Source organism: uncultured Tateyamaria sp. (assembly GCF_947487805.1).
Taxonomy (GTDB): Bacteria; Pseudomonadota; Alphaproteobacteria; order Rhodobacterales; family Rhodobacteraceae; genus Tateyamaria.
In genome coordinates, this window is the sequence record NZ_CANKXW010000008.1 from 1 (window position 1) to 57,181 (window position 57,181).

The 57,181-nt window shown below is 59.4% G+C and carries 52 protein-coding genes and 1 tRNA gene (1 of these 53 cut by a window edge); 28 read left to right on the forward strand and 25 right to left on the reverse strand.

Annotation, left to right across the window (positions count from 1 at the left end):
• Positions 1 to 74 precede the first annotated feature (74 nt).
• A complete protein-coding gene (locus Q0949_RS16725) occupies positions 75 to 1,013 on the reverse strand; it encodes an integrase arm-type DNA-binding domain-containing protein (RefSeq protein ID WP_299374880.1) in 939 nt (312 codons plus the stop codon).
• Between the two features lie 392 nt (positions 1,014 to 1,405).
• Here Q0949_RS16725 and Q0949_RS16730 point away from each other — a divergent pair, with 392 nt between their 5' ends.
• The 3 genes from Q0949_RS16730 to Q0949_RS16740 are packed head-to-tail and all read left to right on the forward strand — an operon-like array spanning position 1,406 to position 4,208.
• Positions 1,406 to 2,191: a hypothetical protein gene (locus Q0949_RS16730; RefSeq protein ID WP_299374883.1), complete on the forward strand. Its 786-nt coding sequence runs from the start codon at positions 1,406 to 1,408 to the stop codon at positions 2,189 to 2,191.
• A gap of 41 nt (positions 2,192 to 2,232) precedes the next feature.
• Positions 2,233 to 2,661 carry a plasmid mobilization relaxosome protein MobC gene (gene mobC / locus Q0949_RS16735; RefSeq protein WP_299374886.1) on the forward strand — a complete coding sequence of 143 codons (429 nt, stop codon included), beginning with the start codon at positions 2,233 to 2,235 and terminating at the stop codon, positions 2,659 to 2,661.
• Positions 2,655 to 4,208 (forward strand): relaxase/mobilization nuclease domain-containing protein, encoded by a 1,554-nt coding sequence (locus Q0949_RS16740; protein ID WP_299374889.1) that lies wholly within the window; start codon positions 2,655 to 2,657, stop codon positions 4,206 to 4,208. Before mobC ends, Q0949_RS16740 begins: the two co-directional genes overlap by 7 nt.
• 15 nt (positions 4,209 to 4,223) lie before the next feature.
• On the opposite strand, the gene Q0949_RS16745 is transcribed toward Q0949_RS16740, so the two are convergent.
• From Q0949_RS16745 to Q0949_RS16795, 11 genes are all read right to left on the reverse strand, one after another.
• On the reverse strand, positions 4,224 to 5,801 hold the full coding sequence (locus Q0949_RS16745; RefSeq protein ID WP_299374892.1) for a hypothetical protein: 1,578 nt from the start codon (positions 5,799 to 5,801) through the stop codon (positions 4,224 to 4,226).
• 144 nt (positions 5,802 to 5,945) lie between these two features.
• Positions 5,946 to 6,236, reverse strand: coding sequence for a HigA family addiction module antitoxin (locus Q0949_RS16750; RefSeq protein ID WP_299374894.1), 291 nt, complete (start codon positions 6,234 to 6,236; stop codon positions 5,946 to 5,948).
• 14 nt (positions 6,237 to 6,250) lie between these two features.
• Complete coding sequence (locus Q0949_RS16755) at positions 6,251 to 6,838, reverse strand: hypothetical protein (RefSeq protein WP_299374897.1); 588 nt, start codon at positions 6,836 to 6,838, stop codon at positions 6,251 to 6,253.
• 344 nt (positions 6,839 to 7,182) lie between these two features.
• Positions 7,183 to 10,323, reverse strand: coding sequence for a type I restriction endonuclease subunit R (locus tag Q0949_RS16760; protein WP_299374900.1), 3,141 nt, complete (start codon positions 10,321 to 10,323; stop codon positions 7,183 to 7,185).
• A complete protein-coding gene (locus tag Q0949_RS16765; protein ID WP_299374903.1) occupies positions 10,323 to 11,462 on the reverse strand; it encodes a DUF4268 domain-containing protein in 1,140 nt (379 codons plus the stop codon). The genes Q0949_RS16760 and Q0949_RS16765 overlap by 1 nt, the downstream gene beginning before the upstream one ends.
• Positions 11,462 to 12,205, reverse strand: a complete 744-nt coding sequence (locus tag Q0949_RS16770; protein WP_299374906.1) for a DUF6615 family protein — start codon at positions 12,203 to 12,205, stop codon at positions 11,462 to 11,464. The genes Q0949_RS16765 and Q0949_RS16770 overlap by 1 nt, the downstream gene beginning before the upstream one ends.
• Positions 12,205 to 12,666: a hypothetical protein gene (locus Q0949_RS16775; protein ID WP_299374909.1), complete on the reverse strand. Its 462-nt coding sequence runs from the start codon at positions 12,664 to 12,666 to the stop codon at positions 12,205 to 12,207. The genes Q0949_RS16770 and Q0949_RS16775 overlap by 1 nt, the downstream gene beginning before the upstream one ends.
• Positions 12,663 to 13,883 (reverse strand): restriction endonuclease subunit S, encoded by a 1,221-nt coding sequence (locus Q0949_RS16780; RefSeq protein ID WP_299374912.1) that lies wholly within the window; start codon positions 13,881 to 13,883, stop codon positions 12,663 to 12,665. Before Q0949_RS16780 ends, Q0949_RS16775 begins: the two co-directional genes overlap by 4 nt.
• Complete coding sequence (locus Q0949_RS16785) at positions 13,880 to 15,406, reverse strand: class I SAM-dependent DNA methyltransferase (RefSeq protein WP_299374915.1); 1,527 nt, start codon at positions 15,404 to 15,406, stop codon at positions 13,880 to 13,882. The genes Q0949_RS16780 and Q0949_RS16785 overlap by 4 nt, the downstream gene beginning before the upstream one ends.
• Positions 15,407 to 15,441: 35 nt before the next feature.
• Positions 15,442 to 15,738 carry a hypothetical protein gene (locus Q0949_RS16790; protein WP_299374918.1) on the reverse strand — a complete coding sequence of 99 codons (297 nt, stop codon included), beginning with the start codon at positions 15,736 to 15,738 and terminating at the stop codon, positions 15,442 to 15,444.
• Between the two features lie 4 nt (positions 15,739 to 15,742).
• The gene (locus Q0949_RS16795; protein WP_299374921.1) at positions 15,743 to 16,165 is read right to left on the reverse strand and encodes a helix-turn-helix transcriptional regulator; all 423 of its coding nucleotides are present in this window, start codon (positions 16,163 to 16,165) and stop codon (positions 15,743 to 15,745) included.
• Between the two features lie 137 nt (positions 16,166 to 16,302).
• On the opposite strand from Q0949_RS16795, the gene Q0949_RS16800 reads away from it, so the two are divergent.
• The 4 genes from Q0949_RS16800 (at position 16,303) to Q0949_RS16815 (ending at position 20,436) form a co-directional block, all read left to right on the forward strand.
• Positions 16,303 to 16,509, forward strand: coding sequence for a hypothetical protein (locus Q0949_RS16800; RefSeq protein WP_299374924.1), 207 nt, complete (start codon positions 16,303 to 16,305; stop codon positions 16,507 to 16,509).
• 57 nt (positions 16,510 to 16,566) lie between these two features.
• Positions 16,567 to 16,761, forward strand: a complete 195-nt coding sequence (locus Q0949_RS16805; RefSeq protein ID WP_299374927.1) for a hypothetical protein — start codon at positions 16,567 to 16,569, stop codon at positions 16,759 to 16,761.
• A complete protein-coding gene (locus Q0949_RS16810) occupies positions 16,761 to 17,873 on the forward strand; it encodes a tyrosine-type recombinase/integrase (RefSeq protein WP_299374930.1) in 1,113 nt (370 codons plus the stop codon). Before Q0949_RS16805 ends, Q0949_RS16810 begins: the two co-directional genes overlap by 1 nt.
• 439 nt (positions 17,874 to 18,312) lie before the next feature.
• On the forward strand, positions 18,313 to 20,436 hold the full coding sequence (locus Q0949_RS16815; protein ID WP_299374933.1) for a CHAT domain-containing protein: 2,124 nt from the start codon (positions 18,313 to 18,315) through the stop codon (positions 20,434 to 20,436).
• 38 nt (positions 20,437 to 20,474) lie between these two features.
• On the opposite strand, the gene Q0949_RS16820 is transcribed toward Q0949_RS16815, so the two are convergent.
• Positions 20,475 to 21,479 carry an HNH endonuclease signature motif containing protein gene (locus tag Q0949_RS16820; RefSeq protein ID WP_299374936.1) on the reverse strand — a complete coding sequence of 335 codons (1,005 nt, stop codon included), beginning with the start codon at positions 21,477 to 21,479 and terminating at the stop codon, positions 20,475 to 20,477.
• A gap of 275 nt (positions 21,480 to 21,754) precedes the next feature.
• Between Q0949_RS16820 and Q0949_RS16825 the strand changes: the two genes are divergently transcribed.
• From Q0949_RS16825 to Q0949_RS16845, 5 genes are all read left to right on the forward strand, one after another.
• Complete coding sequence (locus Q0949_RS16825; protein ID WP_299374939.1) at positions 21,755 to 22,948, forward strand: site-specific integrase; 1,194 nt, start codon at positions 21,755 to 21,757, stop codon at positions 22,946 to 22,948.
• The gene (locus Q0949_RS16830; RefSeq protein WP_299374942.1) at positions 22,914 to 23,648 is read left to right on the forward strand and encodes a hypothetical protein; all 735 of its coding nucleotides are present in this window, start codon (positions 22,914 to 22,916) and stop codon (positions 23,646 to 23,648) included. The genes Q0949_RS16825 and Q0949_RS16830 overlap by 35 nt, the downstream gene beginning before the upstream one ends.
• Positions 23,649 to 23,761: 113 nt before the next feature.
• A complete protein-coding gene (locus Q0949_RS16835) occupies positions 23,762 to 23,986 on the forward strand; it encodes an AlpA family phage regulatory protein (protein WP_299374945.1) in 225 nt (74 codons plus the stop codon).
• 23 nt (positions 23,987 to 24,009) lie between these two features.
• Positions 24,010 to 25,782, forward strand: a complete 1,773-nt coding sequence (locus Q0949_RS16840) for a bifunctional DNA primase/polymerase (RefSeq protein ID WP_299374948.1) — start codon at positions 24,010 to 24,012, stop codon at positions 25,780 to 25,782.
• A gap of 119 nt (positions 25,783 to 25,901) precedes the next feature.
• Positions 25,902 to 26,120 (forward strand): hypothetical protein, encoded by a 219-nt coding sequence (locus tag Q0949_RS16845; protein ID WP_299374951.1) that lies wholly within the window; start codon positions 25,902 to 25,904, stop codon positions 26,118 to 26,120.
• Between the two features lie 392 nt (positions 26,121 to 26,512).
• On the opposite strand, the gene Q0949_RS16850 is transcribed toward Q0949_RS16845, so the two are convergent.
• Positions 26,513 to 26,854: a hypothetical protein gene (locus Q0949_RS16850; protein WP_299374953.1), complete on the reverse strand. Its 342-nt coding sequence runs from the start codon at positions 26,852 to 26,854 to the stop codon at positions 26,513 to 26,515.
• A gap of 363 nt (positions 26,855 to 27,217) precedes the next feature.
• Positions 27,218 to 27,679, reverse strand: a complete 462-nt coding sequence (locus tag Q0949_RS16855) for a hypothetical protein (RefSeq protein ID WP_299374955.1) — start codon at positions 27,677 to 27,679, stop codon at positions 27,218 to 27,220.
• 246 nt (positions 27,680 to 27,925) lie between these two features.
• On the opposite strand from Q0949_RS16855, the gene Q0949_RS16860 reads away from it, so the two are divergent.
• Positions 27,926 to 28,126, forward strand: coding sequence for a hypothetical protein (locus tag Q0949_RS16860; RefSeq protein WP_299374957.1), 201 nt, complete (start codon positions 27,926 to 27,928; stop codon positions 28,124 to 28,126).
• A gap of 120 nt (positions 28,127 to 28,246) precedes the next feature.
• Positions 28,247 to 33,475, forward strand: a complete 5,229-nt coding sequence (locus Q0949_RS16865) for an NACHT domain-containing protein (RefSeq protein ID WP_299374959.1) — start codon at positions 28,247 to 28,249, stop codon at positions 33,473 to 33,475.
• A 73-nt stretch (positions 33,476 to 33,548) separates the two neighbouring features.
• On the opposite strand, the gene Q0949_RS16870 is transcribed toward Q0949_RS16865, so the two are convergent.
• From Q0949_RS16870 to Q0949_RS16895, 6 genes are all read right to left on the reverse strand, one after another.
• Positions 33,549 to 33,623: transfer RNA gene (locus Q0949_RS16870), tRNA-Phe, on the reverse strand.
• 97 nt (positions 33,624 to 33,720) lie between these two features.
• The gene (gene yacG, locus Q0949_RS16875) at positions 33,721 to 33,891 is read right to left on the reverse strand and encodes a DNA gyrase inhibitor YacG (RefSeq protein ID WP_299374962.1); all 171 of its coding nucleotides are present in this window, start codon (positions 33,889 to 33,891) and stop codon (positions 33,721 to 33,723) included.
• Positions 33,888 to 34,910, reverse strand: a complete 1,023-nt coding sequence (locus Q0949_RS16880) for a ribonuclease E/G (protein WP_299374964.1) — start codon at positions 34,908 to 34,910, stop codon at positions 33,888 to 33,890. The genes yacG and Q0949_RS16880 overlap by 4 nt, the downstream gene beginning before the upstream one ends.
• Positions 34,907 to 35,506: a nucleoside triphosphate pyrophosphatase gene (locus Q0949_RS16885; protein ID WP_299374966.1), complete on the reverse strand. Its 600-nt coding sequence runs from the start codon at positions 35,504 to 35,506 to the stop codon at positions 34,907 to 34,909. Before Q0949_RS16885 ends, Q0949_RS16880 begins: the two co-directional genes overlap by 4 nt.
• A gap of 9 nt (positions 35,507 to 35,515) precedes the next feature.
• Entirely contained in the window at positions 35,516 to 35,734 is a 219-nt protein-coding gene (gene infA / locus Q0949_RS16890; protein ID WP_005978431.1) for a translation initiation factor IF-1, read from the reverse strand.
• Between the two features lie 82 nt (positions 35,735 to 35,816).
• A complete protein-coding gene (locus tag Q0949_RS16895; protein ID WP_299374968.1) occupies positions 35,817 to 36,701 on the reverse strand; it encodes a carbon-nitrogen hydrolase family protein in 885 nt (294 codons plus the stop codon).
• 156 nt (positions 36,702 to 36,857) lie between these two features.
• On the opposite strand from Q0949_RS16895, the gene Q0949_RS16900 reads away from it, so the two are divergent.
• On the forward strand, positions 36,858 to 37,820 hold the full coding sequence (locus Q0949_RS16900; RefSeq protein WP_299374970.1) for a LysR family transcriptional regulator: 963 nt from the start codon (positions 36,858 to 36,860) through the stop codon (positions 37,818 to 37,820).
• Positions 37,821 to 37,834: 14 nt separating this feature from the next.
• A complete protein-coding gene (locus tag Q0949_RS16905) occupies positions 37,835 to 38,533 on the forward strand; it encodes an NAD-dependent deacylase (RefSeq protein ID WP_299374972.1) in 699 nt (232 codons plus the stop codon).
• A 3-nt stretch (positions 38,534 to 38,536) separates the two neighbouring features.
• On the opposite strand, the gene hrpB is transcribed toward Q0949_RS16905, so the two are convergent.
• Complete coding sequence (hrpB, locus tag Q0949_RS16910; RefSeq protein ID WP_299374974.1) at positions 38,537 to 40,945, reverse strand: ATP-dependent helicase HrpB; 2,409 nt, start codon at positions 40,943 to 40,945, stop codon at positions 38,537 to 38,539.
• A gap of 73 nt (positions 40,946 to 41,018) precedes the next feature.
• On the opposite strand from hrpB, the gene meaB reads away from it, so the two are divergent.
• The 4 genes from meaB (at position 41,019) to Q0949_RS16930 (ending at position 43,412) form a co-directional block, all read left to right on the forward strand.
• Positions 41,019 to 42,032, forward strand: a complete 1,014-nt coding sequence (gene meaB, locus Q0949_RS16915) for a methylmalonyl Co-A mutase-associated GTPase MeaB (protein WP_299374976.1) — start codon at positions 41,019 to 41,021, stop codon at positions 42,030 to 42,032.
• A 105-nt stretch (positions 42,033 to 42,137) separates the two neighbouring features.
• Complete coding sequence (gene rpmB, locus Q0949_RS16920; RefSeq protein WP_299374978.1) at positions 42,138 to 42,428, forward strand: 50S ribosomal protein L28; 291 nt, start codon at positions 42,138 to 42,140, stop codon at positions 42,426 to 42,428.
• A gap of 126 nt (positions 42,429 to 42,554) precedes the next feature.
• On the forward strand, positions 42,555 to 42,896 hold the full coding sequence (locus Q0949_RS16925) for a hypothetical protein (RefSeq protein ID WP_299374980.1): 342 nt from the start codon (positions 42,555 to 42,557) through the stop codon (positions 42,894 to 42,896).
• Positions 42,897 to 42,941: 45 nt separating this feature from the next.
• Positions 42,942 to 43,412 carry a copper chaperone PCu(A)C gene (locus tag Q0949_RS16930; protein ID WP_299374982.1) on the forward strand — a complete coding sequence of 157 codons (471 nt, stop codon included), beginning with the start codon at positions 42,942 to 42,944 and terminating at the stop codon, positions 43,410 to 43,412.
• Positions 43,413 to 43,422: 10 nt separating this feature from the next.
• Here Q0949_RS16930 and Q0949_RS16935 read toward each other — a convergent pair whose 3' ends face one another.
• The 3 genes from Q0949_RS16935 to Q0949_RS16945 all read right to left on the reverse strand — a co-directional run bounded on the left by Q0949_RS16935 (position 43,423) and on the right by Q0949_RS16945 (position 46,564).
• Complete coding sequence (locus Q0949_RS16935; protein ID WP_299374984.1) at positions 43,423 to 44,409, reverse strand: 2-dehydropantoate 2-reductase; 987 nt, start codon at positions 44,407 to 44,409, stop codon at positions 43,423 to 43,425.
• A gap of 1 nt (position 44,410) precedes the next feature.
• On the reverse strand, positions 44,411 to 45,316 hold the full coding sequence (argF, locus tag Q0949_RS16940) for an ornithine carbamoyltransferase (protein ID WP_299374986.1): 906 nt from the start codon (positions 45,314 to 45,316) through the stop codon (positions 44,411 to 44,413).
• A 75-nt stretch (positions 45,317 to 45,391) separates the two neighbouring features.
• Complete coding sequence (locus Q0949_RS16945; RefSeq protein WP_299374988.1) at positions 45,392 to 46,564, reverse strand: aspartate aminotransferase family protein; 1,173 nt, start codon at positions 46,562 to 46,564, stop codon at positions 45,392 to 45,394.
• Between the two features lie 254 nt (positions 46,565 to 46,818).
• Between Q0949_RS16945 and Q0949_RS16950 the strand changes: the two genes are divergently transcribed.
• From Q0949_RS16950 to mdoH, 8 genes are all read left to right on the forward strand, one after another.
• Positions 46,819 to 47,724, forward strand: a complete 906-nt coding sequence (locus Q0949_RS16950; RefSeq protein ID WP_299375409.1) for a DMT family transporter — start codon at positions 46,819 to 46,821, stop codon at positions 47,722 to 47,724.
• Between the two features lie 89 nt (positions 47,725 to 47,813).
• Positions 47,814 to 48,389, forward strand: a complete 576-nt coding sequence (locus Q0949_RS16955; protein ID WP_299374990.1) for a GcrA family cell cycle regulator — start codon at positions 47,814 to 47,816, stop codon at positions 48,387 to 48,389.
• A gap of 130 nt (positions 48,390 to 48,519) precedes the next feature.
• A complete protein-coding gene (locus tag Q0949_RS16960; protein WP_299374992.1) occupies positions 48,520 to 50,169 on the forward strand; it encodes a thiamine pyrophosphate-binding protein in 1,650 nt (549 codons plus the stop codon).
• Positions 50,156 to 51,367, forward strand: a complete 1,212-nt coding sequence (locus Q0949_RS16965) for a CoA transferase (protein WP_299374995.1) — start codon at positions 50,156 to 50,158, stop codon at positions 51,365 to 51,367. The genes Q0949_RS16960 and Q0949_RS16965 overlap by 14 nt, the downstream gene beginning before the upstream one ends.
• A 179-nt stretch (positions 51,368 to 51,546) precedes the next feature.
• Positions 51,547 to 52,893, forward strand: coding sequence for a tetratricopeptide repeat protein (locus Q0949_RS16970; RefSeq protein ID WP_299374998.1), 1,347 nt, complete (start codon positions 51,547 to 51,549; stop codon positions 52,891 to 52,893).
• Positions 52,894 to 52,961: 68 nt separating this feature from the next.
• Positions 52,962 to 54,224 (forward strand): OpgC domain-containing protein, encoded by a 1,263-nt coding sequence (locus Q0949_RS16975; RefSeq protein WP_299375001.1) that lies wholly within the window; start codon positions 52,962 to 52,964, stop codon positions 54,222 to 54,224.
• Entirely contained in the window at positions 54,200 to 55,756 is a 1,557-nt protein-coding gene (locus tag Q0949_RS16980) for a glucan biosynthesis protein G (protein WP_299375004.1), read from the forward strand. The genes Q0949_RS16975 and Q0949_RS16980 overlap by 25 nt, the downstream gene beginning before the upstream one ends.
• On the forward strand, positions 55,753 to 57,181 hold the 5' portion of the coding sequence (gene mdoH / locus Q0949_RS16985; protein ID WP_299375007.1) for a glucans biosynthesis glucosyltransferase MdoH. The gene runs 425 nt beyond the window's last position; the window shows 1,429 of its 1,854 coding nt (coding positions 1-1,429); it begins with the start codon at positions 55,753 to 55,755; its stop codon lies beyond the right edge, outside the window. The genes Q0949_RS16980 and mdoH overlap by 4 nt, the downstream gene beginning before the upstream one ends.

Below are 57,181 nucleotides of genomic sequence, written 5' to 3' on the forward strand. Positions count from 1 at the left end.
TGAAACCATCGTCCAGATGGACCAAAGGCCGATCATGCACTAACAATCAAATTGGACCACTCAAGTGGGGCTGATCACTCGCTCATAGGACGTTGGAAAGATCGCAGGCTTGGAAACAGGTATCGCCCGTTGCCATTGATACGCCGGAGATCATCAAGCAATGCGAGTGCCTGCTTTGGAAGCGGAACGCTATGGGGGCGACGCATCTTCATTCGTTCCGCTGGGATCGTCCAAACCGCGTTGGCGAAGTCAATTTCGATCCATTCTGCGTGACGCAATTCCCCCGGGCGCTGGGCAAGCAATGCCTGCAACTGCAAAGCAATGCGCGTCGTCACCTGCCCTTCAAAACCGTCAAGCGCGCGCAGCAATGCCCCCAGCGCAACTTTTTCGGTGATCGCCGCACGGGATTTAGGCTTTGGGCGGATCAACGCATCGTGCAACGGCTGCGCTGGGTCGAACTCAGCTATGCCACTGGCCACAGCAAGCCGAAACACTGCGCTGATCTTAGCGCGTAGCCTTTGTGCTGTTTCATAGTTTCCTTTTGCTTCGACCTTGCGAAGGCAATCCAAGATCATTGGCGACTTGATGTCCGTGATCGCCATCTTACCAAAGTCGGCCTTGGCCATGTCCAAGAGCCAAGAGTTTTTGGTTTGCGTGGCTTTTGCACGCCCTTCCTGCCGCCCTTTATCCAAGAAGGCATCAGCTATTTTTTCAAATGTATGTTCTGAAACGGCGCGACGTGCTTGCTTTTCCGCCCGTTTTGCTGCGCCCGGGTCTATCCCTTTGGCCAGCAGGGCCTTGGCACTTTCACGGGCCTCTCTTGCATCCGCTAACGAAACAGCAGGATACGCACCGAAGGATAATCTCTTTTCACGTCCCTCAAAGCGGTATTTCAATCGCCAGAGCCGGGACCCGGTCCGCGTCACCTCGATGTACAAGCCGCCAGAGTCGCTGACCTTGTAGGTCTTTTCCTTCGATTTGAGGTTCCGAAGTTTTGCATCGTTCAAAGACATTGGGGGCATCCTACAATCAACCTATCCGAACATGCCCCCAATCATGCCCCCAAGATGGGGGCATTCGGCTGGACGATAGAGATCCACATCGGACAACCAGAAGCACAAAAGCCCTTTGTTATTGGGCTTTATCGTATGTAGTTGCTTACTTTCGGATGTTGAAGTGGTGCCCGGGGGCGGAATCGAACCACCGACACGAGGATTTTCAAACCGAAGCTTATTGATAAGGCCCAACAGGTTAGGTTCGGAAAACCTGTCAAACCCGCCACGACGCATCAAGCACTTAGCCGCGAATTGTCAAACCTTGACCCCGAGGCCATCCGATGAGCTGGCGGGTGGCAAATGCTTGCGCCGAACGGAAGTTCGGGAGTGCGACGCGCAAGCAGATCATCATGTTTCTGGCGGACAAGGCCTCGGATGATGGCTCGGGCATCTGGTGTTCCAAAGGAACGATCCAGCGGCACACCGAACTGGGCGAGACCACCGTCAAGCGCACGATCCGCGACTTCCTAAAGGAAGGCATCCTGGTCGAGACCGGCGCGCGCGGGTGCAAGAACGGATTCACGGTTGTCTACCGGATCGATCTGGCACGGATCGAGGCGCTGGAACTCACCGCAGAACCCGAGATTGAGACGGGGGCCACAGTGGACCCCGTCCAGACTGGACCCGGAACGGGGGCCACAGTGGCCGGGGTACCGGGGCCACCACGGCCCCCAAACCATCCTAAAACCATCCATAAACCTCCTACGCACGAGCGTGTGGTGGCGGAGGATGAAGAGGCTGAGAAGATATTGGCTGCGTATCCGCCCGACAGATTACGGGGCAAAGCGGTGTGCTTTGCCCAAATCGAAGACGCCGTGAAGGAAGGGATTGCACCGGAGGACTTGCTGAAAGCCGTCCAAGCCTACGCCACCGACAGCGCGGGATTCACCCGTTCCAAGGTCTGCTTTTCCGACAACTGGTTTCAGTCGAAGCGATGGCAGGCCTATGTCGAGAGGCAGGCGGAAGACCGGGAGAAGGCGGCAGCGTTGCAGGCTGATCACCTTGCACGGCTGGCCTGCTGGATCAATGACCGCAGCCCGATGTGCAAGCACATCACGGCCCCGCAAGTCTCGGAATTACTCGCCTCAAAGCTGGTGACAGAGACGCAGATTCAAAGCGCAGGCCTCAGATCATGAGCACCACCAGACCAACCGAAGCGCAAACAGCAAGGCGACCCATGTCATACGCTGGCGCTGCTGACACGGGACCTTGCGAGGGGCGGCACGCCTCCCCTTCGAACCCCACCGGCGCGGGCAAAGCCCCCGCCAAAGAGCCGCTGACCGAGACCTTCGTCTTTCGCTGCACCGCGTCCGAGAAGGCCCAGTTGCGCGCCAAGGCAGAGGCCGCTGGACTGCCTGCTTCGACGGTCCTGCGCGAGGCGCTTGGCCTGACTGACGCGCGCCGCCGCAAGCCCATCCCCCGCGTTGATCCCGCGCTTGTGCTGGCTGTCGGGCGCATTGGCGGCAACCTCAACCAGATCGCGCGCTGGCTGAACCACGCCATGAAAGTTGGACGCACCGACCTCGACACGCTGACCGTCGCCCGCCGCCTCGTGGTGATCGAACGCCAGCTCGCCGCGCTCCTCGATGAGGCGCGGCGGTGCTGATCAAGTTCTTTCCCAATGGCAAAGGCGCGGGCGCGGGGCCGGTCGGCTATCTCGTGGCCGAGCGCGTGCTGACCTACGATAGTAACCGCGACCTGATCCGCGATGCCGAAGGCCAGCCCGTGACCGTTAACCGCGACCCTCTGCCTGAGGTCCTGCGCGGGAACCCCGAGCGCACCGAGGCCCTGATTGACGCCAGCCGCCACCAATGGACCTACCGCGCGGGCGTGATCAGCTTTGCGGATAGCGATGATCCTTCCGAGGACCAGCAGGCCGAGGTCATGGACGGGTTCGAGCGGCTGGCCTTTGCGGGGCTGGACCCCGAGCAATATGAAGTGCTCTGGGTCCGCCATCGCCACGAAGGCCGGGTCGAGCTGCACTTCTGCACGCCGCGCCTTGAACTGACCACGGGAAAGAGCCTCAACATCGCGCCGCCGGGCTACCAGGACGCCTATGACAGCCTGCGGGACGTCATGAACCGGCGTCATGGCTGGGCCGATCCGATGGATGTGGAGCGCGCGCAGGAGGTCCGCGACACCATTGAGACCCCGACACGCGCCCAAGGCCGGGACGAGCTGCACGCCTGGATACAGCACCAGATCGATATGGGCCTGATCACCAACCGCGCCACTATGGTCGACGCGCTCGCTGATGCGGGCTTCGACCTGCCGCGCACCGGCAAGGCCTACATCACCGCCCGCGATCCCGGCACCGGCGAGCGCTGGCGGCTGAAAGGAGAGATTTTCCATGAAGACTGGCAAGCCGACCCGGCTGAGCGAGAAGCTGAACGCGGAGCTCGACACGATCCGGGCCGAGCACGTCGCCTCGATCTCATCCCAGCTCAAGAGCTTCAGGATCGATTTGAAGAACATTGTGGGCACCGCGCAGCATACCATCGCGAGCGATACGCGCAGCTTCCAGACCGAGACGGCGAGTTTGTTCGAGACACGGCTGAAATCGATCCGCCTCTGGCTGACGATCTCGCCTTGGCTGATCGCGGGGATGGTGTTGACGGGGATCGCCTTGATGATGGCCGCGAGCTTTTTCTGGACAGTGCATCTGACACGCTCGGAGCTGAACGAGATGGGCCTGACGCGGATCGAACGGCCCGAGGGGACGTGGCTGATCCTGGACCCGTTGAAGACGCGCCTGCGCACCTGCACGATGGGCGAGAGACACGTCACCTGCATTCGGATCGAGGAGAATTAGATGACCCAACTGACAGCCTTGGAACGCGACTTGCTCGCCTACGTCGAGCGGTTGGTGACGGCCTCCGAAGCCTCCGCGAAGGATTTGACCGCTTTGGAGACACGCTCGACCGGCAGGATCGAGAGGGAACTGGCTGGCTTGAAAGACTGCGTGACCTTGCTCATTCGTTCACAGACCGCATCCATGAAGGCCTTGAACGGATTGCTGAACGACGAGGCGAGCTACAAGACGCTGGACGAGAGCTTGCAGCAGAGCTTGACCTTAGCGAAAGCCGCCGCCGAGAGATTGAGGGACAGCTAGACAGCCAGGAAGCGCACGCGGAACGGGGGTTGCGGCATTGAGGGCAATGGCTTTGGTCATCTTCGCTTCGATTTCCGGCGTCTAGCAGCCTGCTTTCGTCGCTCTTTCCTGTTTGGCACTTCCATCCCGGCCAAGTCGGGACGAGTGAAGACGACTTGGGTCAGTTCAGGGTACTCGTCGTCGTCCACCGGTCGCATTTTCAGAGGGCTCTGCAAGATTCCAAGTTCCTTGCAGTTTTCTCTAATTCTCCTTCTATCTTCCGCCGTCCAATCGCTCTGCTCTGCGTAAATTAGGTCTTCTGATACGCCACGACCTTGCTCAGGTGGCTCCCGAGATATGCCCACAATCCGTTTCAGATGCGGATACCGCTCCAAAACCCCCTGAGCATAGATTGTCGCCCTCTCAGTACGTTTACGCCGATACTGCTCATACCCACCTTTTTTCTCCATCCAGTCCAGATATTTGAAGGTCATGATGAAAAAGGCGGTTTCGTTGTCTTTTGCCCCTTCTGGGGCAAGCATCATGCGAAAGAATGCATCTTCGGTGATCCCTCGCTTGAGAGCTCCCATAATCGCTTCGCCATGGCTGCGCCTTCTGAACCGCATCTCGAGCGCCATATGCCGTACTGCAAGTTCATTTTTTGTGAGTTCGAAAGTGTGATCATCTATTGTTATCGAGGTGCCGCCGAGCATGTGATCTGTGAACAATGTTATGAATTTGTCCCAGACGTATGAGATTTTGTCCGCTTCCTTTTTTGCTAGGTACTGCGGATCAGAAACCCAGTTTGCGTAATGATCTCGTTCGATGGTTAATGGGGGTTCAGAGGCGTCGACGACAAAATCGTGGTCACCGTCGTCGTTGATCCTGATGGCATAGTAGGCCAGCAAGTTTTCTTCGCCATGAGCCAACTTCAAGCGGCCAGATCGTACAAACTCCTTTTTCTTTTCAAGGTAGTCTGTGAAGTCGCGAATCGTATCCAGTTCTTGCAAGATGATATCAAGTGAGACGTCATCAAGAACGTGTACGAACGAGCCCTCGGGGCTTACATCACCTATAGCGAACGGTTCGGATTTGCTTGGGTCCTTTGGCCAATTCATTTCACCTTTCAAACTAGGTTGGATCATGAGACTGCCAGAATGGCCCTCTCGGTGCTTTCTAAATGCATCCGAAGCACCGCGTGCGACGATTACATGATGAAATTTGCAGACGTTTGGCGACGGTAACTCTATGGGGAAAGGGTGTTTGCAGTTCCGATCTAGGAAAATCCGGTCGGGGTGCTCGGTTATCCATCGTTCCGCTCCTTTGGCTTGTTTTGCTGCCGCTGATACGGCGCGCTTGACCCATCGACCCCACGCGACAGACAGCTCCCCGGATGGCCAATCAATACTCTTTTCTGAGAAAATGATGATGTGATCACCGCACACAACTAGCAGGTCGCAAAGTTCTTTGCCGTCACCACGGCCATTGCCGCCAACTTTCTGATCTCTGTAGGGACTGGGATATGACCAGAGGTTCAAAAAGGTCTTGTCAGCGAGGTTAGCCAAGTACCTTTCACTTTCAGTGACACCCACTTCTTTGACTACTGGAGGGCGAAGCTGTTCCGGGCGCTCATCTATTCCAACGGGTTTCTTCATTTAACATCAATTTCCAAAATCGAATTTCAATCGGTTAAGTGGCGAGCTTTCGTACAAAGCTTTCCACTAATTCTGTAGCGCGTATGTCTACAGAAGCATTCTTCCGGCTTAATGCTGATTTAACTTTAGGTCTGTCGCAATTCTCTAAGTTGCAACAAGCGGTTCAATGTTCGAAACATCGATCTCCTTCGCCGCAAGCGCCATGTCGTGGTTCGTCTGCAAGTTCACCCAGTAGGCCGGGGTCGTATTGAACACACGAGCCAGGCGTAGTGCCGTGTCAGGTGTGATCCCGGTCGTGCCCTTGATCAACCGCTCGATCCGCGTCCGAGGCACACCCAGACGCCGCGCAAATGCGATGGCCCCCATCTCCAGGGGATCAAGGTAAAGCTCTTTCAGGACTTCACCGGGGTGCATCGGGTCTTCAAGCAGGCTCATTGCCAGATACTTCCTCAGGCCGCGCCAGTTCGCGTTTCAGCGTTCATGCCATCGGCGTAGATGAATTGCTTGGCATCCTCACGCACTTCGAGCGTCGCCCCATCAATCGCGCCAACGGCAAGGCCTGCGTTCACCCGCCGCGCAGGTTTCCCCGCACTCAGCCACTTCCCCGCCTTGTCCACTGCAAAGCGCCCTTTGCGCGCTCCAGTGCCCTTGCCTTCAGCCGCGTCCATGATGACCAAAGCGACCTCTTCCATCCGAAACAGCCCTCCCTGGCTGGCCGGGGGCATCTTGCGCTTTTGCAGGGATTGGCGCGAAACGTCCAACCGCTTGGCAACGTCGGCCAAGCTGACAAGGTCAGGCCGCACTTCCCGCAAAACCGAGCCCTCAGGCAATTGCTTTTGGATCGCACGCGCTGCATCCAGAATCGCATCTTCCGCGCGATGACTCGCCGCTTCCAGCGCAACGCCAAGCATGCCAGGCACGCCAGTACCGACGATGGCATCCTCGAAGCCAGCCTCGAAGACTGCGTCCACCAGATCGAACGCTTCATGTTCACCCTCAGGAAGGGCGAAGATCAGTTCAAACTCGATTTCTGCCATATTATTCATCCTCTTGCGGGCCATCGTTCGTGTCGTCGAGCTTGGTGCAACCAAGCGCCCGACTTCTCAATTGCCGCGCGAAGCGGCCCGGATTTTGAGGCGTCGACCAGACGCCCATCTGACAAAACTCACCGCACCTACAGTCAGGATCGTTGTTCGGGCATCGGATCAGGCCCCACGCATGTCCGCGCCCCGGACGTAAAGTGACGGTCCAACCCAGGGCCTCCAACTCGCGCAAGACCGCCTCAATCTCCTTGGACTTGTGCGGCTTTCTGGACATTAAATAGGCCTCTTTCTTTAAGTTGTCAATTGACAACTTAACATCACTTCGAGTCTTCCCTGTTTTATGCCGCTTGCGGCATCTCTCGAGCTAGGACTTCAGCTTGCTTCACGACCTTTTTCACCGCCTCTGACTGCAAGTCTGGTGGGAAGCCGTGCTTACGCAGGATGCGCTTGATAACAACACGCATCTTGGTTCGCACATTTTGCTTTCGCCACCAATCGACGGACGAGGTGCTCTGCACAGCATTCACAAGTTCCTGCGCTATCACGCGCAGCTCTTCGTTGCCCATCAGCTGCACCGCACTGTCGTTCTGAGCCAGAGCATCGTAGAAAGCGACCTCTTCAGCGGAAAGCCCATCTTCAGGCTGCGACTGAAGTTCCTTGGCCATCTCGATCATTTCTTGGATCACTTGAATCGCATCGATACTTCGGTTGTGGTACCGCGCCATCGCATCTTGAAGACGTTTGGAAAACGCTTCGTTCTGGGCTTTGTTGGTTCGGGTCCGCGAACTGATTTCACCGTTCAGCAGCTTCTTCAGAGCCTCAACCGCGAGGTTCTTATGGGGACTATTTTGTAGTCCCATTAAGAAGTCCTCACTCAGCACACTGAGGTCCGGCGCGTCCACGCCCGCAGCTTCGAGAATGTCGATCACTTCGGTCGAAGCGACAGCCCGATTGAGCAACTGAGCGATTGCCAGTTCTGCCTCCTCGGCCGTCCTGGCCTTACTCGACGAAGCATCCATTTTTCGTATTGCGGCTTGAACTGCGATGAAAAAGCCAACTTCGTCTTTGACCTCCCGAGCGTCCGACGTTCCAGAAGCAATCCTGAAAGCTTTGACCAAGCCCGCAACCGCAGTCATGAAACGCTTCTTTGAGGCTTCGCGATCCTTGGGCTCTTGACCATCAATTTTGAGTGTCAACGCATGTTCGATAGCCGTGGGAAGCAAGCGAATTCTGTCCGCGGCGCTTCCTTTGACTGCCTCCATGTACGGAATGCCATGGAACATCGATCTCATGACGTCCAACTGCGTTAGCAACGCGTGGGCGGCCTCGCCTTGGTCTACGCCTGTCTGCTTCTGGTCGGCGTTCGAATAGTGCTTAAGAGCCTTCTTAAGGTCTGCCGCAAGACCAATGTAGTCCACAACAAGCCCAGAAGGTTTGGCCCCAAACACGCGATTGATGCGTGTGATGGCCTGCATAAGACCGTGCCCCTTCATTGGCTTGTCCACGTACAGGGTGTGCATACAAGGCGCATCGAACCCCGTTAGCCACATGTCTCGCACTATCACCAGCTTCAGACCGTCTGACGCATCACGGTATCGGGTTCCAAGAGTTTCCAGACGAGCTTTTGACCTAATATGCGGCTGGAAGTCAGCAGGGTCTTGCGCAGCTCCGGTCATGACAACCTTTACTGCACCTGCACCATCTTCGTCCGAATGCCAGTCAGGTCGCGCCTCAGCGATCCGCTTGTACACCTCTACGCAGATACGGCGTGACATGCAGACAATCATAGCTTTGCCGCCGTCCATTGCCTCTAGGCGTGCATCAAAATGCTCCAAGATATCCGCAACAACTGCGTCAAGACGCTTCTCGGAGCCAACCAGTTTTTCGATTTGCGTCCACTTGGTCGTCATGGAGCCTTTGGCGTCTTCGTCGAAAACGCCTCCATCCGCTTCGGCGTCTTCGATGATCTCATCGAATTCTGCGTCGAGCAGATCGCCGGCTTCCTCGCTCATCTCAATCTTCGCGACCCGGCCTTCATAGTAGATGGGTACGGTTGCCCCATCGGCGACAGCCTGGGCGATATCATAGACATCGATGTAGTCACCGAAGACCGCCTGCGTGTCCGCACCAACAAGAGAAATAGGTGTCCCCGTGAAGCCGACATGAACAGCATTTGGCAACGCGGTCCGCATATGATGCGCAAAGCCGTATTTGGTCTCACCAGTCTCCCGGTTCAGTTTTGCATCAAAACCGTACTGCGAACGGTGCGCCTCATCCGCAAAGACGATGACATTCGAGCGGTCGGTCAATAGTCCGAAATCTGTCTGCCCTTTCTCCGGTCGAAACTTTTGGATCGTGGCAAAGATCACGCCCCCTACCTTGCGATCACCTAGCTTTTTTCGAAGATCTGGAACGTCCTCTGCCTGTACGGGCATTTCACCGAACAAGGCTGAGCATCGCGAAAACGTTGCAAACAACTGATTGTCCAGATCGTTGCGGTCCGTGATGATCACCAAAGTCGGGTTTTCTAGCCTGGGGTCTCGCATCAAGCGGCCACCGAGAAAGGCCATCAGCAAGGACTTGCCGGAACCCTGCGTGTGCCACATCACGCCGCCACGCCCATCGTTTCCACGGGCGCGGGCGACTGCGGCAACGCCTTTGCGCACAGCATGAAACTGATGATAACCCGCGATCTTCTTGATGGGGCCTTTGCCTTCATCCTCAAAGACGGTGCAAAACCGCAGCATGTCCATAATGACGACCGGATCGAGAAGACCTTGAATGAGCGTTTGCAAAGCTAGGGCTGAGCCATCCTCGACCAGCGTGTCTCCATCGACCGTGCGCCAACGCATGAAACGATCATAATTTGCGGAGAGTGAACCGAACCGCGCAGTCACACCTTCTGAAATGACATTGAATGCGTTTGTCCGGAACAGATCCGGAACCTGCGTCTTGTAGGTTTCGATCTGGTTGTAGGCCCCCTTGAGACTTCCGCTCTCGGTTCCTTTCAACTCGACCACGACGAGAGGAAGGCCGTTGAGGAAAAGGATGATATCGGGACGTCGTGCTGTCTGACCAACCACCTCAAATTGATTGACCGCCAACCAATCATTCTCCCGGTTTTCCCAATCGACCAAGCGCGCGATATCTGACCGTTCCGTGCCGCCCTCGAACCACGAGACAGGGACACCGGCCACAAGCACCTCATGGATGCGTCGGTTTTCCGACATTAGATCCCCGGCAAATTCAGTGTCGCGCACCTTGTTGAGTGCGGCCCGGATCGCGTCATCCGGTAGGTCTGGGTTCAGCCGCCGCAGGCTTTCGTCAAGACGTCCAAGGAGCAGCACCTCGCGAAAACTCTCCCGCGCGGGCGCTTCATTCTCAGGCGACAGCTCTGAGCCATGCAGATAGGCAAAGCCCAAGCCCTGCAACTCTTCCAGCGCCCATTGTTCGAGATCGTCTTCGGAAGCGAAAGCCATCAGTCCACCTCCTCACCAAGCGACAGGTCAGGAATATCCAGACCATTCAGGCGTTCACCCAATACGTGTTCCAGTTTTTGGATATGCGAAGCCAACCAGCTCGCCATATCTGCCCAGGCGTCGCGGTTATATCCGTCAAACTCTTCCGAATAGACGATCAGGCTCTGCTTCTTGTCGTCCATCCGACGCCAGATCAATTCCGCCCCGAACTCAGCCTCAATCTGTTGTTTCTGTTCATACAACTGATCGAACAACCACTTGTTCTCCGCAGCATTCGCCCGCTCGAAACTCAACTGAACCCGCGCTTCCTTGCGCAGGAACACCAACTGAAATGGGCAAGACCGAACGCCAGAACCTGCACTCAACCAATGGCTTCTCGTTGGGCTGATGCTTCCGAAAAGCCCTGCACCATCTGCGCGCAGCTGATCCAGCGCCACCTCCCAGAAGTCGAGCCGCAACTTGTGACGCTTCTTCTGGGTGTCCTGAACCGCCTTCTCCTCGTTTTCCTTGCTCGACATCCCGATCATGAAATCCGCCGCTTCCGGCGTCGGGATGATCTGCTGGATGTCCACCATTAGCTCCTCGCCAAAGGAAAACGGCGTCACCTTGAAGCATTGCGCGCGAATGCCCCGGCTCAGAAGCCACAGCACCGTCGCCGTCACCTCACGCCGGAAATTGGCAGCGATAAAGATCATCCGCTGATCGTTGCCTGGGTTAAGGACGGTCTCCTCCAATTCCTCAACTTCCATGAACTCGCAAATCCGCACCGCCGCATTGCCGCCGCCCTCGTAGCGGTCGAGGTATTGCTGGTAGATGTCCACGATCTGCGTCTTGGTCAGGCCCGAGACATAGGCCGTGTATTTCAGCGCCTGCCAGGTCACATCCCGCCCGCTGTCATCGAGCTTGTTCTCGATCACAACCAGATTGCCGTCCTTGTCGAGCGCCAGAAGGTCCAGCCGCTCGCGCGTCTCGTCAAACCCGTCGAACTCCTTCTGGATGATCAACAGCTCTTCCCCGAGCGCGTCGGGCTGGTTGGCCAACCATTCCTGCAAATGATCCCGCTCGCGCAGGTTCAGATCAGCAAAGCGTTTCTGGACTAAGCGGGACAATCGGTTTTGGTTCAAATCAACGCGGAACATCAATCACCTCTGAAATCGGAAAAATCTAAGATCGCGACGCCAGCTAGGTCGCGCTGAAGAACATACTGCGACATGAAATCACGCTCGCGGATACGCTCGAAAACCTCACGTCTGTCCTGTGGCATTGAACGTTCCGCTCCACCAACATCAATGCCCAAGCCCGATTTGGCATCACATTTGCCAGAACTTGTGACCAGGCGATGCCACGGCTTCATATGCTTCTTGAGCTTGCTCAGAGCATTGGTTTTTTCCGCCTTAACTTTCTTGGCGCAGGCGACCGAGCAGCCCCAATAGCTTCGCCCGCGATAGGGATATTCGCCGCCGCCATGCAGTAGCTTGGAGTTTGAACCGTGGTCGTGGTTGAAGAAGACATATAGCGGGATGCAAGTCCCAGCATTCGCAATCAATTTGGCGGATTGGCCCGATGCCGGATCAAGGCCGCCATAGTCCGATCCTTTGCTGGAATGGTAGAGCCGCTTTGCCTGAACACGCAAACCCAGATCGCACCAAGGCGTGCGAACGATCCATTCCCAATCCGCGCCGTTGATGCCTTCCTCTGTCTTATTGAACATGGTCACGGTCAGTCCATGCTTGGCGTGATCGCGTGCCATGCGCAGCAAGAGCATTTCGGTGAGCGTCTCTTCCTGAAGGGCCAACCCACGTTTGAAAGCATGACCTTGCTCGTTCCAAACCCAAGCGGCTCGCCTGCGGAGATAGTCACGGAGAGTGATCGATGCAGCCATCACCAAACCTCGAACCGATCCATGGATCGCTTGCTCGCCGCCTCTGTCACAACCTGCCGCACGACCGCGCAGATGTCGTCGTCGCTGCGGGCGGGCATGTGGTCCTGGTCTTCGCAAACGCCGCAGCTGATCAGGACGGCTTCGGAATGGGGGAGTTCAGAGACCGTTCCGGCGACCATGCTGTCGAGGGTTTCTTCGAAACCATCGGAGAGCATGCCAGTGTCGCTATCGTATTTCTCTTGGTACCAGCACCACTCGTCCCAAACGGTTTTGAGCGGCTCTGCCGTGTCTTCAAACATGCCTACGGCGGGCATCCGTTGCAGGCGGATGATGACGCGTTTGGCGAGCGCCTCGATGCGCTCGGCGGCAAAGACTTGGATGGGGTGGAAATAGTCCACCTCCGGGCCCGCCTCGGCCATCAGGAACGGGGCGGAGACGTCATAGGGTTTCGGTGCACTCATAACATCGCCTCCACTTCCGCCTCAGCGGCTTTGACGCGCAGGGTGCCGGACATGAGGCGGGGCAGCAGGGTGTCGCGGAGGGTGGCGAGGGTTTGGTTTTCCTTCGTTAGCTCAAGAACCTTTCGAAACATCGGATCGACGATGCTTTCGAACGCAGCAGATACAGAACGAGGCGGCGAAACGACCGTGGCAGCTTGGAGTGTCTTGGTTGTTATGGTGTCAAAAACAGAACCATGCGCTGCAAGCGTTATGCCCAATATTTCCGTCATGAACATGCAATTTGCGAAGAATGGTTTGCCCTCTCTGGAATTCAACGCATAGCAAGTTTGGTTCATCGCGATCTGCTCTCCAAACATGCACGCACGGCCAGTGGTTGCGCCACGCGCGACAACAACTGTGGCGTACTTTGGGATCAGTTTCGTACTGCTCTTGGACAGCCCCAGCTCGGTAATTCTGCGCTCTGTGGAAATCAAAAACGCTTGGCCGCATTGGCTTACATCTTTGGCGCTAGCCCATGGAATATAGCCGTCCCAATAGTCCTCGATCGAAGTTTTTGGCGTCCCACCGGAGATAAGCTCTACGACCTCCAAAAGAGCTTTTTCTCCCCACCCCTCCGGCAGGCCGTTTTCGCCGAAGCGGTCGGGGAAGAGAGCGGCGGTTTCGGGGGCCATGTGGGCGGGGGGACGGTTTTGGGATTTGGCGTGGACGGGGTCGAACGTGACGAACCACGACCGATAGAGCGCCCGCGCCATCTCTTCCAGGCAGGCCGAGGCCTTCCGGTTCGCCTCGATCTTGTCATCCAGCGCCCCCAATATCCCCGCAATCTCGCGTTGTTCTGGAAGTGGTGGCAAGACCACTGCTTCTTGGTGAGCATCGTTTCGGTTAACGCCAGGAACACCGCTCTTGTCGTTGAATTTTTCCCAATCCAAGGTCTGCAGAAAGTAGTAGCAAAACTTCGGATCATTCCCTTTGAAATCGCGGACGTACAGCGCAGTGTTCAAAGGCCAAAAGTCACTTTCAGAGAAGAAAACTTGGCCGATCGTTCCATAGCGACCTGTTATTACACCCGGCCCATTGACCTTTGCCTCTGAGTGAAGATCAGTTGGTCCAGACGAAGAAATTATTGGGACATCGCCGGGCTTGCGCTTGGCATGCGGCAAGTCATAACCACGTTTCAGCTCCAGCACGTCGCCCAGTTCAACGTCGGCCCAGCTCACACCAAGCCCCCCAACCACGCCTCGATCTCGGTCTCCAGCCGTCGGCCTTCCTCGAAATGCCCCTGCAACTCGGCCCGCAGCCGCGTAAATTTTTCCTCAAACGGCTCGTCGTCCTCTTCCACCGCGCCCGCGCCCACGTAGCGGCCCGGGGTCAGCACGTAGTTGTGCTTGGCAATCTCCTCGACCTTCACGCTTGCGCAGAAGCCCGGCTCGTCTGCGTAAGGCCCCTCTGCCTCCTCCCCCCGCCAGGCATGGTAGGTGGTGGCGATCTTGGCGATCTCGTCCTCTGACAGTTCCTTTTGCTTGCGCGACCCTGCGATCAGCGCGCCCATCTTGCGGGCGTCGATGAACAGCACCTCGCCGCGCCGGTCGCGAAGCGTGCCGCCCGCCGCCGTGCCGTTGGATTTGTCCTTTGCCAGAAACCACAGGCAGGCGGGGATCTGTGTGCCAAAGAACAACTGTCCCGGCAGCGCCACCATGCAATCCACCGCGTCCTGTTCGACCATCGCCTTTCGAATGTCGCCCTCGCCCGATTGCATGGACGACATCGACCCGTTAGCCATGACCACCCCTCCAATGCCGTTGGCGCTGAGGTGGTGGTGGATATGGGACATCCAAGCAAAGTTCGCATTGCCCGTCGGCGGCGTGCCATAGCGCCAGCGCGTGTCCTCGCGTAGCGCCTCGCCGTTCCAGTCCGAGATGTTGAAAGGCGGGTTGGCGAGGATAAAGTCAAACCGTTCATCCGGGAAGGCGTTGCGGGTCAGCGTGCCCTCCTGGTTCCAGCGCAGATCGCCAAAGATGCCCCGGATGGCAAGGTTCATGCGGGCGAGGCGAAAGGTCGTGTGGTTGCGTTCTTGCCCATAGACCGCGATGTCATCGACCCGGCCTTGGTGGGCGGCGATGAATTTCTCGGACTGGACGAAGAAGCCTCCGGTGCCGCAGCAGGGGTCATAGACGCGGCCATGGGTCGGCTCCATCATCTCAACCATGACCGAGACGATAGATTTAGGCGTATAGAACTCCCCGCCGCGCTTGCCCTCGGACGAGGCGAATTCCCCAATGAAGTATTCGTAGATGCGCCCGATCAGGTCGAAGTCGGATTTGGTACCGTGCAGTTCGAGGTTGGTGAACATCTCGATCAGGCCGGTGACGATGGCCCGGTCGAGGTTGGCGCGGCCAAAGACCTTTGGCAGCGCGTCTTGCAGCGAGGGGTTCGATTTCTCAATCTCGCGCATGGCGTCGTCCACCTGCACGCCTATGTCGTTTGCTTTGGCATTGGCGGCGAGCCGATCCCAGCGGGCTTTTTCGGGCACCCAGAAGATGTTTTCGGCCTCGTATTCTTCGGGGTCTTCGAGGTCGATGTATTCATCCTTGGCGAATTCGGCCCGCTTGGCTTCGAACGCGGCAGAGACATAACGGAGGAAGAGAAGGCCCAGGGCAACGTGTTTGTATTCGCCCGCGTCCATCGCCCCGCGCATCTTGTCAGCGGCGGCGAAGAGGGTCTTTTCAATGCGTTCTGCCATTCGAAATTCTTTCTACTCGGTATGAAATTGGGTCGTCAGTTGGACATCAGGCGGTCAAGCCTCCGGCTGGTGAAATGCAGCGTCAGGACGGAGCCGGTTAGGATTGGCAGCAGGAAGCCGGAGAGAGCGATGGCAAGTACGCCTGCGCCTGTGATCCATGTGAAATCTTGCGGTTGGCTCGCGAAGGTCAGCCGTAGAAAGCCGATCAGGTAGAGCGCACTGGCTGCTAGCAGAATCGCGTGGAGCGGCTCCAGTGTTTCAACGATATTGCGGCGCGCACGCTCTAAGGTGGCCTGGCGCAGTTTCTTCCATTGGTCGCTTGGTTTTTGCATTTGCTTACTCCCTTACGAGTTCGATCCAAGTGTGAACGTCATCATCCGTTACTTCCCGCCCCTCGACATGCGACTGGTACCAACGCGCGACGATGGCCCCGCGCTTTTCACTCTTTATTTTGATGTCTTCTTCATTCAGGTGCTGATCGAGCGAAGTCTCGATCCGCTTCAGCGCCTCGAAGTCATGCGCCGCGCGGACAGCCTTGGTGCCGAGCAGAATCCACGCTGCATCCACTTCGAACCGGTCCGCTATCGCCACGAGAGCCTCGACGGGCAACCCGCGCTGACCCTTTTCGTAGCTGTGATAGGCACGATGGGAGACGCCAATCGCCTCCGCCATGGCTGTTTGTGTCAGGCCAACTTCATTGCGCGCGATTGCGAGCCGCGCGCCCATAGAAGCGAAAACTGACCTATTGTCCTGTGGCATGCGAGGTTCCCATTGACGCAACCGTCATAACGAGCGAAACTGCACAAAATGACGTTATTCCTATCCTCTTGCCATCTGAGCATGTCAAAAGGTGCGGAACAAGCGATTCCATTCATATCCAGCAGTGGAGGCTGAAATTGACCCAGGAACGTCTTCTCTCTCCCAAACAGCTCAGCGAGATCGTGGGGCTCAGCCCTGCGCAAATTCGCGGCCTCATGAACACAGGGAAACTGGAGTTCGTGGAGATATCATCGAAGACCAAGATGCTGACGATGAGCGGTTGGGAGCGGTTTCAGAAGAACGCGACCAAGGTCAAAGGGGCTGAGGGTTCGGCAGCGAATTGATGGGGGTGTCAGGTCATGGCGACGACAAATCTCAATTTCAACGTGGTAGATAAGCGCATGTTTAAGCAGTCCGAGGCCGCAAGCTATGCCGGATTGCCAGTCAAGCATTTCAAGGCCGCTTGCCCGGTGCGCCCGGTGGAGTTGATACGAGGTGCACGTCTTTGGGATCGCAGGGACCTCGACCTCTGGATTGACGATGTGAAGTCTGGGTCCGTGACCGACACGCGCGAAACCATTCTGGACCGCCTTTAATGACACAGGTGCGGGTCAAGGGGTTCAAGATTTTCAAAGACCGGCACGGCAAGCAACGATGCTATCACCGCGAGACCGGCCACAAAGTTGACCTTGCCCGCGCGCCCATTGGTTCCGCCGAGTTCTTTGCTGAATGTGAGACGATCCGCGCCATCGCTGAGGCGCAGCGAGCGAAGGCTCCAAAGGCCGGAACGCTTGGCGGGCTAATCCAGTCCTACTTTGAAACCGAGCACTACCAGAACCTCGCTGAAGCCACTCGGCGAGACTATCGCAAATGCGCCGACTTCCTTGAGCCGATCCGCGACACGCCGATCCATGTGATCGACACGCCTCTGATTGCAGGCATCCACGACAAGGCTGCGAAGAAAATTGGCTGGCGGCGGGCGAACATGGTCCGCACACTTCTGAGTGAGGTGTTTCGCGACAACATCCCGAAGGGGCTCATCTCAGCCAACTTCGCGAAGGATGTCATTCCCAAGCGCCGCCCGCGCGACCGCGCCTATGCGAACCGCCCTTGGGCCATCGAAGAACGCGACACTGTCCTGGGCAAAGCCAAGCCTCATGTACGTGTTGCGCTCGCTTTGATGATGAACACTGGCCTCGATCCGTCAGATGCCCTGCGACTGCGAAAGGATCAAGTCGATGACGGCACCATCTGGGGCGTGCGCGGCAAGACAGGCGAAGAAGTCGCGATTCCGGTCAGCCCGACCCTCCAAGCGGCGCTTGACCGCATGCCTAACCACGACGCCGAGACCGTGCTTTCTAACTCGCGCGGTGAGCCATGGACCTACAACGGCTTTTCAACCGTTTGGCACCGCTTCAAGACCGCCCTTGAGAAAGAAGGCCTTATCGAAAAAGGCCTGACCCTCAAGGGCTTGCGGCACACGGTCGCCACGACTTTGCGCGAAGCAGGGCTGGATGAACGCCGCATCGCGGACCTTCTGGGGCAGAAAACCCCGTCCATGGCCCGGCACTATTCGCGCTCTGCGAACCTCGCCGATAAGAACCGCGAGACCATGGCGGCACTGGAAGAAGAGAACCGAAGGCGGGCCGAAAGTGTCAAACCTTCGCACAAAAGCGTCAAACCTGAACGAAACGAGGATCAGCCATGAGCAGAAAATGCGTACATATCAGCTTGTTAAGTGGTGCCCGGGGGCGGAATCGAACCACCGACACGAGGATTTTCAATTAGCCTCGTGATCTGCACACGCTGTTGCAAGATCGCTCAACCCGTAACGTAGCCGCTTGAAAACCTTGTTCTTTGTGAATGGCAGATCGTCTCGCCCTGTCTCAAACCAAAGCATTCAAGCACGCTACTCCTGCTACCCCAGCGATACCCGGGGTGCTTGAGGAGAACACGCCACTTCCGTTTGCGTGTCAGTTCCCGGCAATTGGGCGAAGACAGCATACTTGAATGCCGCTACTATCCAAACTCCGTCGTAGGTGCGAAGCCTATTCAAACCTCACCAAAATCTCTCTAGGGTTGCATCACGCGGCTATAGACCAAACCCAATGTAGCTGTCGTTTGATCCAATTCTCAAGGAACGGCAATTGTACGATTTATCAAACTGGCGACAGCTGTCTGCGGACTATGGTTTTGTGCTTCCTGATGTAGAATGTCCAATCTCGGTGCCGCAGATTCCGGGATTGCTGGTTGAATTGAACAACCTACAAGCTGCTGCTCAGGCCACATCGTTTGACGAACTCCATCGAGTCAGTGCCACAGTTGCGGAAGAGATCATTCAAGCTCAGGCGAACGCGACCGGCGACGTCGAACGCGTTCTACTTGAATATGTTCAGTTCGAAGTGTCGATTGCGCCAATGATGGCTGCGATTAAGCGAGGTCGCTTCGATAGTGCATTTGACTGGATACACAACGGCCTAAGTGACAGCATAGAATCTAGTGCTCAACGAAAGTTTTTTGACGGACGACCATTTCGTTTCATCGGAGTTTTAGTTGACATGCTGCCAAACAGCTTTCCGAACACGTTTTTGGAATGGGCGGACGGTTTTTTCTATTATTGCCGCAATCAGTCCGCGCTATTTGCCCCGGCAGCTCAGATTGCTCCGCTCTTAGAAGAGACGATTTTCAGGTTGCCAGCCGATGGAAGCCTAGCAGTTAAAGCTGCTGTGAGCCTGATGTGCTGGGGTAGAGATGTGGGGCATCAAAGCGCGGTTGGCGTCGCGACCGTTCTGAGACGCTTGTACGATAACGATGCACTACCCAGAGAAAACAAAGCTCAGATCGCCAAAGCATTTTCAACACGGAGCTGCGACTTGGTCGGAGATCCACACCACAGGTGGGCCAAGATCGTAATACGTGATTACGCCGACTTTTTGCTTCAGCACGAACCCTTTCAGTACCACTTCGCTTCATTCGAAAACGTGGGGGATTGGGATGAAAACGTAGTGTGGTTGATTGAAGCCGCCAAAGAATACTCAGATGGAGTTCGCAATAGTTTCCCATCCTACACAGACTGGTTGATTTCTCTCGATCAACGATCCAGCTTATTGAGTCCGGTGGCAAAATTCGCGTTGGACAATGATCGGTCGGCAGACTTCGCAAAAATTCTGGCCGCTTGGTATGACGGTGAAATTGAAACGGCTTCTGCTGGGTGCAGTGTCGTTTTGCCCACTGCTATTTCCGGTGTTGGGTTTCTCGGGAACGACACTGAAATGGTCAGTTTTCGGGGGAAATTTTCCGGCGAAACCGAAGTAGTGGAAGCGATGAATGAAACTACCAACAATGCATTGGGAACAACGAGAACTGTACAAGCCGGTCCTGAGCTTGATGCAGCACCGGAGCGTCCCGGGCAGCCAAACAGAGATTGTGCAAGCGCATTCGAGGGAGCATTGTTCGACTTTTACAATGTTCCAGTTTTAGCCGAGAAACTGGCTGGATCGCCCGCTTTTACATGTTTTCCCCACAACCTTCACCCGCTTCAGGCGCTGCTGTCGCGGGAGACGAATGAATGCCGGCCTTTGAGTTCGAGTCTACGGACACCGCTTCCAGATCGCCCAATTCGGCGGGCAGCCATATGGGCTTCATGTGATGATTGGTATTCTGAAATGGAGGCGGCCTCGGCGTCGGATTTTCTTCAACGGCACGGTGTCGAAGCACATGTCTATCTTGGGCGGGAGAGTGGTCGAGATGACTTTTTGGCAATGTACCGCGATCCTGCCTATGACTTCATTCATATAATTGGGCATGGAGCTTTCGATCACTGGCAACTCGGTTCGTCAAAAATCCTCGTAAATCAGGGTGAGGTTCTTGCTGTAGACGACCTAGTTGACCTCCACCCAGAAAAGGAAAGGAGGCGCCTTCTTTGTTTGAACATTTGTGATGGCGGCGTTTCAGATGGCTTGGGTGGGATACAAAAATTGGGGCTCGCACCTTCATTGGCCTCACCAGCGCAAGCGGCTGTTTCTCATCTTTGGCCCGTTGAACCCCGAGTGGCTTCAGCCTTTGGTTTGACAATTTGCTCCGAGTTGGTGGCGGCCCAAAATGACCATTTTGGTGCTTTTGCTGAAACTCTAAAAAGAGTTCGAGAACCTTGGGTGCAACGTGTTACGGCGCTGCGAGAACAGTTCGACGGCGAAATCATGGATCGCCTAGAAATCTTCAATGCACCAGATGACATTTTCGATTGGGCTTCACCCGTGTTCTTTCAGTAGCCACAAACAGTTGTCATCAGCCCCCTTTCCCCTTCGGCTCAGCAGTAGTCATCCATACAGTTTTCGTAACTATCTCCGGTCAGCTCGCAAAAGGTCTTTAGCGCGCCCTGCAAAGAGAAATACTGGTGTTCACTCCGATGGTAGAAAAACTCGCCACGAACCGAAATCTGAGCGACGGCCCAGTCTTTGATTGCGTTGGGGGCTGGGTTGTGTGTCAAGACGATCAAGGCATCTTCGGCAAGTGACCGTTGAACAACCAAGCTCTGATAGATGTCATTCCGTGCGAACACTTTTCCGAAGACGAGGTTTTCTGCATAGCGAGCCAACGCATCAACGGTCACTTCCGATGGGCATTCGGGAAACTCCGTGGGTATCCTCCAGCGAACTTGAACGACCGAAGGCGTGAGTGACTCGTACTCTTCTGGGTCCGGCTCGAAGTCAGCACGTTCAGCAGTTCCGTACAGCCATTCACCAATTGCACCACCGCTCGGAACCGCTCCGCTTCGCGCCCACGTTTCGAAGCGTGATTTTGCTTTGGCGGCCTCGTCCTTCGACACGGTTCGCATCCAAGATACATCTGGATAGGAAGCGTCGCTTTGGACCTTCGACGGATCAGCAAGGAAAGCTTCGATTGAACCGTAGACCAGTTCTATTCGACGCACAGTGATCTCGTTCAATAGGGCGTTTTCCAATCGCGTTAGCCACCGCAGGTTTTCCGGTCGGTTGTTCGCACGGTTCGTGTCAATGTGATCTACGACATGCTGATCGGTGGGTGGTTTACCGTGAAACGCGGAGCAAACAATGCGGTGCACAGGGACGCCCGCCAAATATTGGTATCCGGTTGTCAGGCTTTGGCGTCCGAATGTCCAAGTTTTGTCGAGAGGACGGGCGCGCTTTCGATATTCATTGAAGCGAAAAACCGCCCCGTTGTCGCGAACGAGATACCGCTCACCCCGATATTCAACTTCGATTTCGTTTTCGTAAACTTCAAGCAGGTGATCTTGATCGCCTAATGGCAATTTTGTTTGGTCCAAAGATGGCATCACACTCTCCAGTGCAAAATTGCCTCGGCCTTCCCCAGACTACTCGATCTGGTGCCGGTTGTTGTTGGCAGACATGAAACACGGCGTCAGGCGCTGCCTTATGCTCCGAAACGCAACCGAAGAATGTCGTGCATATTGTCACGAAGTCAAACAACGATTGAATTCGTTCAAAAGCACCAAGCTCACCATACAGCCAGTGCAGAGCGAACCAAAACCCTGCAAGCCTTCTAGAGTTGTCCCTGACGCAGCACGGCCGCCCATCTTATCATGGGCTTATGAAACGCAAACTAACCACCAAGTTCATCGAAGGGCAAAAGCCTGATCAGTCAAAGCGCCTCGATTTTCGGGACGAGCTGATGCCGGGTCTTGTCCTGCGCATCAGCACGTCCGGCACCAAGACGTTCTGCCTGCACAAGCGCATCAACGGCAAAATGCGCCGCCTGACCATCGGACGGTTCGGCGTCGTGTCGCTGGCCGAGGCGCGTGAACGAGTGCGACAGGTTCTTTACGAAATCGAGACTGGGCGCTTTGAGGAACGCACCGGCATTGAGGTCGAAACCAAACCAACGCTGGGTGACGTGATCCCCGACTACATCGAAAAGCACGCCAAGGTTCACAACCGCGACTGGAAACGCAAGGCAGCCCTGCTGGCAAAGTTCACCACCCTGCACGGCAAAAGGATCGACGAGATCAAGCGCGCCGATGTCGTGAAAGCCTGCGACGTGATCCACAAATCCGCGCCGGTCAGCGCGAACCGCGCGCTGGCCCACCTCAAGCACCTGATGGGCTGGTGTGTAGAGCGCGGTATGATCGATGCCTCCCCCATCGCCGGGATGAAACCGCTGTCCAAGGAACGGTCGCGCGAGCGCGTGCTGACAGAAGATGAGCTGGGCGCGCTATGGGCAGCCTGTGGCGCCGAAGGCTATCCTTTCGGGGATTGCATGAAGCTGTTGATCCTCAGCGGCCAGAGGCGCGCCGAGGTCGCTGAAATGCGCTGGTCGGAACTCGACGTCGAAAAACGCCTGTGGACCCTGCCCTCGCAGCGCGCGAAGAACGGCAGGCAGCACACGGTGCCGATCACCGACGCGATGATGGACGTGCTGCGCAGGGTGCCGAGGTTCATTGGGTCGGACTACGTGTTCACGACCACCGGCAAATCGCCCGTGTCGGGCTTCGGTCGCCTGAAAGACCGGCTCGACAAGGCGCTGCCCGAAGGCACGGAACCGTGGATCATTCACGACCTGCGCCGCACGATGTCCACCAACATGGCGATGCTGGGCGTCCCCCAGCCCGTCACCGAAGCCCTATTGAACCACAAGACGGGTGTGGTCTCGGGCGTGGCCGCTATCTACAATGTCTATTCATACGCGGACGAGAAGCGCGAGGCATTGGGCAAGTGGAATGAGCGTATCGAAAAAATCACAGCGACCAAGAATGATCAGCAAGCTGAAAGGCGACATCACGCCTGAGCGTTGGGTTGGTGAAGCCAGCAAGGACTTCCCTTGCGGTCATAATCCGTGGTCCGAAATCTACACCGATGACGCTGCGCTCAAGATTGCAGGCACGTTGAGGCTTGAGAACCGAGCCGACATCACTGCGTTGCGCCTCCAACTCGCCGCCACAGCCGAATACCTTCTGTCTGTTTTCAATTTCGCAGGTGGGGCCGCGACCCCGGCCCAAAAATACGCTTGGGCCGCAAAGATCGATACTACCTCTCGCCGCCTATTAACAGAATTGGCCGAGTCCGACGACCTGTTGTCATCGGTGATTGTCCGCTCCGGGCGGAACAAAACCTCTCGCCTCGTTCCTGCGTCCGAAATGCGGCAAAGGGTGCATGAGGCAAGAAATGCCGTTTCGGCTCTTCTTGAATTGCTTCAGGCGGTTTCCGCCACACCCAAAGAAGACGGGATTGCGACGGCATATGCCGAAACAATTCAATTGACTGTCGATGGAATGACAGAGGTTTTCATCGCCTTCAAGGGGATCGAAAACGTGAAACGTTCGGCATCATCCGGCCATATCGATGGTGAGTTTCCAGAGTTCATCCGAGCGTCAGCGCGTCCACTTCTTGCCGCCTATTTTTCCAAAACCTCGAAAGATGCGAAGCGGTTCGAAAACTTGAATAGACAGATACAAGCGGCTGTGGCTGCCTACCGCCTCTACGATTGAACAAAACGGCTTCAAATGGACCTATCCCGTTCATAGTGCCGAAATGACACGCCCTGAAATCCATGCGACTGCTTTGTCAGGAACCGGTTCCCTTTAGTCAGAAAGGGAAAATCATGACAGACGACAAAGCAAGTAAGATGCTGGCAACGCGCGACGACTTGAAGCGCATGGGCATCAAAGTCTCCAACGTTACGCTGCTTCGCTGGGAGGCACGCGGACGGTTCCCGCGCAGAATCCGTATGGCGGGCACCACTGTCGCGTGGTTCCTGTCTGAGATCGAGGACTGGCTGAAAGAGCGTGCCAAGGAACGCGCTCGCACGCACTACGCCGACTACTAATCACCCAGATAAGGAGAACCGGGATGCGAAAGGCATTTCGTTTCGAGGGTGATATGCTGTCATCTTCGATAATCAAGGCCGCGCTCGCTTGGGCGCGGAACGGCGGCAAAATCGTCGCTTTGCATGGCATTGGCGATGACGGCCAATGCACATGCGGCAAGCCTGATTGCAAGAGTCCGGGCAAGCATCCTATCGCGGAATTGTTTCCGAAGGGGCAGCATAGTGCCACGAGTAGCGCGGTTAAAATCCGTCGCGCGTTCAAGAAGCACCCCAATGCCAACTTCGGCGTGATCCTGCCGCCGGGGTTGGTGGTGCTCGATGTTGACGGCCCGGAGGGGGCCGAAACCTTCAAGAGGCTGAACCTCCCACCGACTCTGTCGGTTCGAACGGGTCGCGGAACACACTACTACTTCCGCGCCTCGGAGGCTCTACCCAAGAGGAAAGCGCGGCTAGCTGGCATAGACATCAAGGACAACGCCAGTGGATATCTCGTTGGCCCGCCCAGCATGCACAAATGCGGTAGCCGGTATCGCGTACAGCGCGGAGAGGACCGCTTGGCGGCGTTGCCTGCCGACTTCGTGCGAGCGCTTGCGCGCGACAAAAGCCGCACAGAGAACTTCGACACGGTTGGTGCCTTCAAAGCTGGAAGCCGTAACATTGAACTGACCAAAATTGCCGGATCACTCAGATTTCGCGGGCTGACCGAAACGGCAATCGAAGGCGCTTTGCAGGCGATCAACGCTGCGGCGTGTAGTCCACCCCTCGACGACAATGAGGTCGAGCGTATTGCCTCCAGTGTCGGCAAATACGAAGCCGGGCATGAAGAGGCTTTTGGCTGGCTCGGAGACGTCGAGGAATCCACGCCGCAATTCTCGATGTATCCTTATGTCGTGAAAGGTGCCTTGACTGTCCTCGACGGGAACATGGGGCAAGGGAAATCCACCTTCACCTGCGCCATCGCGGCCGCCGTGACGACAGGGAAGCCCCCGCCGTTCGTGGATGACATCGAAAAAGGCTCAGTCCTTTTCATGTCTGCGGAGGACGATCCGTCGCGGGTGCTGAAACCCCGCCTCATGCAGGCCGGGGCCGATGTCTCGAAAGTCCGCTTCCAACAGGAGCCGTTTTCCTTGGACGAGCGCGGCTTGGCGTTGCTCCGGCAAGAACTGTCGGCGAACACACCCGCCCTTGTCGTGATCGATCCGATAATCGCTTTCATGAAGGAAGGTGCGGACGGGAACAAGGCGACGGAGACCATGCACTTCATGGTGCAGATCGACCAACTGGCGCGCGAGTTCGACACGGCCATCCTGATCGTGCGGCACCTTCGGAAGGCGCGGGCTGACCATGCCATGCACCAAGGTATCGGGTCGATTTCGATATCGGCTCGAGTGCGGTCGGGCCTGATCCTCGCGCCGCATCCCGACGACCCGCGCTTGCGCGCGGTAGCCCATGCCAAGTCGAACTATGCCGAACCCGGGCCGACAATCGTGTTCGAGATGCAGAGCACTGGCCCGCGCTCGCATCCCCGCGTGAAATGGCATGCCTGTGAGCCTGAGTTGACGGTGGGCGAACTACTCGCGCCTTCCGAGGCCGAACGGGGTCGACCACCACGGGAACGTGACACAGCGACCGCGTGGCTGAAAAGCGTGCTGCGCAAAGGCCCAGTCAAGAAGAAGGTGCTAGACGGCTGGGCCAAGGAGGAAGGGGTTTCACTCCCGACGCTCCGGCGCGCAGGCGAAGCACTCGGCGTGGTGAAGTCCAAGGACGGGAAAGCTTCTGTTTGGGCGCTGCCCTGAACCATGCCACCAGCATCACTTGCTCAGAAGTCGCACACGTATGGGATTTTTGAGCAAGTGTTCATCCCCACAAAAAACCGCGCTCCGACGAGTGCAAATTGGAAGAGAAAGAGGACAAAATGCCCGAACGTGCAGAACACCTAACCCAACTAGGAAATGCAATTTTTGACGCTATTGAGATCGAGTTGGAGCGGCAGGAAAACTTGCAGATCGATTTGACCTGTATGGAAATCGCGAAAATCTTGATCGAGATTGCACACGCCCACATGTCATTTGATATGATGAGCGACGAAGAGCTTTCCGAATATGGATGTGTCGATGGGCAGAAATTGAACTGACCCATAGATCAGCTTCAGAAACTAAAATCATGGCGGGGGCTGTCATCCGAGGTGGCCTGCGCCCAATTCTCTACTGGCGGATGGCCTATGACGAAACGAGCGGCTGAGGGTTGATAACCTCGGCAGTCGATATGACCCCTTGCCCGTCCAAAGGGCGCGCGCCGTTAAAAAAACGCCTCCCCCCATGCCCCTGTGGTCGCCTTTCGCCGGTGCCGCTTCCGGCAGTGCGCGGAACACGTCAGACCGACCCGTTGACTATCTATCAGTCTGTCGGACGCAAGCCGGAGACAAATTGCCGAGCCTTTTCATGCGGTCCGCATTGGCAAGAGGTTTCAGCAGCGCTCGCCGGGTTCCACTCGGGTGGCAAACTGCTTGGGCGGAGGTGCTGGCGGTCATCCCTGCACCCACCCCATGCGATGGTAGTGGCGCAGCACGATGGCGCGATTGAACAGGGGGAAGCCGACCCACAGCCCGCTGGCCGTGATCAGCGACAAGAGCGCCCACCAGAACATGCCCTTGAACAGGTAATACAGGGGACCGAACAATAGACACCATAGCCGGTGCCAGTTGCCCAAGATGGTTTTCGTCTGGCCGTTGAAGGCCCACATCGAGCGGATCGTCATATCCGTCTCCTTGTTTTCGGGTTCGACGCAAGCGCGATAAGATCCAAGGTAGCTCCGTGTCAGGGCAATTCCTGCGGCGACGAGGAAGGCCGTGTCCGTCCCGGCAGCCATCAGGAGGTCGGCACCCCTGCACGCTCTGTAACGGGCGCACCGGGGCGGGAGGGCGATTTCTGCTAGGTCGAGGCGGTCTAGCGCATGGATCACTCTCAGCGGCGCTCTCCGTGGCTCTGGCGAGCGGCATGGCCCTCTGGGCCTGCGCCCCACATCCCGCGCAGAACAAGCACGCCTCGGCGCGGCGCCCAGCGCGCCAGCCGGGATTGCGACGGGATCACCACGTCTGAGGCACGCCCCGGCGCTCCTGGCTCAACACAACACCGCCGCGCACGCGTTTGACCGCGCCTGCCAGGGCTTGGTTTGGGATCATCCAGCGTTGGCGACTTGCAGCGCCGCTTGGCCTCTCGACTATTTTTTTAATCAGGCCGCATCGAAGTTCGCTGGATCGCTAAAGAAAGCTTCAACCCTCGCTTTAGTAAAAGGTTTTCCCCCAAACCAATGCTGCTTGAAGCTCTTCATCATGTGCTTGCACCCTAGCTTGTCGTACTGCTGGACTTTTCGAGGGAACTCGATGTTGAGAAAAGGGCGGCGCGCTTCCGAACTCGACCCATGATGCGGCCCTTGCGTGGTCTCAATTAGTTCGAAACCATGGTATTTTCCATCGAACGATAGCCAATGCCGTACGCAATGCGTCCCCGCCAACGCTGGAGGAAGCCTTATCGCGCGGGCTCGATCTGCCAGTGTCTCAGCCTGCGCCGCGAGGGGGCCTTTGAACGCACCGTTTTCTAGAGCCCAGAAAAACCAATCCGGATCAGCAACAAGGACTTGCGGCAAGGATTTACCTTTGCCTTTCCACTTTCCGAAGTCGACCACATTCCACAAGGGGCCCGCCCTCCCGGCAACCTATTAATGTTTTGCTTACTGTCGTCGAAAACCGGTTGCCCAACAAGTATTGGCTGCCATCCAACCTGTTCACGGCCTATGCGCAAAAATGCTCCAAGACTTAGATGTTGCATCCGCTGTTCGACCACAGGGCATCACTGGAGCAAAAATTTGTAGTTGGGATTGTCCCTGACACGCTCAAGGCCTTCGTCTTATCGATCTTCATCAGCAACTTAGGAGATCGAAATGACCGACATCGTGACGCTCAAGGCCATCTGCGAAGAACTCAAGATCGACCCGCGCGAAGCCCGCGAACGCCTACGCGCTGTTGCCAGTGATGCCAAGGCGAACCCCGAACTGGCAAAGGCGAGGAAACCGCGCACACCGTGGCAGTGGGTTAAGGGCTCCGCCGCCGAGAAGGAGGCCCTTAGAGCTCTTCGCAAGTAGGTTACACAAGTTCAAAGGATCGACTTCGGGGCCCCGAAGCAGACGCGAAGCACGTTGAAGGCGAGCCTATTTCTCAATAGTCTACTAAGTGAGAAATGAGCAGAAGAGTGAACAAAAAGTATGCCCGCGAGCCCCGAGGCAACAGGTGGCGTCGGCTACACCTTTGAAGATTCAGTAGTGGCGTCCTATTTGACCGGCCTCCTTGTTGAAGGTGGTGCGCGGGGTATCTCTGAAGCGACTACTGACGGCGTCTTTCTCCAGCGCGCGGCGCTTGGTGAGCCACTAGACGATATTATCGTGGAAGCGTCGGATCGATACGGCCAACCTTCCAAATTAGCTCTGCAAGTGAAGCAAAGCCCAACGCTGAGTTCTGCTGAAACTAATACCGACTTTCGAGACGTCATTTCGGCTAGCTGGCGAGAATTCCAGAAAGACGGCTTCAGAATAGGTCGGGACCGTGTTGGCTTAGCTGCTGCAAATATCGCGCAGTCCACACTCCGGGCAGCCCGCTCTACGCTTGAATGGGCTCGTATATCCAAGTCGGCAGACGACTTTTTTCGGCGGCTCGAAACTGAGAATTTCGCAAGCGACGCACAAAGAAGGTTTGTGAGCGATGTCCAATCTCTGCTCCCTGCAGGGGCGCAAGATGAGGAAAATTCGTGGCAATTTCTAAGGCATTTTGTCATCCTCGTCTTTGATACGCTTTCAGAAGGAGCGTCAGGTTCATTCGAGGCAATTGAACGTCTGCGGAATGCGCTACCAACTGGAGAGCGTCATCGTGCCGAAGAGCTTTGGGTACGATTTTCCCAGATATCACGACAAGCGTCGGGCGCAGCAGGTAGCTTTTCCAGGGCAACATTGGTTGAGCAGCTCAAGGGAGCGTTTGATCTTTCGTCTCTTCCAAGCATGCGCAGCGATCTGGTGAAAGTAGCAGAAGAAACAAGATACGCTCTTCAAGGTATCCGAATGGACATCTCTGGGCTGGTTATTCCACGAAATAGTATTCTGGACACGATTAACGGCATTGTGGATGGCAAGAGATTTATCCAATTGGCGGGCGAGGCCGGTTCGGGAAAGTCGGCGGTGTTACGTGCGATGGCCGAAGAGCACACCCGGCACGGTTTCGCTCTTGTTCTGACCGATAAGCGTCTCGTCGGCCCCGGCTGGCCCTCACTGGCCACGCACCTGCGCCTAGAAACGGAACGGCTCGCTGACCTCCTTTTTGAGCTAGCCACACTGGGAAAGCCGACTCTCTTCATCGACGGGATAGATCGCTTGGGTAATGAGGCCCGTCAGACAGTTTCAGACATCGTGACTACTCTTCTTGATGATCCAAGGCTTGCGGACTGGCGCGTTGTGGCATCTACCCGGTCGTCACACCTCGAAGACTTGAGGATATGGCTCCCTCATCAACTCATTGAGGACGACCAAGCACATATCGTCGAGATCGATGGATTTGATGACAATGAGGCTGGCATCCTTGCTGAGCGGTTTCCAGCGATGCACGAAGTCCTGTTCGCCGAGGGTCAAGAGAAGGAATTTGCAAGGCGCCCTTTCTTTGCTCAGGTTTTGGCACAGCGTTCAGTGAGCACTGATGGAGCGGCGAGCAAGTTTTCCGAGATTTCGCTAGCGCAGATTTGGCTAGAAGGACCGCACGGTCTACATGAAAAGGCCGCTTCGATTGAGCGCCGCCACGCGATGGGTGAGCTGGCCGCGAGATGCGCTCAAGCAACCAATAGAAGCGCCGCAGTAGAAGGCATTTCCGCTCAAGCTCTGACGGCACTAGTACAAGAACGAGCGATAGCGGAGGTTGCGGGTAGCGGACGATATTCCTTTACCCACGACATATTTCTTGAATGGGCGATGTTCGGTTTGTGCCGCCAAAATGGTCCAGATTGGCCGAGCACCCTCACCGCCGCTGGAGACAGGCCCGGAATGATCCGGGTAGTGGAGCTACTGTCACAGTTTGAATTCGAGACCGGAGACAACTGGTCAGAAACTCAATTGGCACTGGAACAGCAGGAAGCGTGGCGTCATTGGAGCAGGGTTTGGCTCCTTGCCCCATTTGCCTCGCCAGCGTTCTTTGATCGCAAAGATGCGATTTCGGCTTTTTTGAGCGAATACCACCGTCTCATCCGGCTCCTTTCTTCTTTCCGAGCACACAAGACTATCGAAAACCTTCTAGTCGTCCATGGCGCGTTCGAACTCGGCGAGAAAACTAAATTCGAAAAATTCAGAATAGCTGATTTTTTGTCATGGCCCCGTCCCGTTCGGAACTGGAGGCGGCTTCTAATCTGGCTACTTTCTCTAGATTGGAATGAGGAAACAATCGAGGACATAGTCGACACGTTCGATGTCTGGCTTAACCTGTTCCAAGATTATCCCGACAGGATCAAAGATCGTTTTGCTCAAAGAATCGATCAAATTCTGACTGAGTGGGATGCTTATGACTATTGGGACCGGACCAAAAAGACCAGACCGTTGGGGTTTCATAAGGACGGTTTAGGCGGCAAACTTCGACAGGCTTTCCTAAGGTCCTCGCTCACCAACACGGACCTACTAAGTCGGAGGCTTCAAGCGTGGACGAGCGAACGGATTGACGACAAGGTCCAATCCAGCGTCTTTGAATGGAGCGTGCGTCTTGCCAGTGTTGTCCCTGAAGCCCTAGCTGACTTTTCCTTCCAGGCGTTCATCGACCCACTACCATCAGAGTCAGCCGAGAGGTCGCGGGGGCAGATGATCGGTTGGTCGCCCCATATGAATGATTGGGATTCTCCGGGCATTAGCAACTATTCGCGCCACTGCCATCCAGCTTCTCCTATTCAACAACCATTCGCAGCCCTTTTCGAGCACGCACCTCAGGAAGGTCTTCGTTTAGTTCGCAGGCTGCTTAGCCGGACCGTTGTCGCGTGGAGAGAGCTACCCCAATACGACTATCGCAACCGCGAAATTCCAATCCCATTCAGCGTGGATTTCCCCTGGGGAACTCAAACGTTCTGGGGCGACCAAAGGATTCATGGTTGGTATCGAGGTCTGTTTTCTTGCGACATCCTCGGGTCGGCACTTATGGCGCTGGAAAACTGGGCGTTCTCCGAGCTTGAAGCCGGACGGGACGTTGATGAGATCGTACGGGAGCTTGTTACAGGACACGAAAGCGTGGCCACGCTGGGCATCGCCTTGGGAGTCTTGTTGGACAAGGACGCGCTGTCGCCTGCGGCAGCCGCTCTCGTAGGCTGCCAGCACATCTGGGCCATGGACGAGTACCGCTGGCAACACGATGTCCAAGGCCTTCACTCAAATGAAATCGGAGCGAGCTTCGGCTTGTCTATCGATACAACTCATCTTGAAGCACTGAAACGCCTCAACTCGCGGCCTTCCCGGAAAAAGAACATCAGGTGGCTCGCGACAGCATTTATTCTCACAGCTAACGACCAACGCGAAAAGGTAGCGGAAAAGCTTACCAGCTTTCCAACTGAGCTACCCTTCACCCACGAAGGCCAAGAAGATGATGATAAGCTAGTCGCATATCTTCTGCATCGAGCCGAGGAGTGGGCCGCGATGGCAGACCTTTCGAACTATGCTCAGGTGGAGACCGATGATGGGAAAGTCGGCGTCGCATTTCAGCCGTCAGACGAACGAGTGCAACAAGCTGAAGAAGCAGGTGAGCGGCTAGCCCATTGGAACAAAGGCTTCCAACTGCTTAAACAATGTGAGGCTTGGTTTGAGAGCGGTAAAATTGGTGATGAGACGCGAGATGAAATTGTAGCGCTCGCACGCCAGGTCGACAACGAGGACCTGTTCAAATCTGGTTTTGATGCCGGAGACCCCGGCAGCCGCCGCGCTGGCGGAGTAGCAGCCGTGTCAGCAGCGATCCTGAGTTTGAAGCCCGATCTTCCACATGATCAAGTGGAATGGGCCGAAAGCGTTGCATTTCGCGCCGCCAGTACTGTTCCGGCAAACGATGAGTTTTTTCACGCTGATGCTCCTGCCGACGACAGACCCGAAACATTTGCATCAAAGGGATTGGCGGCGATAGTTGCGGGTCGCGGACCATTAGCAAGTTCGGCACAGGAAGAACTGGTTCGGTTGTGCTTTCATCCCTACAAGGGCGTGCAGTTAGCTGCCTTGTCAAACGCCGCGTCATGTTGGCGAGAGCATAAGGACTTCGCGGACAAGTGCACGGCACTTGCTTTCAAGCTGACGACTCTTGAATTGGATCGTGGTTCGCCTGATTGGTACCGGCGACGCGATGAGAGAGACAGCCATCTGGCCGCCGAAAAACAACGGCTGTTTGAGGCGACTATACAAGGTATAGCCTCCGGCGACTGGAACGGGCTGTCTGAGACGTATGCCGAAATCGGGCCGGAACACTTAGATCAATGGCGCGTCAAAGACTTCGCATCGATGTTGTCGATCATCCCGAAAGACAGGTTCAACGAAGATCATGCTTTTCGTGACGACCTATTAGCTCTTCTGCATAGCTTCGTTGAAAAGCTCACTGCGGCAATTGGCGCAGCTGACGAAGCCGAGCACCGTTCAGGCTCAAGCCTAAGTTTGGAGTTTTCCAGTTGCATTTGGGACTTGGCAGCGCTGTGCGAGAAATTGCCAATTGAAAATATTCGTAGTGCAATCATACCCATACTGTCTCAGTTGCCCCATAAGCCGAAGAGCGAAGTTCTCTCGACTTTCGCAAATGCGTACTCCTGCATGCGACTTCTGGATTCACCGACAGTTCCAGCGGGCATTGTTAATGTTTTTCTCGACATCTTTGAGGCAGTCGCTGATGACCCGGATTGGAAGCGTCCCGAGTGGCGGGAGGACTATGGACTTCCCGAGCAGCTTCACAAATTGGTTCGTATCGCAATGGGGGCAAATTGGGATCGGCCAGCAATGGGTGCGGCCCGCTTCGCTAACAATGATTGGTCCGATGCAAAGCTACTGGACCCATTGATTGATTTGATGCTCCAAAGATTTGGCCATCTACCGCAGGTCATGCAAGCATTCTTGCTCCATGTTGAAAGGTCATTCGATCACCGCAGCAGCGAATTCCTCGCTTCGAGGTTGGGAGGCATCGCGCCCGCAGTTTGGCAGTCTAGAGGGTTTTGGTCCGGGGGAAGAACTGCGCAACTCGCCGGTCTAATTCAATCCTTTGCCGAACGCGACGCCCCATTGCAGCCTGATGTCCACGTTCAGTTCTTGGAGATTCTCGATCACTTGATTGAACTTGGGGATCGTCGCGCAGCAGCGCTTCAAATTAGCTCGCTCTTTGATCTTCCGCGCAGGCAAACACCGCAGAGTGTTTCTTCGATAGGCCCCGCAAGCGGCCTGCCGAGATTGATACCCGAATGATACCCAAGACTATTTGGGTCAGGTGCTCATCCGCAGTAATGTCATGCAAGTATTTGATTTCGCTTTGTTTTAATGGTGCCCGGGGGCGGAATCGAACCACCGACACGAGGATTTTCAATCCACTGCTCTACCCCTGAGCTACCCGGGCACGGGAGACGGCTCTGCCGTCAGGTCGCAGCGTGATAGGCCGATGCGCAAACACTGTCCATAGGAAAACCGACAAAAAATCGCGGCAAGCGCAACATTCAATGGCGCGGCTCTTCGTCGATGTCGGACAGGTCCTGATCTTCCTCGCGTTGCGACGGTACGGCGTAGCTGCCGCTCATCCATCGGGCAAGGTCGATATCCGCGCAGCGCCGCGAGCAGAACGGCCGGTATCTGGGCTGCGTTTCATTCTGGCAGATGGGACAGCTCATCCCAGAACCTCCGCCAAAGGCAACCTCGCGCGTTTGCGTTGCAGCTCAAAGTGACCCAGCGGCGTCCAACCGGCGAAGACAGTGTCAATGTCATCGTCGCGGAACGCCGCGCGCAGGGCATTTTCGAAACTGCGGCGTTCCTTCTTGGGCATGGGCGCCAGATCGAGGGTGATCTGCCCGCCCAAACCACGTACACGAAGCGCCGCCGGCAAGGCGCGCGCACAGGCGATATTTGCGCGCAAACCTGCGGCAAAGGATCCGTCGGTGCCGGTGTTCACGTCAACCGCCACGAGCGCGCGGGTTTCTTCGACGTAGAACGATGCGCCCTGGGGCAGGTCGACATGGGCACCGCGCCCGGCATCGACTGCGTCCAAGACCCCATATTCTTCGAAACAGCCTGTTGTTGTCACCACCTCTGCCGGCGCGACCCAGTCGCGCCAGGCCAACACATGCGGACCATCGCCCTGGACCAGCACGTCCACGCCTTGCCCCGCGTCCGCCACGACCTGCTCGGCCAGTTCGCGCATCGCGGCAATGTCCTCGGCCACCGCGTCACGGTCGGCCTCTGCCGCGGCTGAGCGCAGGATCAGACCCATCTCGCACCCGTCCATGACTTCGTGTGCGACCTCCAGAAGGACGTCACGGATATCCTCGTCCCGGATGCGGCGCGAGAGATTCAACCCGGGCGCGTCGGGTGTGACGATGGCGTAGCGGCTTTTGAAGAGGAGCTTGTGGCTGACCGGGATGGCTTTGCCCGGCTCGGCATAGCCTGTCACCTGGACCTGAACCGTTTCGCCCGCGCCAATGCCTTTGACCCCGCGCAAATAGGCGGCCCCGTCCGGCGTCTTGAGAAATATCCCTCCCTGCCCCGGAACCGGGCGGTCCGTGATGGCACGGTAAACCGTACCAGACCGCGGCGCATCGCCATCGATCAACAGGTCATGCAATGCCCCATCAACCATGAGCGCAGCCGCTTCGCGGCCATCAATATGATCAAGACAAATCTGACGCCCCTTCATCGTGATCCCTTCTCGCTGTTTGGTGCACGCGCCCAGATGTCCACGCCTGCGGCGGTCAAGAGCCCGCCTGTTTCCGCCAGAGGCAATCCGACGATCGCGGTGTATGAGCCGGAAATCCAGGGGATCAGTGCGCTTGCAGGCCCTTGGATACCATAGCCACCAGCCTTGCCACGCCAATCTTCAGTGGCGATATATCCCGCAATCTCGGCATGGGACAGCGACTTCATGCGCACCGTGCTGACGACATCTGTCTGCCAGATCCGATCCGCACGGCGCACGGCCACGGCTGTGATGACCCGGTGCCTCCGGCCAGACATCAGGCGCAGGAACGCGGCCGCTTCCACTGCATCGGCGGCCTTGCCCAGAATACGGCGCCCCACCGCAACGGTTGTGTCGGCGCACAGCACGATGTCCTGCGCATCGGCCTCGACGGCCACGACTTTTTCACGGGCGATACGGGTGCAATAGGCTCGCGGCAATTCCCCCGGTTTCGGGTCTTCGTCGATATCCGGAGGGCGTACAGCATCCGGCACAACGCCGATCTGCCCGAGCAGCTCAAGTCGCCGCGGGCTTCCCGATCCCAGTACAAATGCCATCTGGAGCGGTTACTTGAACCGATAGTTGATGCGGCCCTTGGTCAGGTCGTAGGGGGTCATCTCGACCTGTACCTTGTCGCCTGCCAGAACACGGATCCGGTTCTTGCGCATCTTGCCTGCCGTATGTGCGATGATCTCATGGCCATTTTCAAGCTCGACCCGGAACGTCGCATTTGGCAGGAGCTCCTTAACGACACCGGGAAATTCGAGCGTATCTTCCTTGGCCATGGTCTCTCCTTTGTAGCACCGTCCGCAATGCGCGCGGACGCGCCACTAAATGCGCCGCCGTGCCCCATAATTCAAGGGCTAATCAAGACAGTCTCGTGGTTTTGACCTCTTGGGCGCGCGCAATTGTGTGTGTGCGGTCACGGGCATTCAGCACGCCGCCATCGCGGCGCACCTCGTGGACCTGCGTCAGATCGACATCCGCGTAAATCCATCCGGGCGCGTTCAACACGCCCAGCGCGATGATTCCGGTGTCGGGAAATCCCCGGTCAGGCGGGGCAAAGACGCCCCCGGCCCCGGTCGAAATATCGACAGCTTCGGACCATGGCGCCGCCCCGACAACGGACGACATCACCGTCACACACTGATTTTCCAGCGCGCGGGCCTGCGCCCCGATACGGACACGGGAATATCCCGACATCGCCTCGGTCACGGACGGGACTAGGATCATGTCCGCCTCGCGCAGCGCCTGCCCCAACAGGGGGAATTCGCTGTCATAGCAGATAAGGATGCCGATCTTGCCCAAAGCCGTGTCAAACAGATGCAGCGGACCGCCCGGAACAACATCCCATACCTCTGCCTCAAAGCGCGTCATGACCTGCTTGTCCTGAATGCCGACCAAACCTGTCGGGGTGAAAAGACGCGCGCGGTTCACCGGGCGCGCACCGTCGACGTCGTTGGTTGCCGGGCCGGATGCCGCCAGAATGTGGACGTCGAATTGTGCGGCGAGGTGACGGTGCAGCGCATCGGCCTCCGCCAACCGATCCGCGACGGCAAAAAGTGATTGCTCCAGATCTCCCGCAATGTCAGGCCCCGCGAGGGTCGCCAATTCCATTGCACCGTATTCGGGAAAAACCAACAGGTCGGCGCCATGACTGGCGGCATCGTCGACCCAGCGTGTCAACTTGTCTTCATAGGCTGCCCAATTCGGCAGGACATCCAGCGGGTAAGAGGCCGTTGCAATTTTCATGCCCCCAGTTTGCCCGCGATGCACCAAAAGGTGCAATGACCCCGTTTGGCGGTAACCAGTTTTACAGATATCGAAAATACAGCGCGAAATTTCCATATTTTCATTGACGAAAGGGCGTCTTGGTTTCAATAAAACGGAAACTACTAGGGGCTTGTCATGTTGACCAAGGGCGTCACCCTGCGGGGACTTGAGGTGTTCGAGGCGCTTGCCGCAACCGGATCGGTGGCGCAGGCGGCGACGGTGACCGGCCTCAGCCAACCTGCGGTCAGCCAGCAATTGCGCAATCTGGAAACCGCGCTGGCCACGGATCTGATCGACCACGGCAAGCGGCCTATGCGCCTGACCCCGGCGGGGCACAGTTTTCTCATCCGGGCCGAGGCGGCGCTGTCGCAGCTGCGCCTAGCGCAATCCGAACTGACCGTGATGGACCTTGCACACCTGTCGGCGCTGGCGATCGGCGTCATCGATGATTTTGAAAACGATCTGACCCCGCGGCTGGTCACGATCCTGGCCGACAGCCTCACACGCTGCAAATTCACGCTGGCCACCGCGCCCAGCCACGAAATCCTGCAATCCATCGCGGACAAGCGTCTGCACATCGCCATTTCCGCCAGTGACGGCACCATGCGGGACGGCGTGCTGGAATACCCACTTGCGCGCGATCCCTTTATCCTCGTGGCGCCCAAGGGCGTGGTGCGCGGCCCCGACCCGCTCGACGTGCTGCGCGATCTGCCGTTTCTGCGCTACGAAAGGGACCAGCTTATTTCCCGCCAGATCGAGGCCCACCTCGCGCGCCAGAAGCTCGACCTGGCCGACCGGTTCGAGATCGGCAGCCACCTTGCCCTGATGGCGATGGTCGCGCGCCGGATCGGATGGGCCGTCACCACACCGCTGGGATACATGCGCGCCGGCCGCTTCCATGATCAGGTCGAGGCGTTTCCCCTGCCGGTCAAACCGTTCTCGCGCACCATTTCTCTTTACGCATCTGCCGATTGGGCGGGCAACGTGCCCACGGACGTGGCCAACACCATGCGCCGCCTCATATCGACCCACATGATCGAACCCGCGCTGGTCCAACTGCCCTGGCTCGCGGGCGAGTTGCGCCTGCTGGACAGCTAAGGAGCATAGGGCCCATGACCCACCCTTCCATCGTCATCCTCACCGGCGCGGGCATCTCCGCAGAAAGCGGGCTGGGCACGTTTCGCGACGAGGGTGGCCTGTGGGCGCAGCACCGTATCGAGGACGTAGCAACACCCGAAGGGTTCGCGCGCAACCCGCAACTGGTCGTCGATTTCTACAATGCCCGGCGCGCCCACGCCGCAACGGCCACGCCCAACGCGGCCCACGCCGCCCTCGCCCGGCTCGAGGCGGAATACCCCGGTGACGTTCTGCTCGTGACGCAGAATGTGGACGGGCTGCATGAGATGGCGGGCAGTCAACGGGTGGTACACATGCACGGCGCGCTGAATGGGGCGCTCTGTGCGGCCTGCGATCACCGCTGGCCTGCGCCTTTGGAAATGTACGTGGGACAGGCCTGCCCCAGCTGCGGCCAACCCACCGCGCGGCCCGATATTGTCTGGTTCGGCGAGATCCCCTATCACATGGACGAGATCCAAGAGACCCTGTCGCGCGCCGACATCTTTGCCGCGATTGGTACGTCCGGCAATGTCTATCCCGCCGCAGGCTTTGTGCAACTGGCCAGCCATGTGGGTGCAAAAACGGTCGAGATGAACCTTGATCCCTCCGAAACCGTTGCACTGTTTGAAGAGACACGCCCGGGCAAGGCGTCTGAGACCGTACCACTTTGGGTCGACAGCTTGTTGAGACGATAGGCCTCAGCGCCGTGGCTTGGCGCGCAGCGTTGGATCGGCCTGCGTCGGATCTTCAGGCCACGGATGTTTCGGATATTGCCCCCGCATATCCTTGCGCACATCCGCATAGCTCGTCGCCCAAAAGCGCGGCAGGTCAGAGGTGATCTGGATCGGGCGCTGAGCGGGCGAAAGCAGCGTCACCTGCAACGGAACGGTGCCCACAAACGGGTGCCGGTCCACACCGAACATCTCTTGCAACCGCACTGCAATGCCGGGCGTTCCACCCTCGTAGTCAATCGCGATGCGCCGCCCCAGCGGCGTTTCGAAATGACCCGGCACCGCGCGGTCCAGCGCTTGCAACCCGGCATAGCCCACATGGGCCTGCAAGGCCGGGAGGATGTCGAAAGCCTTCCAATCCGCCGCATTTGTCACCCCATCGAGAAAGGGCAAGAGCCAGGTATCAAGCGTCTCCATCAACGCTGCCTCGGACAGATCAGGGAAATCATCTCCCATCAGTGCCGCCCGTGCCAGAAACCGCCGCGCGCCCTTGCTGGGTAGCAGCCCAAGCTGCCGCACGCCGTCCAGCATGGCCGTGGCCACCGCATCAGACGGGGCATCATACCAAGCCGCGTCGTCCAGCACCAGCGCACCGAACTGGCGCTGTCGCCGCGCCCGCACGGCGCGTTCGCGCCTGCTCCATTCGCATACCGAAACATTCCTGATCTGATCGCCAAACAGCGCCTCGAATGCGCCTCGGTCCAGCCGGGCGGCCTGCCGGATGCGCGCCTCCCGCGGGTCGCCGTCCAGATCGGTGGCCACGATCAGACCCTGGCCCGACAGCGGGTCGCCCTGTGGCAGGACCGCACCCTTGCCCCCCGACAGGATATAACGTGGCGCGTCACCTGCGCGGCGCAACCCGATCCGGTCCGGGTAGGCCAAAGCGGCCATCTCGCCCAGATCCATGGGCGCACCTTCGGGAGCGCGGCGGGCCAGCCGCTTGGCCTCATCCCGGACGCGCGTGATTACGCCGCGGTGCGCGTCTGCAAAGGCGCCGGGATCCCGCGCGGCCCGCAGGCGCAGGGACAGATCGGTGCCGCGGTTGCGCAGCGGGTCGCGCTCGGCCAGCAGGGCCGCCAAGGTGGCCGCACCCTTGCCCGCCGTCTCCAGCATGTGAGCCAATCGCGGGTGCAACGGGTGGCGCGCCAGCGCGCGGCCATGATCCGTGATCCTGTCCGCATCATCCAGCGCTCCCAGCATCCGCAGCACGTTCCGCGCCTCGGCAAGGCGCCCGGCATGCGGTGCTGTGACAAAGCGTAGACTGTCCTCGCCGCCACCCCACAGGCTCAGCTCCAGCGCAAAGCCGGTCAGGTCCCCCGCCTCGATCTCCGGCGGCGGATAGGCGGCCAGAGCCCCGTCTTCGCCCCGCGTCCAGAGCTTGTAGGCTATGCCCGGCGCAACCCGCCCTGCGCGCCCCGCCCTTTGCACCGCCTCGGCGCGTGTCACCCGCTCGGTGACCAGCCGCGACATGCCCGACGCCGCATCAAACCGCGACCGGCGCGACCGCCCGCCATCAACCACCACCCGGACATCCGGGATGGTCAGAGACGTCTCTGCGATTGCCGTGGCCAGAACGACCTTGCGCTGCGTGGACGGGGCAAGGGCCGCGCGCTGCGCCTTGATGTCCATGGCACCAAACAGCGGCAGAACTGCCACCCCGTCCGGCACCTTCCCTTGCAACAGGGCCGCGGTCCGCCGGATCTCGCCCTCACCGGGCAGGAACGCCAGTACGCCACCTTCCTCTTCTGCAATCGCTGTTTGGATGAGGTCCGCCATTGCCGCCTCGAACCGCGCCTCACGCGCCAAGGGTTTCGGCAGCCAGCGCGGGGTGACGTCAAAACTGCGCCCTTCGGACGTCAGAACGGAACAGCCCATGACCTCCGCCACCGGGGCGGCGTCCAGCGTCGCCGACATGGCCAGCAGGATCAGATCGTCGCGCAGCGCCTCCGCCACCTCAAGGCAGAGGGCCAGACCAAGATCGGCGTTCAGTGACCGTTCGTGAAATTCGTCAAAGATCACTGCGCCGATGCCCGGCAGATCCGGTGCGTCCTGCAACATCCGGGTCAGGATGCCTTCGGTCACAACCTCGATCCGTGTGGCCTGCCCAACCTTGCTGTCGCCGCGAATGCGGTAGCCCACGGTTTGACCAACGCCTTCGCCGAGCGATGCCGCCATCCGCTCCGCCGCCGCGCGCGCCGCCAAACGGCGCGGTTCCAGCATCAGGATACGGCCCGGTGTGAGGCCCGCCTCCAGCATCGCCAACGGCACGCGTGTCGTCTTGCCCGCACCGGGCGGGGCCTGCAGCACGGCGCGGCCATCCCGCCGCAGCGTGGCCACAAGATCGGGCAGGATCGGGTCAATGGGCAAAGCGGTCATGCTCGCCTTATGCGCCATGACAGCGCCGCCGCCAACTCTGGACATTCCCACGTGTTTGCCGGAAATGTGCGGCATGGATATCAGCGATCTGGCAAAACGTATCGCCGCAGGCGAAAGGCGCGCACTGGCCCGCGCCATCACGCTGGTCGAAAGCGGGCGTGCCGATCATCGGACGCAAGCCACCGCCCTCCTGAATGCGCTGCCCAAGGATCAACAAGCGCTGCGCATCGGCCTGTCCGGCACACCGGGCGTTGGCAAATCCACCTTTATCGAAGCGTTCGGCATGATGCTGGTGGGTCTGGGACTGCGGGTCGCTGTGCTCGCGGTTGATCCGTCCTCGGCCCGGTCCGGTGGATCGATCCTTGGCGACAAGACCCGGATGGACCGGCTCAGCCGCGAAGCCGCCGCCTTTATCCGCCCCTCGCCCAGCCAGACCCATCTGGGAGGCGTCGCGCGCCGCACCCGCGAGGCAGTCGCACTGTGCGAGGCTGCGCGTTTTGACGTCGTGCTGATCGAAACCGTGGGCGTGGGGCAGTCCGAAACCGTCGTGGCGCAGATGTCGGACCTGTTCCTGCTGCTGCTCGCGCCCGCGGGCGGCGACGAGTTGCAGGGGGTCAAACGCGGCATCATGGAAATGGCCGACATGATCCTCATCAACAAGGCCGATGGCGACCTGAAGCCCGCCGCGACACGAACCTGCGCGGACTATGCCGGGGCGCTGCGGCTGTTGCGCAAGCGTCCGCAGGACCCCGCCGGATTTCCAAAGGCCACGATGGTGTCGGCGATGACCGATTTTGGCCTCGACACGACATGGGATGATATTCAGACCCTCATGACATGGAGGCGCGAAAACGGGTTTTTCGACCAGACCCGCGCCGATCAGTCGCGGTACTGGTTCGAACAGGACGTGCGCGCGGCCCTGCTCGCGCAGCTCGACACGCCCGACGCAAAACAGCTTATGTCACAGCTTGGATCCGCCGTGGCGACCGGTGCGATGGACCCCACCGCCGCTGCGGCGCAAATGCTGTCCGCGATGGCAGTGGATTTAGGTCTGGCGCGGGTTGACCCGGCCAGCGATTCCCCCTAAAGCCACCAGACGAAATTCAATGGCGCCGCCCGAAACGCGCGGTGCCTCTGTCGTTCTAGGGCCAACCGTTGGTTCAGCGCGGCAAAATGCGAAGAGGATAAGCCAATGTCGCGCGTATGCGAACTGACCGGTAAGGGCCCGATGACTGGCAACAATGTCAGCCACGCCAACAACAAGACCCGTCGGCGTTTCCTGCCGAACCTGAACGACGTGACGCTCCAGTCCGAGACACTGGGCCGTGGCGTGAAACTGCGGATTTCCGCAGCGGCACTGCGGTCTGTTGACCACCGTGGCGGTCTGGATGCGTACCTGGCCAAGGCCAAGGACGTCGAACTGTCCGACCGCGCGCTGAAGGTCAAAAAAGAGATCGCCAAGGCGCAAGCCGCGGCAGCCTGATAAAGGCACCAAAGACTGACATGGCCCCGTCTGCACCCGCAGGCGGGGTCGTTTGCTTTGTACATGCCCGCATGCAGCCGATTGCCACAGTTGAGGCCCGCGCGCCCGTGCCCTAAACCTGCGGCCATGACCCAAGCGCTCCAATCCATTCTGCTTAGCGTGATGTTGGTGATGTCCAGCATCGGCTTTGCGACGGCACGCGGCGCAGATCCTGCCGTGGACCGGATGGTCATCTGCATCGGTGCATCGGCGCAGGTTGTCTATATCGATGCCGAAGGGCGCCCAACGGCGGCCCCGCATCTCTGCCCCGATTGCACGCTGCATGCGTTGGATGCGGTTTTGCCAACGCAGGGCCATGTGGCGCACCCCATGCGCTTGGCAAAAGGCAGTGGCCTGACCGGCAATGGGTCGGCGAAACAATCGCCCGACAGCACGACCCGTGTGCGGGGGCCCCCACTGACAGTGTGACTATTCCAACCTAAACACACACTTCATGTCAGAAAGGGACCAGATATGTCCTTTAAAACACTTGCCGCCGCCGCTGTCGCCACATGCGTTGCCTTGCCCGCATTTGCAGACCGGATCATGGTGATGGACCCCTACGCCCGTGCCGCGAGTGCGGCCGCCAAATCCGGGGCCGCGTTCATGACCCTGCACAACATGTCGGGCGAGGACGACCGCCTGATTGCCGCCAGTACGGACGCCGCCAAGCGCGTCGAACTGCACACCCATGTCGAGGTCAGCGATGGCGTCCTGCGCATGACCAAAATCGAAGGCGGCATCCCCCTGCCCGCCGGCGACATGCACGCGATGAAACGCGGCGCGGATCACGTCATGCTGATGGGTCTGACAGGGCCATTGGAACAAGGGGCCGAGATTGAGATGACACTGACCTTTGAAAAGGCGGGTGACATCGTGGTGACAGTACCGGTCGACAACGCCCGCAAGCCCGAAGCAGGCGCGCATGGCGGGCGCGGTCACTGAAACAGTCAGGTCAGGGTCGGATATCACCCGGTGACAGACCGGGCGGTCCCTCCCCCTCGGCCTCGGCGGCCCTGATCAGCGCGTGCATCCGCGCATTGAGCGGGGCCTGTCGCCCGTATCTGGCGGCAAGGTCGAGGATCGCGCCCTGCAGCGCGTCGATCTCGGTCTTCCGGCCCCGGTTCAGGTCGTCCCACATGGACGACCGGGCCTGCGCATCGATGGTCAGCATCTGCGCCGCGATCAGGCGGAAAAGCGGTGTCGGCAACCGCAGGATATGCGGGATCACCTGAGGCTTTGCCGCGGTCGATTTGAGTGGCGTGATGCCCGCAGCTTTGAGCACACGCAGCGCCTCGGCCATCTGGTCCGCCATCAGACGGCGCCAACGCCGGTCCTGCAACTGTTCGAGCAGTGGGATATCTGCCAACGCATTCACTGCATTGCCCAGATTGATCAGCAACTTGCCCCACTGGACCCCGGCAATGTCCGGATGCCCCCGCCAGCGAAGCGTGGGCGCGTCGAGATCCGGCAAAGGCCCGGCCTCAAAGAGGATGTCGCCAGACGTCGCGCGGTGATACGCACCGGGCCCCGTGGGCACCACGTTGAACGGCACCATGGCCGCGCGTACATCGTGATGCGGCAGCAGATCGCGTAGGCACGCGGCGTTCGCCACACCGTTTTGCAGGCTGATCACCACCGCGTCGGGGGCATGTTCGGCAATCTGCGCACCCATCTGCGCAGTATCGCCCGATTTGACGCAGACAAGCACGATATCCGCGCCACCAAGGCTTTGCGCGGCAGAGTTGGAGACTTTGGGCGCGCGCAGGTGCACGTCCAGTCCGGAGTAGTCCGTCAGGCGCAGCCCATGCGTCGCACAGGCCGCAACCGTCGATGAGCGCCCGAGAAAGCGGACGTCGTGCCCCTGATCCGCGAGCAATCCGCCCACGAAGCACCCGATGCTGCCCGCACCGGCCACGGATATGCGCGGCGGATGGGTCACGTCATTTGCCAAGACACCAGCGCATGATCGCCTTTTGCGCGTGCAGCCGGTTCTCGGCCTCGTCAAAGATCACGGAATGCGGGCCGTCCATGACCTCGCTGGTCGCTTCGTCGTCCCGGTGGGCGGGCAGGCAGTGCATGAAAAGGCTGTCATCCTTGGTGCGCGCCATGAGATCGGCGTTGACCTGATAGCCCCGCAACTGGTTGTGCCGCCGCTCGCGGGCCGATTGCGGATCGTGCATCGACACCCAGGTGTCCGTGACCACCAGATCGGCCCCCTCCACCGCCCGCAGCGGATCGCGTTCGGTCGTGTAAAGCCCGTCAAGCGCGCGCTCGGGGTCGAGCGGCTCGGGACCTGTAAAGACGAGGTCGAACTCGAATTGTTTCGCCGCATGGGCAAAGCTGGCAAAGACGTTGTTGCCGTCGCCCGACCACACGACCTTCTTGCCTTTGATGGGGCCGCGATGCTCTTCGAACGTCATCACGTCTGCCATGATCTGGCAGGGGTGCGTCCGGTTGGTGAGGCCATTGATCACCGGCACGGTCGCGTATTCGGCCATTTCCAGCAATGTTGCCTCTTCAAAGGTGCGGATCATGATGAGATCGACATAGCGGCTGAGCACGCGGGCAGTGTCGGCGATGGTCTCGCCGTGGCCCAGTTGCATGTCGGACCCCGACAGCACCATCGTCTGCCCACCCATCTGGCGCACGCCGACGTCAAAGGACACGCGGGTCCGTGTGGACGGTTTTTCAAAGATGAGCGCGACCATGTGGCCGTCGAGCGGGCAGTCATCGTCGCGCATGCCCTTGGGACGGCCTGCGCGCGCGGTTTTGATGTCTTGTGCCGTGTCGATGATGCGCCGCAGGTCGGATGGGGCGGTGGTGTGGATGTCGAGGAAATGGGTCATATCTGTTCTCTTGCTGCGGAGCGCCGGGGGCTGTCTGCCCCCGGACCCCCGAAGGTATTTCAGGCGAAAGGAAGATCAGGCGCCAAGCGCGGTTGCTGTTGCGTCGAGCCGGTCGACCGCCGTCGCGATTTCATCGTCCGTGATGTTGAGCGGTGGCAGGAGGCGGACGGTGTTGTCCGCGGCTGGCACCGTGATCACCTGCTGTGCGTATCCGCCCGAGACCACGTCTCCGCAGGCCACCTTGCATTTGATGCCAAGCATCAGCCCCGCACCGCGGACGGTCTCAAAAACATCCGGGTGGGATGCGACGAGGCCTTCGAGTTTCTGACGCAAGAGACCGGCCTTGCGGTTTACATCCGCGAGGAAATCCACATCGGAGACGATGTCCAGCACGGCACAGCCTACGGCACAGCCCAGCGGGTTGCCGCCATATGTCGAGCCGTGAGTGCCTGCGGTCATGCCGCTCGCCGCGTCTTCGGTGGCAAGGACGCAGCCCAGGGGGAAGCCGCCACCGATGCCTTTGGCGACCATCATGATCTCCGGCGCGATCCCGGCCCACTCGTGGGCAAAAAGCTTGCCCGTCCGGCCCACACCGCATTGCACCTCGTCGAGGATCAGAAGGATCCCCTTTTGGTCACACAGATCCCGCAGGCCCTTGAGGCATTGATCTGGCACCGGGATGATCCCACCCTCGCCCTGGACGGGTTCCATCAGGATCGCGGCGGTGGTGTCGGTGATTGCCGGTTCCAGCGCGTCATGATCGGCAAAGGGCAAGTGCACGAACCCGGGTAGCAAGGGACCGAACCCCTTGGTCATTTTTTCGGAACCGGCGGCCGCAATGCCCGCCGAGGACCGGCCGTGGAAACTGCCCGAGAAGGTAATGATATCGACCTTGTCAGGCTGGCCTTTGTCATACCAGTATTTGCGCGCCATCTTGACGGCCAGTTCGCAGGCCTCTGTGCCCGAGTTGGTGAAAAATACCGTATCGGCGAATGTCGCCTGCACCAGCTTGTCCGCCAGGGCCTGTTGCTGCGGAATGTGGTAGAGGTTGGAGGTGTGCCAGAGCGCGCCTGCCTGATCGGTCAGCGCCTGAGTGAGCGCAGGATGCGCATGGCCCAACGCATTCACGGCAATACCTGCACCCAGATCCAGAAAACGTCGGCCATCCGCCTCGATCAGCCATGCGCCTTCGCCTTTGACAAAGGTCAAAGGGGCGCGGTTGTAGGTCGGCAGAACGGACGTGATCATGGGGATCATCCTTTTGGTAGGCCAAAAACATCAAAGCACGTTGGTGCATGACGCATCGGCAGGGGTCAACAGATTTGAAAGGGTGGTGTGCGCAATTCCGGTCGCGCACGGGTGATCACCGGCTGGTTCAGCCGCGCAAGCGAAGTCGTCGGAGGCGCAAAACGGTGATCATGCGGGATGCCATAGCGCAGGAATTGGCCCGGCACCAGTTGAAATTGCTTGCGCCTGTGCGGAGAGGGGCGCAGATGGCGCATATGTTTTCGCCCAAGGCACAAAACCCTGCGCTGGCCGCCACGCTGATCTGCATTGCCTGTGCGTTCATCGCGGCCACAACGCTGTTTGCCAAGGCGCTTGGCACGGACCAGTTCGGCACGCCGCTGCATCCGTTCCAGATCAGCTTTGGCCGCTTTGTTTTCGCCTTTCTGGCACTGGGCACGGCCGCTGCGATCCTGCGGCCCGAGTTCCAGCGCCCGCATCTGGGCCTTCATCTGGCGCGCACGGTGTCCGGGTGGTTGGGTGTCACGCTGATGTTTGCCAGTGTCGTTTATATCCCGCTGGCCGATGCCACGGCGATTTCCTTTCTCAACCCGGTGTTCGGGATGATCCTTGCCATTCCGCTTCTGGGGGAGCGGGTGGGCAAGTGGCGCTGGTTGGCGGCGGCAATTGCATTTGCCGGGGCGATGATCCTTTTGCGGCCCACACCGGCCAGCTTTCAACCAGCGGCGCTTCTGGCGCTGGGGGCGGCGATGGTGCTGGGGTTCGAATTGAGCATCATCAAGAAACTCACCGGGCGCGAAGGCCCGTTTTCCATACTCGTCGTGAACAACCTGTTGGGGATGATCGTGGCCGGTCTGGCGGTGATCTGGGTCTGGACCGCGCCCACCGCGCAGCAATGGGCGTTGATGGCCGGGATCGGCGGAGCAATGGCCGTGGCGCAGACCTGCTTTGTCAACGCGATGGCACGGGCCGATGCCAGCTTTGTCGCGCCGTTCAGCTATGGGACCCTCATTTTCGCGGCCCTTTACGACATCCTGTTCTACGGCGTCATCCCCGATCACATCACTATCCTGGGCGCGGCGATCATCATCGCGGGCGCGCTTTTGCTGGCATGGCGCGAAGGGCGCAGACAGCGGCGCGAACCTGACCAAGCTCCCTTGTAACTTCGCCGCATGTGACTAGAATAGATGGCTGACACGAAATTTCAGGGCGGCCCCTCGGGAGGCCGCCTTTTAGCTAGGAAAGCCTGCCGATGTCCTGGACCGACGAGCGCGTTGAACTACTCAAGAAAATGTGGGGCGAGGGGCAATCCGCGAGCCAGATCGCAAAGGAACTGGGCGGCGTCACCCGCAACGCCGTGATCGGCAAGGTGCACCGGCTCGGTCTGTCGAACCGCGCAGGCAGCGGCGGGGCCGCATCGCCGGCCAAGGCCGAAGCCAAGCCAAAGCCCGCCCCCAAGGCCAAGGCCGAGCCAAAGGTGCAGCCCAAGACCGAACCAGCGATCAAACCGGTGCCCGCGCCCGAGACGAAATCCACCCTGCCTGCCCGCAAGCAGATCATTCCCGCAGGCCAGCCCCTGCCGCCGCAACCCTCGGCCAACGAGATCAGCCCCGAGGCCTTGGCCAAGGTCAACGAGATCGAGAAGAAGGCCAAGAAGATCAGCCTGATGGAACTGACCGAGCGGACGTGCAAGTGGCCGGTCGGTGATCCGGCGACAGACAATTTCTGGTTCTGCGGCCTGCCTGTGCAACAGGGCAAACCCTATTGCGAGGCGCATGTGGGCGTGGCGTTCCAGCCGATGTCGTCGCGCCGGGATCGCCGCCGCTGATACCACATCGCCGGGAAACGGGACGCGCGCCGCGTATTGAAACAATGCGCCACGCAGGTGTGAGTTGTGCGTCACCCCCGTCCCGTGACAGGAAGGCCCGGTGACGCGAACCGACCAGAAGGCCCACCTCATGCGAGACCTGCCCCCTACCCCGCCACGCGCTGCTGATGTGCTGGCATCGCGGCTTTACGATGCCGGGTGCCGTCTGGCCTTTGGCATGCCCGGCGGAGAAGTCCTGACACTGGTGGATGCGCTGGAGCGTGCCGGTATCCGGTTCATTCTGTGCAAACACGAAAATGCCGCCGCCTTCATGGCCGAAGGGGCGTGGCACCGTACCGGCGCGCCGGGCATTCTGGTGGCGACTGTTGGTCCCGGCGCGCTGAACGGCGTGAACGCGGTCGCCAACGCACATCAGGACCGGGTGCCCATGATCGTTCTGGCCGGGTGCGTCGACGCGGACGAGGCGCAGACCTATACCCACCAGGTGCTCGATCAGACCCAGGTGTTCCGCCCGATCACAAAGGCGACGTTCACGCTCAACACCGGTGCGGCGCATGTGATTGCGGACAAGGCCGTCAGCATCGCCACCGAGGGACGCCCCGGTCCGGTCCATATCGATGTCCCCATCACGGTCGCGGTGACGCCCGTGACACCTGAAATCCCGGCGCGCCGGGCGGTTGCCACACCCACCGTGCCCGCCCCAGACGTGCTCGCGGACATGCGCACGCAGCTGGCAAAGGCGCAGCGCCCCGTGCTGATTGTCGGTGTCGATGCGATCAACCAGGGCTTTGATACCCGCCGCCGGGACATGGCGCAGCAACTGCGCACCTTTGTCGAAACATATAATGTGCCTGTCATCACCACCTACAAGGCCAAGGGCCTGCTGCCCGAGGATCACCCCCTGTCGCTGGGCGGGGCGGGCCTGTCGCCCAAGGCGGACAAGATCCTGCTGCCGCTGGTCCAGCGCGCCGACCTGATCATCGGCCTGGGCTACGACCCGATCGAGATGCGCACCGGCTGGCGCGATTTCTACTTTCCGGGCATCCAGACGATGTTCGACATTACTGCCGAACCAAACCACCACTACATGCACCAGGCCTCCGTCAATGTGGTGGGCGACTGCGCCGCGACGCTGAGTGCGATCTCGGACGGAGTAGCTCCCCGCGACACCTGGACAGACGGTGACATCGCGACGGCCAAGGCTGATCTCGATGCCGCCTTTCCGACCGATGATCCATGGGGCCCCGCCGCCGTCATCGACACCTGCCGCGCGGTCCTGCCGCGCGATACGCTCGCCACGGCCGACAGCGGCGCGCACCGCATCCTGCTGAGCCAGATGTGGCAGTGCTATGAACCGCGTGGCCTGATGCAATCTTCGGCGCTGTGCACGATGGGCTGCGCCATCCCGCTGGCCATGGGCGCACAAGTCGCCGACCCCGACCGCACCGTCGTCAGCTTCTCCGGCGATGCCGGGTTCCTGATGGTCGCTGGCGAGTTGTCCACCGCGGCCGAACTCGGCCTCAAGACGATCTTTGTCGTCTTCGTTGACGCGTCCCTCGCATTGATCGAACTCAAACAGCGCCAGCGGCAACTGACCAACGCAGGCGTCGATTTCGCCAAACACGACTTTGCCGCGATGGGCCGCGCCTTTGGCGGTGCCGGGCACACGGTGACCTCGCGCGACGAACTGCGCGCCGCACTGGATGCCGCACAGAACGCCGATGGCTTTACCGTCATCGCCGCCGTGATCGACCGGGGGGCCTATGATGGCCGCATCTGACGCAAGCACACCCGGCGCGCTGGACGGCCTCTTTGTTCTCGACCTGTCGCGCATCTTGGCTGGCCCCACCGCCACACAAATGCTGGGCGATCTGGGCGCTACCGTGATCAAGGTGGAAAACCCCAAAACGGGCGGCGATGATACGCGCGGATGGGGACCGAACTATGCCAAGGGGCTCGACGGTCAACCCACGGACCTGTCCGCCTATTTCATGTGTGCCAATCGTAACAAGCAATCCATCGCCGTGGACCTTTCCACCGAGGATGGACAGGACACCATCCGGCAACTCGCCGCGCGCGCCGACGTGGTGATTGAAAATTACAAACCCGGCGGCCTGACCAAATACGGCCTCGACCACCAGACGCTGTGCGCCGCGCATCCGGGTCTCGTTTACTGCTCCATCTCCGGCTTTGGCCAGACCGGGCCGAACCGGGACCAGCCCGGCTATGACCTCATGGCGCAGGGCTATGGGGGGATCATGTCACTGACCGGGGCCCCGGATGGCGCGCCGATGAAGGTTGGCGTCGGCATCGCGGATGTGATGTGCGGCATGTACGCAACCATCGGCATCCTTGCCGCCTTGCGTCACCGCGATGCCACCGGCGAGGGCCAGCACATCGACCTCAGCCTTGTGGACGCCCAGATGGCGTGGCTGATCAACGAAGGGTGCAACTTTCTGACCAGTGGGCAGGTGCCCGAACGGCGCGGCAATGCCCACCCCAATATCGTCCCTTATGACGCGTTCGAGGCCAGCGACGGCCACGTTCTGGTCGCCGTGGGCAATGACGCGCAATTCGTGCGGTTCTGCGATGCGGTCGGCGCGTCCGAACTGGGGGCCGACCCCAGGTTTGCCACGAACCTACTACGCATCGAAAACCGGACCACTCTGATCCCCGCGCTGCGCATGCAGCTGGCGACCTTGACCAAGGATGATATCCTGACCCGCCTGCGCGCGGCCAAGGTGCCTTGCGGCCCGATCCATGATGTCGCCGAGGCGCTCGGGTCGGATCAGGCGCGCGCGCGTGGCACGGTGGTGGATGTTCCACGCGACGACGTGGCGGACGGCGCAGTGCAGCTTTTGGCGAATCCCCTGAAATTTTCCGCCACACCAGTCCGTTACAGGCGGCCTCCGCCGCGCTTTGGGCAGGATACAGACGCCGTTCTTGCAACATTGGCGTCTCAAAAAAAGCAAGATTAGCCTTCCGTTCCCAAGCGCTTTGGCCGTTTTTCGCCTGCTTGGGGCATGCGCGCTCACGTTTTGGTCACGGAACCGCCCACCACCCTTCACGGTTGCGTGTGTCGGCCCGACAATCAGTACCAATCGGGCCTAGATGCAGTACACCCGATGCAACAACTTTCGTAAGAGGTACCGCACGCATGCTGCACGACATTTGCCAAGCCCCGGTCAGCCTGGACGACCCCGAGCTGGTTGCCGAATGGAACGGCATGATCCGCGCCTTCATGGCCCATGGAACCGCCACTCCGACGCATCTGGGTGCGGTGCTGTCCGGCGCACCGGACTTTGCGATGGGGCACGCAGCCAAGGGGCTGTTTTCCTTGATGATGGGCCGCAAGGAACTCAACGCCGTGGCGCGTGAGGCAGGCACCACCGCTGTCGCAGCCCTTGCCACTTCGGGCGGCACCGCCCGCGAACGCCTCTGGGTGCGCGCGCTGGGCGAATGGCTGGACGGTCGCCCGTCCGGTGCAATCGCCGCGATGGAGCGTGTTCTGGCAGAACATCCCACCGATACGCTGTCGGCCAAGGTCAGCCACGCAATCCGTTTCATCCTCGGTGACGGTGTGGGCATGCGCGCCTCGATCGAAAACGTGCTGGACGCGCACAAGGGCCACGCACTCGAAGGCTACGTGCATGGTTGCCATGCGTTCACACTGGAAGAAACAGGCGACTATGACGGAGCCGAAGCCGCAGGCCTCAAGGGTCTGCAACTGGCCACGGACGACGCATGGGGCCTGCACGCGGTGGCCCACGTCTACGACATGACCGCCCGCCCCGATCACGGCATCGCACTGATTGAAAACAACTGCGCGGCCTGGGATCACTGCAACAACTTCCGCTACCACGTGTGGTGGCACAAGGCGCTTCTGCACCTCGACCGCGGCGAGAATGACATCGTTCTGGCCCTCTATGATCAACAGATCCGCGCCGACAAGACCGACGACTACCGCGACATTGCGAATGCAACGTCCCTGCTGATGCGGCTTGAGCTCGAAGGCACAGCCGTAGGCGACCGCTGGGACGAACTGGCCGATTTCGCCCAGGGGCGGACTGACGATGGCTGCCTCGTCTTTGCCGATCTGCATTACCAACTGGCGCTGGGTGCCGCGGGACGCGATGGCGCACAGTCGTCGCTGGCCGCACGCTTTGCCGTGGATGCCGCGCGCCAGGGCGAAATGCCCGCCCGCGTGGCCGATCCGGGCAAGGCCGCCCTGACCGGGCTCAACGCTTTTGCCGAAGGGCGCTATGACGACGCGTTCCGCAATTTGGCCGCGGCCCGCCCGGGCATGCAGACCATCGGCGGCAGCCACGCCCAGCGCGACGTGTTCGAACGCATGACCATCGATGCGGGCCTGCGCTCTGGGATGTATGACGCGACCGAAGCCCTTCTCGAGGACCGGATCGCACGCCGTGCCGGTGCCATCGACCGGTTCTCGGCCACACGTCTGGCGAATATCAGCGATGCTCGCCGCATCCCCGCGCAGTAAGCCGCGCGCGCCCGACGTGACTGCGCGTCGGGCCTGACTCTTTGACCAAAGAAGACTAAACACCGGCCATGACCTTTGCCGATCCTACTCAGAGCCCCGCCGCACCCATCGCCGCCGCCGCCGCGGCACCCGTCCGCGTGCGCGACATCCGGCTGGATTTCTTTCGCGGGCTGGCGATGTTCATCATCCTCTTTGCCCACACGCCGGGCAACTTCCTGACCTCGTGGATCCCTGCGCGGTTCGGATTTTCAGACGCGACCGAGATCTTTGTCTTCTGTTCCGGCATGGCCTCGGCCATTGCCTTCGGCGCAACCTTTGACCGGGCCGGGTGGCTCTTGGGGACGGCGCGCGTCATCTACCGCATCTGGCAAGTCTACTGGGCGCATATCGGCCTTTTCTTTGCGACCGCCGCGATGCTGGCGTTCCTGACCAACCTCGATGCGACCACGCGCAACTACTGGGGCCAGCTGAACCTCTGGATGCTCTTTGTCGAACACTCCGAAGGCCTTTGGGAAACGCCGGACATGCTGTTCAGGTTCATGACGCTGCAATGGGTGCCGAACCTGTTCGACATCCTGCCCATGTACATGGTGATTCTCGCGATGATGCCGGTGGTGATCGTGCTGGGCAGGATCCATATCGGCCTGCTCGCCGCGGCCAGCCTGACGCTGTGGTTCTTTGGCCAACGCGCATTCACCGAGGCGCTCGGCCTGCCCTACCTGAACTTTACCGCCGAACCCTGGGTCGGCAGTGACGACTGGCAGCGCCGCTGGTTCCTCAACCCGTTCGGCTGGCAACTGGTGTTCTTCACCGGCTTTGCGTTCATGCGCGGCTGGATCCCCAAGCCACCCGTGACACCGATCCTCATCGGGCTGACCGCATTCATCGTACTGGCCAATGTGCCGCTCTCCAATATCGGCGTGCGCGAGTTTGGCTTTGACTGGGCCCGCGAATGGCGGGTCGAGAACCGCCAGTGGATCTCCAAGACCGACTTCGGCATCCTGCGCTATGTGCAGTTCCTGTCACTGGCCTACCTCGCCTGGGTCATCGCAGGGGACAAGGGCAATCGCATCCGCGCGGGCGTCAGTACGCTGGGCCGCATCTGGGGCGGTATCCTTGCCGTGATCCTCAAGGTGGGCCAACAGTCTCTTGCCGTCTTCGTGGTGTCGATCTTCGTGGCGCGCTTCAACGGCTTTGCCATGGACATGCTGGGCCGCGACACCGGAACCGTTCTGGCCGTAAATGCGTTCGGCTGTGGATGCCTGATCCTCACAGCCTATCTGGCAGGATGGTTCAAGACGACCCCATGGAAACCAAAGGTGGCCCGCTGATGCTGAGACGCGAATTCCTTGCCAGCCTTGCAGCCCTCGCCGCCGCACCCCGCGCATCCTGGGCGCAGGAAGCCGCGGAACCCGGCCTGCAACTGGGTGATGCGACTGCATTTGCGCCGTCCGACGTGGCCGACATGGCACGCGAAATGGCCGCACGCGCCTACACACCGCGCCCGCTCATCCCCGAGCCGTGGCGCAACCTGACCTATGACCAGTACCGCAAGATCTGGTTCGACAGTCGCAATGCTCTCTGGGAAGGGTCCGACGCACCACAACGCGTCGACGTGTTCCCACCCGGCCTCTACTTTCCACGGGCCATCCGCACCTATGTGGTGGACGGCGATCAGGCGCGCCCGCTCCGCTTTGACATGGGCGTGTTCGACACCACTGACAAATTCCCCGATGTGCCAATCGATGACACGCTGGGTTATTCCGGCCTGCGCCTGCGCGCCGAACTGCGCCAGCCCGGCATTTACGAGGAATACGCGGTCTTTCAGGGCGCCAGCTATTTCCGTGGCATCGGCACCGGCGACATCTATGGTCTGTCCGCGCGTGGCCTTGCCCTGAAAACCGGCGATCCGTCGGGCGAGGAATTTCCCGACTTCACCCATTTCTGGCTCGAACGCCCGCTGGCAGGTGCAGCCGAGATTGTCCTGCACGCGCTGCTCGACAGCCCGTCCTGCACAGGTGCCTACCGGTTCGAGATCATGCCCGGCCAGCCCCTGAAAATGCGCGTCGAGGCCGAGATTTTCGCGCGCAGCACGCTGACCCATGTGGGGATCGCACCGCTGACATCCATGTTCCTTTACGACGACATGGACCGCCAACGCTTTGACGATTTCCGTCCCGCCGTGCACGACAATGACGGGCTGATGATCCACAACGGCGCGGGCGAAGTGATCTGGCGTCCTCTCGCCAACCCGCTCACACTTCAGATCAGTGCGTTTGGCGATAACAACCCGCGCGGGTTTGGCCTGATGCAACGGGCGCGCAAGTTCGAGGATTTCAACGACCTCGAGGCGCTGTATCACCGCCGTCCGGGCCTCTGGGTGACACCGGGCGAGGGCTGGGGGCGCGGCAACGTGCAACTGGTCGAGATCCCCGCCGACCGCGAAATCTATGACAACATTGTCGCCTACTGGCGTCCCTCTGCGGACATCGAGGCAGGCAGCTCGCATCGCATCACCTACCAGCTTGATTGGGGATCCGATCCCGCACCCAAGGCGGCCATGCCACTGCGCGTGCTGAACACCGCAGCGGGTGGGCGACCCGAGGGCGGGCGCATCTTTGCCATCGACTTCGAAAATGCCGATCACGTGCCAACGGATCTGGGCAAGGTTGACCGCCTCGTGCGGTCAAGCGCGGGCGAAGTGACCGAGGGCATCATTCAACGCAACCCCGCCACCGGCGGGCCGCGTCTGGCGTTCACATTCATGCCGGGCGACGCGACCTGGGCCGAGTTCCGGGCGCAGCTGCGCCTTGATGGCGAGGCGCTCAGCGAGGTCTGGCTGTACCGGTGGACCCAATCGTGACCACATCCCCCCGCGATATGCCGCCAAAGGCGCCTCTGGATATGCCAGAGCAGAACTTTGACGTGGCCCCTGTTGCGGCGGTCCCGACCGTGGGAGCTCATGATCGTCTGTGGCGCGTCGCGGTCTTTTTGCCTGCGCTGGTGATTACCGGGCTGATGGTCTGGGCGCTGCACGGGCTGTTCGAGACGGCGGGCATGACCGGGTTTGAATATGTGCTGCTGGTGCTGATCGGGATGACCTTTGTGTGGGTGACCCTGTCGGTGTCCACTGTGGCCGTAGGTCTGGCCGGGCGGCTTGAACCCGCAGACACCCTGCCGGATGCGCCGCCGCTTGACGTGGCGCTTCTGGTGCCGGTCTACAACGAAACGCCGTGGGATGTGTTTGGGAACGCGGCCGCGATGTTGCAGGACCTGACCCAACAGCGCGGCGGCCACCGCTACGCGCTTTTTGTGCTGAGCGACACGCGCGACGACGCCATCGCCGCCCAAGAATGGCGGGCGTTTCAGGCGCTCAAGGCCCAGGCACCGTTTCCCGTGCACTACCGCCGCCGGACGGACAACACCGACAAGAAGGTCGGCAATATCGTCGACTGGATTACCGGCTGGGGCGCCGATCACGAGGCCATGCTGGTTCTGGATGCCGACAGCCTGATGTCCGGACGCGCCATTGACCGCCTTGCCTCCGAGCTTGCCGCCGACCCGCAGGCGGGCCTGATCCAGAGCTTTCCTCAACTGATCGGCGCCAATACCCTCTTTGGCCGAATGCAGCAGTTTTCCGGCGTGGCCTATGGATGGCTCCTGGCCGAAGGGCTGGCCCACTGGTCGCGGACCGAGGCGAACTATTGGGGTCACAACGCCATCATCCGCACCCGCGCCTTTGCTTCGTCTGCGGGGCTGCCGCATCTGCGCAGCCTGTCGGGCCGCAGCGACCTGATCCTCAGCCATGATTTCGTAGAAGCCTCTCTCTTGCGGCGCGCAGGCTGGCGCGTGCGGTTCCTGCCCCGCATCGCAGGAAGTTTCGAGGAAACCCCCGCCACGCTGATCGACTACGTGCTGCGTGACCAGCGCTGGTGCCGCGGCAACCTGCAACACCTGCGCCTGCTGGCGACACGTGGCTTGCACCCGGTCAGCCGCTTTCACCTCTTTCAAGGGGCCGCCGCCTACCTGATGTCACCTGCGTGGTTCGTGCTGCTGGTGTTCTGGGCCCTGCTCGGGCGCGACGCAGAGACCAACGTGATCTCCTATTTCAACGAGGCGAACCCGCTGTTCCCGAACTGGCCACCCGCCATGACCCATATCGACAGCGCCATTTTCCTCGTCGTGATGTACGCGATGCTGCTGACGCCCAAGATCACCAGCGCGGTCATCATCGCCAGCCACCGCAAAGCCGCGCGCCTCTTTGGCGGGCGGAGGGCGTTTCTGACGG

Bases quoted from the DNA above. Each gene is read 5' to 3' on its own strand.
- Q0949_RS16750 (WP_299374894.1), bottom strand. From the start codon at position 6,236: ATGAGCCTGCTTGAAGACCCGATGCACCCCGGTGAAGTCCTGAAAGAG.
- yacG (WP_299374962.1), bottom strand. From the start codon at position 33,891: ATGAGCTGTCCCATCTGCCAGAATGAAACGCAGCCCAGATACCGGCCG.
- Q0949_RS16835 (WP_299374945.1), top strand. From the start codon at position 23,762: ATGACAGACGACAAAGCAAGTAAGATGCTGGCAACGCGCGACGACTTG.
- Q0949_RS16760 (WP_299374900.1), bottom strand. From the start codon at position 10,323: ATGGCTTTCGCTTCCGAAGACGATCTCGAACAATGGGCGCTGGAAGAG.
- Q0949_RS16975 (WP_299375001.1), top strand. From the start codon at position 52,962: ATGACCTTTGCCGATCCTACTCAGAGCCCCGCCGCACCCATCGCCGCC.
- rpmB (WP_299374978.1), top strand. From the start codon at position 42,138: ATGTCGCGCGTATGCGAACTGACCGGTAAGGGCCCGATGACTGGCAAC.
- mobC (WP_299374886.1), top strand. From the start codon at position 2,233: ATGTCATACGCTGGCGCTGCTGACACGGGACCTTGCGAGGGGCGGCAC.
- infA (WP_005978431.1), bottom strand. From the start codon at position 35,734: ATGGCCAAGGAAGATACGCTCGAATTTCCCGGTGTCGTTAAGGAGCTC.
- Q0949_RS16895 (WP_299374968.1), bottom strand. From the start codon at position 36,701: ATGAAAATTGCAACGGCCTCTTACCCGCTGGATGTCCTGCCGAATTGG.
- Q0949_RS16945 (WP_299374988.1), bottom strand. From the start codon at position 46,564: ATGATCACGTCCGTTCTGCCGACCTACAACCGCGCCCCTTTGACCTTT.
- Q0949_RS16775 (WP_299374909.1), bottom strand. From the start codon at position 12,666: ATGAGTGCACCGAAACCCTATGACGTCTCCGCCCCGTTCCTGATGGCC.
- Q0949_RS16970 (WP_299374998.1), top strand. From the start codon at position 51,547: ATGCTGCACGACATTTGCCAAGCCCCGGTCAGCCTGGACGACCCCGAG.
- Q0949_RS16770 (WP_299374906.1), bottom strand. From the start codon at position 12,205: ATGGCTGCATCGATCACTCTCCGTGACTATCTCCGCAGGCGAGCCGCT.
- Q0949_RS16845 (WP_299374951.1), top strand. From the start codon at position 25,902: ATGCCCGAACGTGCAGAACACCTAACCCAACTAGGAAATGCAATTTTT.
- Q0949_RS16955 (WP_299374990.1), top strand. From the start codon at position 47,814: ATGTCCTGGACCGACGAGCGCGTTGAACTACTCAAGAAAATGTGGGGC.
- Q0949_RS16820 (WP_299374936.1), bottom strand. From the start codon at position 21,479: ATGCCATCTTTGGACCAAACAAAATTGCCATTAGGCGATCAAGATCAC.
- Q0949_RS16745 (WP_299374892.1), bottom strand. From the start codon at position 5,801: ATGAAGAAACCCGTTGGAATAGATGAGCGCCCGGAACAGCTTCGCCCT.
- argF (WP_299374986.1), bottom strand. From the start codon at position 45,316: ATGACCCATTTCCTCGACATCCACACCACCGCCCCATCCGACCTGCGG.
- Q0949_RS16825 (WP_299374939.1), top strand. From the start codon at position 21,755: ATGAAACGCAAACTAACCACCAAGTTCATCGAAGGGCAAAAGCCTGAT.
- hrpB (WP_299374974.1), bottom strand. From the start codon at position 40,945: ATGACCGCTTTGCCCATTGACCCGATCCTGCCCGATCTTGTGGCCACG.
- Q0949_RS16830 (WP_299374942.1), top strand. From the start codon at position 22,914: ATGATCAGCAAGCTGAAAGGCGACATCACGCCTGAGCGTTGGGTTGGT.
- Q0949_RS16860 (WP_299374957.1), top strand. From the start codon at position 27,926: ATGACCGACATCGTGACGCTCAAGGCCATCTGCGAAGAACTCAAGATC.
- Q0949_RS16880 (WP_299374964.1), bottom strand. From the start codon at position 34,910: ATGAAGGGGCGTCAGATTTGTCTTGATCATATTGATGGCCGCGAAGCG.
- Q0949_RS16900 (WP_299374970.1), top strand. From the start codon at position 36,858: ATGTTGACCAAGGGCGTCACCCTGCGGGGACTTGAGGTGTTCGAGGCG.
- Q0949_RS16965 (WP_299374995.1), top strand. From the start codon at position 50,156: ATGGCCGCATCTGACGCAAGCACACCCGGCGCGCTGGACGGCCTCTTT.
- Q0949_RS16980 (WP_299375004.1), top strand. From the start codon at position 54,200: ATGGAAACCAAAGGTGGCCCGCTGATGCTGAGACGCGAATTCCTTGCC.
- Q0949_RS16865 (WP_299374959.1), top strand. From the start codon at position 28,247: ATGCCCGCGAGCCCCGAGGCAACAGGTGGCGTCGGCTACACCTTTGAA.
- Q0949_RS16785 (WP_299374915.1), bottom strand. From the start codon at position 15,406: ATGGCAGAACGCATTGAAAAGACCCTCTTCGCCGCCGCTGACAAGATG.
- Q0949_RS16790 (WP_299374918.1), bottom strand. From the start codon at position 15,738: ATGCAAAAACCAAGCGACCAATGGAAGAAACTGCGCCAGGCCACCTTA.
- Q0949_RS16950 (WP_299375409.1), top strand. From the start codon at position 46,819: ATGTTTTCGCCCAAGGCACAAAACCCTGCGCTGGCCGCCACGCTGATC.
- Q0949_RS16805 (WP_299374927.1), top strand. From the start codon at position 16,567: ATGTTTAAGCAGTCCGAGGCCGCAAGCTATGCCGGATTGCCAGTCAAG.
- Q0949_RS16765 (WP_299374903.1), bottom strand. From the start codon at position 11,462: ATGTTCCGCGTTGATTTGAACCAAAACCGATTGTCCCGCTTAGTCCAG.
- Q0949_RS16810 (WP_299374930.1), top strand. From the start codon at position 16,761: ATGACACAGGTGCGGGTCAAGGGGTTCAAGATTTTCAAAGACCGGCAC.
- Q0949_RS16925 (WP_299374980.1), top strand. From the start codon at position 42,555: ATGACCCAAGCGCTCCAATCCATTCTGCTTAGCGTGATGTTGGTGATG.
- Q0949_RS16725 (WP_299374880.1), bottom strand. From the start codon at position 1,013: ATGTCTTTGAACGATGCAAAACTTCGGAACCTCAAATCGAAGGAAAAG.
- meaB (WP_299374976.1), top strand. From the start codon at position 41,019: ATGGATATCAGCGATCTGGCAAAACGTATCGCCGCAGGCGAAAGGCGC.
- Q0949_RS16795 (WP_299374921.1), bottom strand. From the start codon at position 16,165: ATGCCACAGGACAATAGGTCAGTTTTCGCTTCTATGGGCGCGCGGCTC.
- Q0949_RS16730 (WP_299374883.1), top strand. From the start codon at position 1,406: ATGTTTCTGGCGGACAAGGCCTCGGATGATGGCTCGGGCATCTGGTGT.
- Q0949_RS16930 (WP_299374982.1), top strand. From the start codon at position 42,942: ATGTCCTTTAAAACACTTGCCGCCGCCGCTGTCGCCACATGCGTTGCC.
- Q0949_RS16885 (WP_299374966.1), bottom strand. From the start codon at position 35,506: ATGGCATTTGTACTGGGATCGGGAAGCCCGCGGCGACTTGAGCTGCTC.
- Q0949_RS16850 (WP_299374953.1), bottom strand. From the start codon at position 26,854: ATGGCTGCCGGGACGGACACGGCCTTCCTCGTCGCCGCAGGAATTGCC.
- Q0949_RS16840 (WP_299374948.1), top strand. From the start codon at position 24,010: ATGCGAAAGGCATTTCGTTTCGAGGGTGATATGCTGTCATCTTCGATA.
- Q0949_RS16755 (WP_299374897.1), bottom strand. From the start codon at position 6,838: ATGGCAGAAATCGAGTTTGAACTGATCTTCGCCCTTCCTGAGGGTGAA.
- Q0949_RS16960 (WP_299374992.1), top strand. From the start codon at position 48,520: ATGCGAGACCTGCCCCCTACCCCGCCACGCGCTGCTGATGTGCTGGCA.
- Q0949_RS16905 (WP_299374972.1), top strand. From the start codon at position 37,835: ATGACCCACCCTTCCATCGTCATCCTCACCGGCGCGGGCATCTCCGCA.